Here is a 57,671-nt window from a genome sequence, read left to right as displayed (position 1 = left end):
GTCAAGACGGCCTACACGCTCGCCTGAGGAGATACCGTGATGAAAATTCTGGTCACCGTGAAGCGGGTGGTTGACTACAACGTCAAGATCCGCGTGAAGGCGGACGGTTCGGGCGTCGAGCTCGCAAACGTGAAGATGTCGATGAACCCGTTCGACGAGATCTCGGTGGAAGAGGCGCTGCGGCTGAAGGAAGCCGGCAAGGCCGATGAGGTCGTCGTCGTGTCGGTGGGTCCGGCCAAGGCCGAAGAGACGCTGCGCACGGCACTCGCCATGGGTGCCGACCGGGCGATCCTCGTCGAGACCGAAGACCAGGTTGAGCCGCTCGCCGTCGCCAAGATCGTCAAGGGTGTTGCAGACGCCGAACAGCCGGGGCTGATCATCGTCGGCAAGCAGGCAATCGACGATGACAGCAACCAGACCGGCCAGATGCTGTCGGCGCTCTTGGGCTGGGCCCAGGGCACCTTTGCCTCGAAGGTCGAGATCGGTGAGGGAAGCGCGACGGTGACGCGCGAAGTCGATGGCGGCCTGCAGACGATCGCCATCACGCTGCCGGCGGTCGTGACCACCGACCTGCGTTTGAACGAGCCGCGTTATGCCTCGCTGCCCAACATCATGAAGGCGAAGAAGAAACCGCTCGACAAGAAGAGCCCGGCCGACTTCGGCGTCGACACCGCAGCCCGCATCAAGGTGCTGAAGACCGAGGAGCCGTCGGGCCGCAAGGCCGGCATTAAGGTCAAGTCGGTCGCCGAACTGGTCGAAAAGCTCAAGACCGAAGCCGGCGTATTGTAAGCTCAGGAAAGGGAGATTTTATCATGGCTATTCTGCTTCTGGCTGATCACGACGGCAGCCACCTTTCCGACCAGACGGCAAAGGCACTGACGGCTGCCTCCAAGATCGCCAGTGGGACTGGAGCCGACGTTCACGTGCTGGTCGCCGGCGCCGGCGCCAAGGCAGCGGCCGAGCAGGCCGCCAAACTTGCCGGTGTTGCCAAGGTGCTCGTTGCCGACGACGCCTCGCTTGCCAACAACCTCGCCGAGCCGCTGGCAGCGCTCATCGTCTCGCTTGCCGGCAACTACGACACGATCGTCGCCGCGGCGACCTCGGTCGGCAAAAACGTCATGCCGCGCGTCGCAGCGCTGCTCGACGTCAGCCAGGTTTCGGAAATCATCGAAGTTGTCTCCGCCGATACTTATCGGCGCCCGATCTATGCCGGCAACGCCATCCAGACGGTGCAGACGACGGAAGCCAAGAAGGGGATCACCGTGCGCACCGCCTCCTTCGCCTCGGCCGCTGAAGGCGGTTCGGCTGCGATCGAAACGATCGCGGCTGCGGCCAACCCGGGCGTCTCCAGCTTCGTCGCCGATGCACTGTCGTCGTCCGATCGTCCGGAACTGACCTCGGCCAAGATCATCATCTCCGGCGGCCGGGCGCTCGGCTCGTCGGAAAAATTCAGGGAAGTGATCCTGCCGGTTGCCGACAAGCTCGGCGCTGCCGTCGGTGCAAGCCGTGCTGCGGTCGACGCCGGCTATGCGCCGAACGACTGGCAGGTCGGCCAGACCGGCAAGGTGGTGGCGCCCGATCTTTACATCGCCTGCGGCATCTCCGGGGCGATCCAGCACCTCGCCGGCATGAAGGATTCGAAGGTCATCGTCGCCATCAACAAGGACGAGGAGGCGCCGATCTTCCAGGTCGCCGACTACGGCCTCGTCGCCGATCTCTTCGATGCTCTGCCGGAGCTGCAGAAGGCGATTTGATCGGCAGCGGGCCGAGGTGTGGTTGAATGATGGCGATTGGCACCGCCGAATAGTTGTTGCGTCTTCAAGCGTCTTTAGACCGGGCGCGAATGGTTCCCACTCGTCGTGTCCGAAGTAGGGAGTGCTCCTGACCCTTAAAGACGCCTCGGTCCGCAATTGCGCCCGTGCAACATCTGACAGTGCGTTCAGCAGTAGCTCTGCTTCCTCCGCGTCTCCATTTTGTTGCCAAAAACCCAATCCGGAAAAGCAAGCAACGCTTTTATTGGGTAAGGATTACTGATCCGCTCGCGAGAGTGAGGCAGCAATGTATGATGTGCCGGCTGTTTGCGCCTATCGTGAGGCCGCGAGTAGGTTGCGGTAGCGGCTCAGGCTGTCGCTCAGATGCGTCGAAAGGGCTGTTTGCGCGGCCGTTTCATCGCCCTGGGTGATAGCAGACAGTATCATCGCATGATCTTTCTTGATCTTAGCGACGAAACTGGCGCGCGACGGGCCGGACTGCCTGAACTTCATCAGGAGTTCGGAGCTGATTTCCCCCATGAGCGCTTCCAATAGACGGGGGAAGTGCGGATTTCGAGTGGCCTTGGCGATGGCCATGTGAAAGGCAAAATCGGCTTCGGCTTCGGCTTCGATATCGTCGGTTTCAAGCCCATTCAAGATATCGTAGGCGCGCGCTATGTCGGCAAGCGCCTCGGGTGTGCGTCGCGCTGCGGCGAGGGCAACCGACTGCATTTCTACGCCGAAGCGCAGTTCGAGGATTTCAAGGGCCGACCGGATATCGTCAATGCGGCCCGCCTCGAAGTGAATAGGCCGACTGTCGCGCTCCGTCACGAAGACACCGGAGCCTTGGCGGGCGACCACACGGCCTGCACTTTTCAGGGAGGCGAGGGCTTCTCGCATGACAGTGCGAGAAACGCCGAACTCTTCGCAAAGCTCGGCACTGGACGGCATCCTTCCCCCCGGCGGATAGGTACCATTCTCAAGCCGGTCAGTCAGCTTTTCGACGACGAGCTGCGCGAGGTTGCCGCGCTGGGGAAAAATGGACATGGTAATCCTACGCCTCAGATATCTGATGCCATTTATCATATATGATCATAGATCGCCCTCGCCAATTCGTTTCAGATCTCATCGCTGCCCATCATGGCGTTGAGCACAGAAATTGGATGGGGCACTGTCTTCCTGTCGATCTCCTTCACCTGTGAGCGACAGGAATAGCCCGTCGCCATGACGACGCGCCGTTCCGTCATATGGTCGATGTGGCATTTCCAACTCATGGCATACAGTTTCTCTGAGATTGACCGGTTGCGGACCTCATGGCCGAAGGTTCCCGCCATCCCGCAACAGCCCGCATCGGCGATTTCGAGATCAACACCAGCCGCACTGAATACCTTGCGCCAATCAGCAAGGCTCGCGGTAGCATTCGTACGTTCTGTGCAATGAGGCAAGAGAATGTGGTGCTCCGGGACGCCGGGGCCGACAGCCTTGAAGGAAGCGAGGTGATCGCGAAGCCACTCCTGCGGCAGGAGAACTTGCGCCTTCGTTCTGGTTTCGGGCGAGGCGGCATATTCACTGCGAAAGGTAAGCGTCATTGATGGGTCGAGGCCGACAAGGGTAACCCCAAGCTGTGAGAGGTTGTCGAAATAGTTGGCAGTCCGCAATGCCCTGCTTCTAAAGGCTCGCAGATAGCCGTGGACATGCAACGCCTTGCCGTTGTGGTGAGGGGCGGCGAGATAGGGCGTCAGGCCGAGCTTTTTTGCGAGCTTCAGCGCTGCGACGACGACAGCCGGATCAAAATGGGCGGTGAAGGCGTCGGGCACGAATACGACGATCTTCGCGCGTGCGTCGACCGGTATTGCGGAAATACGTTTGACCGTCGCAATCGTGACCCCCATCGCCTGTGCTTGCCTTTCGAGCGAGAGAGACGGCATAGCTGGCAGGGCGGTCAGGCCGAGAGAGCGCGATAGGGTGCGGCCTGCCTGAGATCGGACAAAGGTGTTGTAGAGCGGCCGTGCCTTCGCCAACAGAGGCAGGAGGGTCTCGATTGTTGCTACAATCGGATCCTTGATCGGCCGTAGATATCGGGTGTGGTAGAGTTCGAGAAACTTCGAACGGAAAGCGGGAACGCTGACCTTGACTGGGCACTGACCGGCACAGGCCTTGCAGGCGAGGCAGGTGTCCATCGCAGCGCGCACCTCGTGGGAAAAATCATCGCGATTGGCGGGGTTGAGAGTGTTCCAGGCGCGAGTGGGCAGTGTAAGAAGGCTGCCGACCGAGGTCTGGCGCACGGCCTCTCTGCGCGGATCGACCTTATTTTCCGATAGCAGGCGCAACCATTCGCGTATCAATGATGCCCGGCCCTTGGGAGAATAACGGCGGTCACGCGTCGCCTTGTAGGACGGGCACATCGGACTTGCTTCGTCGAAATCGAAACACGCACCGTTGCCGTTACAATATGCGGCATTGTCAAAAGCGGCGCGGATATCGTCGCCAATCGACCGGTCGAACGCACCGCGCAGGGGAACGTCATCGATCTTCAGCAGCTTTGCGTCGCCAGGCGCCGCAATCTTTCCCGGGTTGAGGCGGTTCTCCGGATCGAAGGCCCCCTTGATTTCTTGCAAGGCCGGATACAGGGGGCCAAAATATTCCGGCACATATTCCGAACGCACGCCTTTGCCGTGCTCACCCCATAGCACCCCACCATATTTTTTGGTCAACGCAACGACCGCATCGCTGATCCTGCGGACCTTGTGCTGGTGATCAGCGCGGGTCAGATCGAGGGCAGGGCGGACATGCAACACCCCGGCGTCTACATGCCCGAACATGCCATAGGACAGGTCTTCGGCGTCTAGAAGCGAGCGGAACTCGCGAATATAGGCGGCAAGGTTTTCTGGCGGAACGGCCGTATCCTCGACAAAGGCGACGGGCCTTACTGACCCCTCGACATTGCCAAGCAGGCCGACAGCACGCTTTCGCATCAGCCAGATCGCTTCAACGTCGGACTTTTCCGTTGCTACGCTATAGCCCTTGTGACGCAAGGCGCCATTGTCGAGTGCCGTCTCGATGTCGGCTACCTTGTCTTTCAAATCGGACTCGTCGTTGCCGAGCACCTCAACGATATTTATACCGTTGGAGGAAGTAGTGGCATCATCCGGGAAGAAGCGTGCAATATCGCTCCAGACGATATCCCCCTTGGCCAGACCGAGCACCTTTTCGTCAACCGTCTCGACGGAGGCCACTCCAAGCCTGGTCAGCTCGCGGGCATCTTCAAGTGCACTGTTGAAGTTGTCGTATCGGATAGTGAAAAGTGCCGAGCGCGCAGGGACCGGGAGCAGGTTCAGTTCCGCTTCGGCGATTACCGCGAGCGTGCCCTCGGAACCGCAGAGAATGGAGTTAAGATCGAAGCGTCCATCGGGGCGTCTGACATGGGCGAGATCGTAGCCTGTCATGTAGCGGTTCAGCTGGGGGAAGACTCTGTCAATCTCCGCGTGTTGCTCGCGGGTGATGCGATCAACTGTACGGTAGATTTCGCCAAGGCGGTCGGTGCGTACGCAAACCTCGGAAAGACCAGAATTTTCAAGGGGTCGCGTCCACACGTCCGTGCCGTCGATCAGCACCACACGTAGCCCGAGAATATGGTTGCTCGTCTTTCCGTAAAGGCAGGATCCTTGGCCGCATGCATCAGTTGATATCATCCCGCCGATAGTTGCTCGATTGGAAGTTGATAGCTCGGGGGCGAAGAAAAGACCGTACCTTTCAAGCTCGCGATTGAGCTGATCCTTGACGACGCCAGCCTCTACAAGCGCTACGCGGCGGACGGGATCGATCTCGAGGATACGGTTCATGTGGCGAGAGCAGTCGACCGCGATACCCGAGGTCAACGACTGTCCGTTGGTGCCGGTGCCGCCCCCTCGTGGCGCAATCGTGATCTCCCGAAAACGTGGCTCGGACAGAATCTTCGTCAGCACGCAAAGGTCATTTGCACCCCTCGGAAAAACGACAGCCTGCGGTGTCAGCTGATAAATCGAGTTATCGGTGGCCGATACCACCCGCCCGCCGGCACTCGCATCAATGTCGCCTGCAAATCCAGCTTCAATCAAACTTTCAAAGAACGTCGAGCTGGGATTGTCGATGGGAAGGGGCGATCTGAGGCGAGGAATCATGGAGGAACACCCACAGTTAAAAGTTAGCATACAACTGTTATCATATATTATGCTGCGCCGCCAAGCGCTTCCGCCGTTGCGCTTTAAACACAGCGCCGATCTCGCCGTGACCCTCCACGTGGCCTTTCCTTGCATCGGCTTTGAGTGCAAGCTCGGTGCTCCCGCAGTGTAAAGCGTCTTGCTTAGGTGGCACTTATCATATAACTTATAGCATACAGATTTCGTCATAAACACGAGGGTGAACATGAACAACCAATCTGTTGTGATCGTGGGCGGGGCTTCAGGACTGGGCCTTACGACTGCGAAATTGATGATCGCGCATGGCGCATCCAAAATCGGCCTGATCGACCGCAATGAGGCTCAGCTTGCATCTTCGGCGGCTGAACTTAGGGGACTTGGTGCGGAGGTCGCGACGGCTGCGGCGGACATTTCCCGGGCGGAGACGGCCCACAATGGCTTCGAAGCGGTCGCCGGCAAGCTCGGCCGCATCCATGCGCTAGTCAACAGCGCGGCGATCTATCCGCGCAAACCCATTCTGGAAATCACGGACGAGGATTGGGACGTCGAAAACGCCGTCAACGTGAAGGGCACCTATCATATGATGGTCGCTGCCGTTCACCACATGCGCCAATTCGTAAATGCGCCGGAGGTGACGGGCCGCATCGTCAACGTCACGTCGGTCGATGCCTTCAAGGCACACCCCCAGAACGCCCACTACGCTGCCACCAAGGCTGCGGTGGTCAGCCTGACGAAGTCGTTCGCCCAGGAATGCGCCAAAGACCAAATCCTCGTAAACTCGGTGGCGCCGGCAGGCTTTGCCACTGATAGAGCCAAGGAACTCGGTTTCCTGCCGGAGCTTGCCAAGGCCAGCGCACTCGGGCGTGCGGCGGAACCTGCGGAGATGGCGGAGTGGATCGTCATGATGGCCTCGAGCCGCAACACCTATGCCACAGGCGAAAACGTTGTGGTCAGTGGAGGCTACATCTATGTCTGACGCCTACCGCGTTGCCGTCGTGACCGGTGCCACCAGTGGCATCGGCAAGGCCATCGTGCCTACGTTGCGAGCCCGGGGGCTTACGGTCTACGCCGTTGGCCGAAACGAGGGGCAGCTTGCCGCGCTGTCTGCGGCGAATGGCGCTATCCCAGTGCAAGCGGATGTGCGCGACACAGCGCGTATCGCCGAAGCGCTTGCCGGCGTCGAGGTGGACATTCTCGTCAACAATGCCGGCATCCTGTCGACCCGCGCCTCGTTCCAGGACATCGAGCCGGCCGAGATCGATGCGATGATCGATATCAACCTCAAGGCGCCTCTTCATCTGACACGCGCCTTTCTCCCTGGCATGGTTGCGCGAAAGCGGGGTCACCTCATCTACATAGGCTCGAGCGGGGGCCAGGCACCGTACCCCAACATGGGCGCCTATGGTGCTTCCAAGGCTGGCCTCAGTCTCTTCTGCGATAATCTGCGCTGCGATCTGCTGGGCACCTCCGTCAGGGTCAGCGAAATCGTCCCAGGCCGAGTACAAACAGATCTCTACCGGTCCTCCATTCCCGGCAATCAGGCAAACGCGGTGCTCTACGACGGCTACCGACCAATCCAGCCCGAACACATCGCACGCATTGTCGACGACGTGATTTCGCTTCCCGTCTATGTCGACGTCGCGCGTGTTGAAGTCTTTCCGACGGACCAGGCAACGGGCGGCGGAACGATGGTGAAGTTTGAATCGGGAAAGGAAGCGTAGTTGTCATCCGACAGGCCAAAGAAGAATATTAAGGACGCACCGGATCTCGTCCAATACTATCGGCCGGTTGCGATCCGATCGGTCGTGGCCGCCCAAGCCATGATACCCCGCCTGCGCAATCAAACGGCCCTGGAGCTCTCGCCAACCGCAGTCGCGGCTCTTCGTCTCGGCTTCCGTTCGGTCTCTGAAGATTAAGGCGCTCGTTGGCGGCTAGGCCGTGTCTGAGGATCGTACCGTTGCTGCGACGGGAGGATATCCGTCAGCCAAGGTGCTCGGAATGTACGGTATTCCGCATAGTGACGGCAGTCTGAGATGGATCGGCTGTTTTGGGCTCCGAGCCGGCTCTGGCCGATTGAATGTTGCGGATCGGCTCGACGCTAGTTCATTGGTTCCGCAATGGAGGCTTACCTTGCTCGAACGAGAAAGGCTTCATGATCGACCTCAAGGCGCGCAATTTGTTCAGAACTAAGGCTGAAACAATGAGTTCTACAACCACGCAATTGAACAACTGGGCACCTGTCTCATCGCTGCGTTCTAGGGGACTTCCATGCCGATAGGTTTCTGCGTCAAGCGTTGCATAATGTATCGATTGGTACGCGCTGAAAACGCAAGTTGAGCAGGAGCTGGAACGCCTGCCGTTCCAGCTCCGCACGAGGGTTACTCAGCGAAATGAGTCAGCCAGTGGCGCGGCTTGTTGTCCGCCAGCTGAGCGACCCGGTCGATCTCATTGCTCATCACCCAGGCCATTGGCTGCTGGTGCAACGGCAACATGATCATTTCGTCCTTGACCATCTGGAGTGCCTTGGTCTGCAACTCGAGCCGCTTCGTTCGATCCATTTCGGTCGATGCCTGGATGATCAGCCTATCAATCTCTGGATAGCTCCAGCCACCCCAGTTGAAGACGCCCGCCTTGTCGCTCCTCGTCTCGATCATCTGGAGCAGGATCGAGTAGCTGTCGAGCATCGGCTCGTTCGCCCAGCCGATGAGATAGACATCAGACAGACCCCCCGTGCGCTTGGGCGCCTGTGCAGCCGTCGGGCCTATGTCGAGCTGCGGCTTGAAACCGGCGCGGCTCAGCATGTTGACGATACTCTGGCAAAGCTCCTCCTCGTTGACATACGCCTCGTTAGTGCAGACGAGCGTGAAGGGGAGATCGCTGGCTCCGGCTTCGGCGAGGAGCTTTTTCGACAATTCGGGATCGAACGGCACCACCATGTCCAGTGCTTCGACATACCCGGGAATCTCAGGCGCAATGATCGTCCCCGCGATCCTCGACTTGCCGCGCATGACCCGCTTCTGGATGAGGTCCTTGTCCAGCGCATGGGCGACAGCCTGGCGGACACGCAGGTCGTTGAACTTGTTGTCGTCGCCGTTGGCCAGATTCGGCTTGCGGTTGAAACCGACCATGATGGTGCGCAGGTCGGTGCGCTCCATGACCTTCAGGTCCGGCTGCGCGATAAGGCGCGGAATATCCTGTGCAGGCGCATTCTCGGTGAAGTTGATCTCGCCCGACAACAGCGCGGCTACTCGCGTCGCGGCCGAGATGATCGGTGTGAACTCGATGCGATCGATATTGGACTGCGACGTATCCCACCACTCGGCGTTCTTGACGAGAACTGTCTTGCTGTCGGGCGCGCGGCTCTCGAGCTCGAACGGACCCGTGCCGTTGGTGTGGTAGGTGGCGTAGCCTTCGATCCTTTTGCCGACATCCGTCGGCTTCAGCGAGTTGTTGTCGGTGAGCCAGGTAGCGTCGAAAATGTGGATATTCGTCAGGTCGTTCAGCAGCAGCGGATAGGGTCCGACCAATTCGATATCGACAGTGTGGTCGTCGACCTTCTTCGCCGACTTATAGGCCGGAAGGTTGCCGCGGAGCGGGGACACCGGATCGCTGACCCGAGTGAGAGAGGCGATCACGTCGTCCGCGGTGAAGTCGGCGCCATCATGGAACTTCACGCCCTCGCGCAGATGGAACCGCCAGACCGTATCCGATACGGTCTCCCAGGATATCGCCAGCGCCGGCTCGATCTTCAGTTCGGCGTCAAAGCGGACAAGCCCCTCATAGACGTGATTGAGAAAAGACAGCGTGTAGCTGTCGCCATAAGAATAGGGGTCGAGCGAATAGATGTCGCGCGAGGCGCCCCATTTGAGCGTTTCCGCGTGACCAGCCGCGGAAAGCGCGGCCGACATGACGGCCGCGAGGGTCAATTTCTTGAGCATTCTGCAGTTCTCCCTGGTTGAGGTCAGCTATCCCCTTGACGGGAATCTTCTTCGTTAAAGGCACGGACGGCTCGCAGGCGATACGTCGGATCGCCTGGTCAGCCAGTGGCGCGGCTTGTTGTCGGCGCGGACACGACCTGCTCAATCTTGACGGTCATCGCTTGACCTGAGCGCCGCCGTTTCGATCGCCGAAGATGTCACGCTGATCGGTTAAGCGGAGCGTGTTGGCGTGTGCGCCCGTCGCAACAAGCCCAGCGGAGACGCTGTCGCGACGGTCTTCCAAGGACCTTGCATCAACACTGCTCCTCCCTAGCTCGTGCCTGCTAATCGGGACCATCGCACACAGATGGTATTTGTCAACTTAATTGTCGACAATCAGTAGTACTATTTATAGCATATTTGTTGACAATCTGAGCGGCTAGGCTGGCGGATTTTTTCAAGGGCAATCTCGCGTCATCACGGATAGCATCGGTCTGGCAATGGGGATCGTCGATACGGCCTATGCCGCGATGGAAACGGTGAGGCAATCCTTCGTCGAAATCCGGAACCTCGCCATAACCGCGAGCGAAATTGCCCCAGCCAGCTCTGCGGGACGTCATCAAGCCGACCTTCAGTCTCGATCCGGAATACGCCCAAGTCGGACGTGTACACGTGCGGATACTCCAGAATCAGACAAGGGCTTGCCCATTCGATGGAAATGGATGGGTTAATGGATGCCGGCGCTTGACCTCGCTAAATTGCGGATCACACCTGAAGTCCTGTCGTTGATCGCAGAGATCGACGAGTTCAAAGGCGCATGGCGAGCACTGGGTCGTATCGCCCCCGATAGACTTTCAAGCTTGCGGCGGGTCGCAACGATTGAAAGCATCGGATCGTCAATCCGTATCGAAGGCGCAAAGTTGAGCGACCGCGAAGTCGAGAGATTGCTCTCGGACCTGCGCATCGGCTCATTCACCGGCCGCGACGAACAGGAAGTCGCAGGCTATGCCGAAGTGATGGAAACCATCTTCTCCGCCTCCGACGAAATCCCGCTCAATGAACTCGCACCGCGGCTCTGGACTCGAACCACCCGCAGTGGCTCTCCGACGGAAGCCGGAGAGCGGCTGATCCGTTCGCTCGCTCCTCGGATCGAAGTAGTCGCGGATGATCCGGGTGAAAGTCTGCCCTCCCAGCCCTCGCTGCCGGATTGCGAGGGCGCACGGACGCTTCATGTTCTGGTACTTCTTGAGGCGGTGGTCGATGCGGTCCTCGGCTATGTTTTCAGGGCGGAGGTGTCCACCAGCATACTTGCCGTCGATCTCGACTTCGTCCTCGAGCACCATCTTCTCCCTGCGCTAGGCGATGGCCTCGCGCAGCTTCAGTCGATCGGAGGAAGTTCAAATGGTTAATTGTCGAAAACCGACAAACAGACAGGGCGTTGTAAGAACGAGGCATATCTCTGCTTTTGGCCCATTCGGACCTTGCACGCCAGGATGCTAAGGTCCGAATGGGTAGAGCGGAATCTCGAGACTGGAACGCACAATGCCCGCAATGATCTCAATCGAGCCGTTCATCGTGTCTGGCATTGCCGACGCGTTGAGTGAATGACTACTTTCCACCACCGCAGACTGGGATGCGAACGTTGACTATCCTATAATTGCACCGATGCTGTTATATGCACCGGAAACATCCCATGCAACGGAAGCTTGCGGCGATTCTGGCCGCTGACCTCGTTGGTTACAGTCACCTCATGGAGATCGATGAGGCGGACACCTTGGCGCGGCTGGGAAGCACCCGCGAGAACATCATCGCCCCGAAGATTGCCGCCCACAACGGGCGGGTGGTCAAGCTCATGGGCGATGGCGCGCTGATCGAGTTTCCCAGTGTGGTTGACGCTGTCAGATGCGCCGTCGAAATCCAGCAAGCGATGGCCGAGTGCAACGAGGAGCTACCCGCTGACAAACAGCTCGAGTTTCGCATCGGCGTCAATCTTGGCGACGTCATCGTCGAAGGACAGGATATCTATGGCGACGGCGTGAATGTCGCGGCAAGACTCGAGGGATTGGCCGATCCGGGAGGCGTCCTGATTTCAGGAACGGCGTACGATCAAGTCGAGAGAAAGCTGGACTACGGGTTCGATTTCGTGGGTGAGCAGCAGGTCAAGAACATCGACAAGCCCGTTCGCCTCTATCGAATTCGCCTTGGCGATCATCCCCGAACCACGGCCGCCTGGACACGGCGCAAGCCTTATCGTTCATGGTTCTGGCTCTCGACCGCCGCAGCAGTTCTGATGCTCGCAGTCGGAAGCGTGGTTTTCTGGAGCACCTCCCGCGCACCGCCTGTTGAGTTGGCCTCAAGGGCACGGATGGAGTTCTCTTTGCCCGACAGGCCGTCCATTGCGGTCCTACCATTCACCAACCTGTCCGGGGAAGCGGGGCAGCAGCATTTTACCGACGGCATGACGGACAGCTTGATCACCGATCTGTCAAAGAGTGCCGATCTGTTCGTCGTCGCCCGGAACTCGACGTTCGCATATCAAGGCAAGACAGTGGCGGTCAGCCAGGTCGCCGAAGAGCTGGGTGTGCGATACGTTCTGGAGGGTAGCGTTCAACGTGCGGGAGACCGGCTCCGCGTCAATGCCCAGCTGGTTGACGCGTTCACGGGAGGCCATGTGTGGGCCGACCGCTTTGACGGCAATGTTGCCGATGTTTTCGGCGTTCAGGATGCATTCGTCACCAAGATTGTCGAGGCGCTGAAAGTCAGTCTGACCGGAAATGAGAGGATGGAGATCGCCCGCGGCAGGACGGACAGCCTGCGGGCGAAAGAGGCATTCGACGAGGGATGGGGTCTCTATCTTCGTTTCAATGCCAAAGACAATGCAGCGGCCGTCGCGCCGCTAAAGAGAGCAATTCAACTCGATCCAGAGTATGGACGCGCCTACGCCGCGCTCGCTCTGGTCTATTTCCGGGTCGAAGACTATGCCTGGCACGAGGAGGTACTCTTCAGAGACGATGAATATGGGTGGAACCAGCAATTTGGCGCACCTCCGTTTGTAGCCGCGTATCACGGTCAGGCGCACCTGGACAGAGCCATGAGATACCCTACGGCTCTCGGATATACGGCCAAAGCGCTGGCCCATCTGCGTTTCGGTCGGGCAGAAGATGCACGCCGCGAAGCCAGCCGGGCGACTGAACTCGATCCTAACGATCCTGAAGCGCAAATCGTCATGGCTTGGGCACTGACGACTTCAGGCAAGCCGAGCGAAGCCATGTCTTTCGTCGAGAAAGCGCTTCGCCTTAACCCGAACTTCCCAAGCCACTATGTCCTTGCCCACGCGGTTGCGCTGTTTGCAGCAAACGATCTGGAGCATGCGGCGGAGGTCTTCGACCAGGGAGCCAAGAAGAACCCGAACGCAACGGCACTCATGCCGCCGTTCGCATCCGTACTTGGTGGACTCGGTCGCCGGGACGAGGCAAGGAGCAAGCTGCTGATTTGGCGGCCGGGAAGAGATCAGGCCGCTCTCGAAGACCTGGCGCGCGACTATAAATTCCCCATTCGATGGGCACCTGAATACAAAGCGGTGCGGGAACGCTTGCTCGACGGTGTCCGTCTTGCCGCCCTGCCGTTGGACGTGACCGTTTCGAGCCTCACAGCTGAACTGAAGCGGGGCGATCCAGCTAGCAGGCAGATTGCCGCAAAGCGCTTGGGTTGGTTTGGACCGTCGGCAGCGGAATCCGTGCCAGCCCTGGTTATGCTGCTCGGAGACGGCGTTGTCCGCGAGGAGGCCGTGCAATCCTTGAGGAAGATCGGGCCTGAGGCCAAGGCTGCGATTCCCGCTTTAGTGGCAATAGAGAACGAGAGTTTCGTCGGCAACTACGCCAAGGATGCGTTGAAGGAAATAAGGGGCTACTGATGGCCCTCTGCCTCGCAGGGTTCACCGTAAGCTGCTCGCTTTACGCTCGAAATACCGCCTTGGGCCAACAGAGAACGTGCCCCGTCGTCGTGCTGCAATGGCACGGATATCAATGGCGATTGCCAGAGCATTCCGGGCAAGTCCGTCAAGAAAGGTCGCCATGGCTTTTCAATCGTGCTTCGTCCCGGCGACCACCGTCTAGTCACGACGGAGCATATTTTCCTGATCCCCTATGGCGCGGTAACCCGCTCCGTCCAGGAACATCTATTTGGAGCAGGCCGCGATCCCTCGTGGCATAGTTTTTGTCGGGCGAGCGCAGCGATTGAGTGACGAACCTAAGTTGGCATCGTTACAAATGACGCTTGAAAAACTCAAGAACAGCAGCGCGCATCGCCTCCGTCTCACGATGGCCGACGCCGTCTTCCTCGAGAAGCTTCAGCATCTCCTCGGCATCTTTGGTCGCATAAGCCTTCGACGTCTCCATGAAGGCACGCAGAACAGCCGATGGTGGTGTCAACGGATCATCGAAACCGACGCAAATCAGCTGCGGGCGAGGGGCAACCATTCCTGCTATCATCCCAGTCGACGTCAGGGATAGAAGGCCCGGCATCGTGAGATACTGACCGTGCAAATCGTGAGCACCAAGTTCGATCAATGTCGCGAAATCGGCATAGCAGCACAGATGTGCGATCGCCGCGATCCGCTCGTCGAGCGCCGGCAGGAAATAGGAAAGCGTAGCGCCCATCGAAATCCCGGTCATGCCCACCCGATTGGGGTCCACGTCATCACGAGATGAAAGCCAGGTAAGCGCCGCCCTCTGTTCGCCGAGCATCTGGCCGAACAGCGTCCGGCCGTACCAGAGTGCGGCCTTCGTCGCGGCGCTCTCCGTCACGATTGCGCGTTCGCCGAAGGTCGGCATGTCGATGCAAAGGGTCACGAAGCCATGCTCGGCGAGCAACGGCCCGGGCGGGCTGAGCAGCGCCGGCCGGCCGTCAATGAGCTCGCCGGCGCCGATGTCGTAGCGACCGCCATGCGCATGGGCGTAGAGGATTGCCGGCCACGGTTCGTCGCTGCCAGGGGGCCGCGTCAGAAAGCCTCGGATTTCCGACTGGTCGTGGCGACTGCGAAAGCGCAGCCTTTCGACGACATAGGAGCCGCAGTCTTCCGTCTCGTGCGCTTCGAGGCAGAGCTCCGTATCGACGAACCCGAGAAGTGTGCGCAGTCGCTCGGTGGAGATGGACATCGACCACGCCTAGCGTACGAGCCAGCCGCCGTCGACCGGCACTACGGTGCCGGTGACATAGCCGGAAGCCGGTGCTGTGAAGAAGAGCACGGCGGTCGCGAGATCATCCGGGGTGCCCCAGCGTCCCATCGGAATGCGCGCAGAGATCTGGGCGTTGCGCTCGGGATTGTTGCGCAGTGCCTCGGTGTTGTCGGTCGCCATGTACCCGGGGGCGATCGCATTGACGGTAATTCCGTGCGGCGCCAATTCATTGGCCATCGCCTTGGTGAGGCCGGCAATGCCGTGCTTCGAAGCGGCATAGGCCGGCACGCGGATGCCGCCCTGGAAGGTCAGCATGGACGCGACATTGACGATCCGCCCTGCTCGTCCGGTTGAGACCATGTGCCTTGCTGCCGCCTGCGACAGCAGGAAGGCCGCCTTCAGGTTCACGTCGAGCACGCTGTCCCAGTCCTCCTCGGAATAGTCGAGCAGGTCGGCGCGGCGGATGATGCCGGCATTGTTGACGAGGATATCGACGCCGCCGAATGCCGCGGCGGCCTCCGCGACAGTGGCCCTTGCATCGAAGGGCTTGGAGAGGTCGATGGTCAATTCATGGAAGCGCACGCCCGTTTCCCTGACCAGCGCAGCCGTCTCCGGCATCGGCGAAGAACCGAGCGCCACGATATCAGCACCGGCCCGCGCCAGCGCCAGAGCCATGCCCTGGCCGAGGCCGGTCCGGGCGCCGGTCACGAGTGCGGTCTTGTCGGTGAGGTCAAACAGCGCGTTCAAGGCGAAGCCCCCGGTCGTTGAAAAGATGGATGGGGGCGGCGGCGAGCGACAGCCTGATGTCGGCACCCGGCGCGAGGTCATGCTGGCCAGGGGCGACGACCAGTACCTTCTGGCCGGCGACATCAGCATGCAGCACGGTTTCGGAACCGAGTGCCTCGACGAGCCGGATCTTCGCCGGAATGCTGTTTTCGCCGGCGTCGAGCGTAATGTGCTGCGGCCGGACGCCGAGGGTGATCGGCGATCCGGCCGCAACTGCACCGCCCGCCATCGGAACCTCCAGTCGGTGACCGCCCTTAAGCGTTGCGACAGCCCTGTCCGAGCCAGAGGCTTCGAGCGTGCCTTCGAGGAAGTTCATATGCGGAGAGCCGATGAAGCCGGCGACGAAGCGGTTGGCGGGTCGATTGTAGAGTTCGAGCGGCGTGCCGATCTGTTCGATGCGGCCGGCGCGCAGGACCACGATGCGGTCGGCAAGCGTCATCGCCTCGACTTGATCGTGCGTCACATAGATCATCGTCGCCGAAAGGCGCGCGTGAAGGGCTGCGAGCTCGGCGCGGGTGGAGCCGCGCAGTTCTGCATCGAGGTTCGACAGCGGCTCGTCGAGCAGGAAGGCAACCGGGCGACGGACGATCGCGCGACCGATCGCGACGCGCTGGCGCTGCCCGCCGGAGAGCTGCCCGGGGCGGCGCTCCAGATAGGGCTCGATTTCGAGCATGCGGGCGGCTTCCCCAATGCGCTCGGCGATCTCCACCTTCGGCATCCGGGTGTTTTCGAGGCCGAAGGCGAGGTTCTGGCGCACGCTCATGTGGGGATAGAGCGCGTAGGACTGGAAGACCATGGCAAGGCCGCGATCGGCGGCCGGCACGTCGTTGACCACTTTGCCGTCGATGGCGAGTTCTCCGCCGGTCGGCTTTTCCAGCCCGGCGATCATGCGCAGCAGCGTGGACTTGCCGCAGCCGGACGGTCCGACAAAGACGACGAATTCGCCGTCCTTGATTTCCAGATTGATGTCATGAAGCACGTCGACGGCGCCGAACGACTTGGTCACATTGGTAAGCTTGATGTGGCCCATGAGTGCCCCCTTATTTCAGTCCGGTTCCGGCAATGCCGGTGGTGATGAAGCGTTGCAGGAAGATGAAGACCAAGACGACCGGGATCATCGTCACCACGGTCATGGCGAGAATGAAATGCCACTGCACGTTCAGCTCGCCGGAATAGATGCTGAGACCGACCTGCAGCGTGTAGAGCTCCTTGCGCGACAGCACGATCAGCGGCCAGAGGAAGTCGTTCCAGCGCCAGACGACGGAGAAGATCGCAAGCACAGCGAGCGCCGGTGCTGTCAGCGGCAGGATGATGCGCCAGTAGATCTGCCACTCCGACGCCTTGTCCATGCGTGCCGCGTCGATCAGTTCGTCGGGGATGGTCAGCATGTACTGGCGCAGGATGAAGACACCGGTCGGCGTTGCCACCGTCGGCAGGATCACGCCCCAGAGATTGTTGAAGAGGCCGAGTGCCGAGACGATCGAATAGAGCGGCACCATGATCACCGACAGCGGCACCATCAGGGTCGCAAGGATCAGCAACATTGCGAAGGTGCGGCCGCGGAACTCGTATTTGCTGAGCGCGAAGGCGGCCATCGAATTGACGATCAGGGTAATCAGCGTCGCCGTCACCGTCACGAAAACCGAGTTCCAGAGATAACGGACGAAGTCGAAGTGGGTGAAGGGCTCGGTGTAGTTGGTCGTGGCGAAGGACATGGTGCGCACCGGCGTGCGCTCAGCGATGTTGACCTTGACGATATCGGTTGGTTTCTCCGGCGCAACCATTTGGGCAACGATGCCGATGCGGCGGACCTCGGCGAGCACGGCCTTGCTGCCGTCCGGCCGCGTCACTTCGTAGAGGTCGAGCGGCTTGTCGTAACCCTCGACGGTCGCCTTCTGGGTCACATAGGGCATGATCGTCGGCGGGAACTCGGCAAGCGCTGCCGGCGACTTGAAAGAGGAGCCGACGAGCCAGACGGCCGGGCCGAACATGATGAAGAGGCCGCCGACCAGCCAGAGCCAGGTGACGATGTCGGTCCAGTGCCAGCCGTTGCGGCCGCGGCGTCGAAAGATGAATTCGGCTAGACGGCTCATTTGCGGGCTCCCTTGTTCTCGCCTTTGCGGCCAAGGCCAAGCTGGACCAAAGTGAGGATCACCAGCACCACGCCCATCAGGATCGAGGCTGCCGCGGCAAGGCCGGGATTGCGCAATTGCGTCGCGAAGCCGGTCTCGTAGATATATTGGGTGAGATAGAGCGTGCTGGTGCCCGGGCCGCCGCCGGTGAGCACGTAGACCTCGTCGAAGATCTGCACGGCGCGGATCAGCACGAGCACGACGACGACGAGCAGATTGGGCATCAGGAGCGGCAGGGTGATGCGCCAGAAGGCGCGCGCTGGGCGGGTGCCGTCCATCTCGGCTGCTTCATAGAGATCCTTCGGGATCGCCTGCAGGCCGGCAAGCAGGATCAGCGTGTAGAAGCCCATATGGGCCCAGATCGAAACGCCGACGGTTGCGGCAAAGGACCAGTTGCGGTCGTTGAGCCAGGTATGCGGCTCGAGGCCGAGGCTGTAGAGGCCGAAATTCAGCAGGCCCTGGCGCTGCAGGATCCACTTCCAGATCAGGCCGACGACGACGGGAGACAGCAGCACCGGAAAAAAGAAGACCGCCCGCCAGAAACTGCGCGCCATCAGGTCGCGATTGAGGATCAGCGCGGTCACCAGCGAAAACAGGATCATCAAGCTGACCTGCAACAGGACGAACCAGGCGGTATTGCCGACGGCGGTCCAGAAGGTGTCTTCAGTGCAGCTATTCGGGTCGGCATAGTTCACGCAATCGAAGAGGCGTGCATATTGTTCGGTGCCGACGAAGGTCCGATCCGGGAGGAACAGCGCGGTGCCGCCGGTCATGGAATAGGCGAAGTTGATGAAGAACGGCAGTAGCACGAAGATGCCGAAGATCAGCATGTTCGGCAGCAGGAAGAAGGTCGCCATTCCACCGATGCCAAGCCGCCGCTGCACCCAGCGCAACGGCGCATCGACGGCCCCCATCACGAGGCGTACGGGCACCATGGCCGCTTCCCCGAGGCCGGAGCCGCTTCGTCTTGGAACATTTGCCTTCATGACTTGGCTCCTCACCCCAACGGTCGTGCGCTGCCTGATTGCAAGATACGCAAAGATCGCTGCCGGATTCTAACGTCCTGCCCGTCGAGGACGGGCAATCGCAATTTGCCGCGCGAAACCATCGGTAAGTCGTGGCTTTCGCATATCGCGACGTCCGGGACACGGAACACCGGCCCGACGGCATGAGATGTCATGCCGTCGGGCGCCGATGACCTCGATCAGTTCCCGGAGTCCTTTACCTTGGTGGCGATGTCGGAGTCGATGCGCGTGAACGCTTCGTCGATCGTCATCTCGCCGGCAGCCGCCTGGCTGACGCGGGTGACGAGCGCGCCGTAGAAGGTATCGGACCAGTGCCAGCCGGGCAGCTTGCGCGCGAGGTCGGAGAGCGACTTGCTCGCCTCGACGAAAGCGTTGAGCGCGGTCTTGGCCTGAGCGTCGTCGGTCTTGAAGTCGAGCCCCTTGGCGAGCACGCCCTTATGCGCCGGCAGGAACAGGGTGCGCTCGGAGAACTCCTTCACGATGGCCTCGCTTGCGAGATAATCCATCACCTTGGCGACTTCCTTCGGGTTCTTGGTGTATTTGACCGCAACCAGACCCGCGCCGCCGGTCATGCCGGTGCAGTTCGTCGGGCCGCAGGGGCTGCCGGTCGCCACCCAGTCGAAGTTGGTGCCGATCTTCGTCGAGAAGTTCGGAACCTGCCAGGAACCGGAATAGTAGTAGACCAGCTGGCCGTTGATGAAGTCGTCGGCGGCTGCACGATAGGTCGAGCCGGCGGCGGAAACCCAGACGTCCTTGCTCATCGTGCCGTCGGCAACCCAGCCGACGAAGGACGTCAGGAAGTTCTTCGAGCCGTCGTCGAGTGGTGCCGGCTTGCCGTCGGCGCCGATGTAGTTGCCGCCGTAGGCGAGGTTCGGACCGCTGAGGCGATGGCCGGAGCGGTCGAGCGCCATCGGGAAGGGCACCTGCTGGCTCTCGGCCACCTGCTTGGCTGCCTTCGCCCAATCGTCCCAGGTCGCATCCTTTCCGGGGATCGCAACGCCCGCCTGGTCGAACAGCGTCTTGTTGGCAAAGCCGCCGGCAATCGTGATCTGCGTCATGAAGCCGGAGATCTGGTTCGAGCCATCAGGGCGCATCCAGTCGGCCTGTTCGCCGAAATTCTCGTCCCAATAGGCGGCGTCAGCCACCAGCGGCCGGAGGTCGAGCCAGTGCTGGCTCTGGGCCTTCAGGTTGGTGACGCGGGCAATATCCGGGCCGTTGCCGGCTTCGAGCTGCACCGGTAGCTGCTCTCTGACGACGCTGTAGGAGACGTTGTCGAGGATCACGTTGATCCCGGGGTTCTCGTTCATGAAGCGATCGAGCAGGTCCTTCAGCACCTCGCCTTCGACGCCATCGGAATACCACATGATGCGCACGTCTCCGGCGACTGCCGCCGTCGACGACATGAGCCCGATGGCGAGCGCCGCGAGCATCGTTCTGGTCTTGGTCATTGTCTTCCTCCTCTTAACCGTTGACGAGCTTCCTCCCGCTCGTTTGGGCTGGCGCCGGCTTCTCCCGGCCGGCGCAACTCTTCGTCCCGCTAGCCTGCGGCGAGCATGGTGACCTCGCCCGCCACCGTGAAATCCTTGGCGGCGATGGTGCGCCCTTCGGCTTCCGTCGTGCCGTCGTCGCGGAAGACGACCCGGCCATACTCGGGATCGTCGACGACGAAGGCGCCATCGGCGCTCTCCTCGACCGCAAGCGAAGCAAAGCTTGTTTCCACCCCGGCGAGGTCGGTGGCCTCGCAGACCCGGACGATCCAGCGCGTCTTGTGGCCCGTCTGGCGCAGCTCTGCATTGGCCGACGGGCCATCGGCGACCGGAGTCAGGTCGCTTCCGCCGATCAGGATCACGGCGCCACGACCGCTGCGCGCCAGCGCACGCTTGCCCTTGACCACGCTCTCGTCAAACTCGGCGACCGGGAACCACGCATGGGTGAAATCCGGTTGCTCGCTGACGGTCGCAAAGTCGAGTACGGCCAGCCCCCTGTACTGGTGGGCACGAGGGAGGGTGCCGCAACCACCCCAAAAGGAGGGCCGGCCGTACCCGAACTGAATGGTCTCGCCCGGATGGTTGATCCAGATCGCCGCTTCGGGGCGCTGGCCAAGGCGCAAGTGCAGCACCGTTTCCTGATAGCCCCATTCGTTCCAGCGATAGTGCGCTGCCGAGCCAATAGCGAAGTGGCGGCCCTTATAATGGTAGAGCGCCGCGAAACGGTTTTCGCCCTGGGCGAAGCGCCATTCCTGGTGATTGGCCTCGTCCTGGTGGCAGGCGACAGTGGCGAGCGCTTCCGGGACGACAAGGCCGTGGTCGCGAAGGCAGACGGCGAGCTGCGGCAGCGCATGCACGCGGCGACCGTACCAGCCCTTGCTCCAGAGCAGGCGCGCGACGCCCGAAAGTTCGAGCGAGCGGCCGGCGCAGAGCGTGTGCTCATAGGAGCGGCCCTGAGCCGCCGTGACCATGCCCTGGTGGGCCGAGCGCGCGATGACCTCGCAGAGCCTGATGATGCCCTTCCTGGCGCGTTCGGCGATATCGGCGTCGGGCGAGAGTGCCGCCAGCGCCGTCAGACCCTTGAGGTCGATCGGGAAGTAGGGGGCGGAGTTGAACTCTGCCATTTCCCAGGCCTCGAAGTGATCGAGCCAGGCGCGAACGCGGGCGGCACCGACGGCGCTTTGTTCGCTGCCCTTGCGGCCCGAGCGACGGAAGGTCGCCTCGGGGAAGAGGTGGCCGGCGAGATAGGCCGAGGTGTGGAACAGAAGCGCGTGGTTTTCGGAAAAATACCACTGCACGTCGTTGCCGGGCTCGTCCATCCAGTAGCGGAAATTCAGGATCGCTTGGTCGATGCGGCCCCGCGTCTTCTGACCGATATCCTGGCCCCATGCGGTGCGCGACCAGATCAGCGGCACGAGTGAGAAGTCGGCGCAGTCGTGGCAGTCCTCGATCGAGGGCAGGATCTCCTCGATCATCGCATCCGTGTCGGCGCCGCTGCGTCCGCTGGCAAGCCTTGCGAAGGCACGAACCGTGTCGCGTTCGGAAAATCCTGAGATCTCGTCGAGGGTTTCGGTGATGCGGTCGGCAAGCGTTCCCGGTGGTCTGCCCTGGCGGCCGGCATGGCAGATTTCCACACCGAGCGAGCGCGACGCGACGAAGCCGCCGGCATTGAGCGTGATACGGAAGTGGCGGAAGTCGGCCGGTGTCTCTTCCGACGGGCCGATCACCAGCCTGTTGTCGCCGGCCTTCAGCACGAAGTCGTGGTCGAAGCGCTCCGTCGACATGAAGTCGCCTTCGACCGCGACATTGACCTTCACGTCGAGCGGCAGGGCTGCGGCGAAGTTGAGCGTGATGTCGCCTTCGAAATAGGCGGTGCTGTCGAAATGCATGCCGTCGAGTGCGGTCTCGATATCGGCGGCGGCTGCACTCGGGCAGGGGACGGGCAGCGCCACGTGCGCCGTCGGACCGGAGAGATAGTCAAGCTGGAAGAAATAACGCGCGTCGCGTTCGGCGAGATCGTCGAAGAAGATCGTGATGTCGTTGAGACCGGCGTTGAGCGGCAGCTCGAATTCGGCCTTGGCCTCGAGGTTGCGGCTATAGGGCGCCATCCAGCCGATTTCGGTGCCGTTCAGAACGACCACCGCGCCGCCGCAGGTGCCAAGGCGGATTTTTGCCGGTCCTGCCGCGTCGGCTTCGATCGAAGTGCGGGCCCAGGTCGCAAGCCGCGTCGGCCGGAACCAGAAACCGGAGAGATCAAGCCGCGGCGAGCCGAAGGGCAGCCACCAGCGGCTGGCCTCGAACGCCCCGCGCACCTCGGGTCGCTTGCCACGATACTGCTCGGCGAAGATCGTGCGGCAAGGGTACTCGTGCGGGATGAAATTCTTGTGCTTGGTCAGGAAGAAGAAGGGGTCCATTTCGCCCTTCATCGGCTGGTCCGGCACATCGAAGCGTTCCTCGGTGATACCGCCGAGCTGCCAGTAGCCAATGGCCTGCCCCGGAACGAGGCTCTTCTTCAGATGGAATGTCGTATCGCTCATTTCAGCTCGGCCAAGGCTACGGGGTTTACGTCGTTATATTCCTGGTTTTCGCCGGTCATGCCCCAGACGAAGGCATAGGGACCGGTGCCGGCGCCCATGTGGATCGACCAGGCCGGAGAAAGCACCGCGTCGCCGTCGGCGACGATCAAGTGCCGGGTCTCGTCCGGCTCTCCCATCACGTGGACGATGCGGTCCTCCGGTGCCATGTCGAAGTAGCAATAGGCCTCCATCCGCCGCTCGTGCACATGAGGCGGCATGGTGTTCCAGGCGCTGCCTTCGGCAAGGTCGGTAATGCCCATCAGGAGCAGGCACGAGGGCATGACTTCCGGATGGATGTACATGACGAGACGGCGCTTGTTCGAGCGCTTGACGTCGCCGAGTTCGAGCGCCTTTGCCTCTGATTTCTTGACCAGCCGGTGTGGCAGATCAACGCCTGCGGGCACCGAATTCATGTAGTAGCGCGCCGGACGATCAGCGGACTCGCTTGCAACGACGATCTCCTTCGCGCCACGCCCGACATAGAGCACGTCGCGGTTCTCGAGCACGAAGCTCTTTCCGTCGACGGTGACCGTCCCGGTGCCGCCGAGATTGGCAATGCCCATCTCGCGAGCCGAAAGCAGATAGGGCGTGCCGATATCGTCGCCGGAGCCGAAGGCTACGCTCTTGCTCTTGGGCATGGCGCCACCAAGGATAAGGCGGTCGACATGGGTGTAGGTGAAGTTCACCGCATCCGCTGCAAAGAGATCGCTGATCAGGAACTCGCGGCGAAGCCGCGCCGTGTCGTAGGTCTTGATGTCTTCGGGATTGGCCCCGTAGAGAACCTTCATCGTCATGCTGCCTGTCCTTCCGCGCCGACATGCTGCAGGGCTTCGGAAAGGCACAGGATTGCCAGTGCCTGGCCATAGCCGGTCGGCTGAATTGGGATGTCCTTGTAGAATTGCAGATCGTGGCCCATGCGGGTGCCGTAGGAAACGTTGAGCACGGTGCCGCTTTCATCGATGTTGTGCATCACCGCTTCCAGCGCGCGCAGACCGGCGCTTCGCCAGGCCGGGGTGCCGTAGCCCAGGCGGTAGCCCTTCAGCAGCCCATAGCCGATGCCGGCCGTCGCGGAGATCTCTTCGTAGGAACTCGCGTCGTCGAGCAGCGTGCGCCAGGCACCGGACGCTGTCTGCAGCGGCAGCAGCGCCTCGACTTGGGTCACGAGCACGCCGCGCAGGTATTCCTTGACCGGTGGGGCGATCTCCGCGAGGTCGAAGAAATCGAGCATGCCGGCGGTGATCCAGGCATTGCCACGCGCCCAGCGGGCGCGGGCAAAATTGTGCCGGCCGTCGAAGGTCCAGCCGTGGAACCAGAGGCCCGACTGCGTGTCGGCGAGGTAGCGGGCATGCACCAGAAACTGCCGCGATGCCTCGTCGACGAGTTCGCGCCGGCCGCTTGCCTGGCCGTAGGAGGCGAGGAAGAGGGCGACCATATAGAGCGTGTCGTCCCAGAGCTCGTTGTCGTTGACCTTGTCGGAGACGTGGTGCTCGAAACCGCCTTCCGGGGTGCGACCCATCTCGCTCATCACCCGGTTTGCCCAGTCGTCGAGCAGCGGCTTCCAGCGGGGGGTCCTGGATTTGGCCCAGAGCACCGAGAGACCGAGCATCGGCGCGGTCGTGTTGACGTTGAGTTCCGGAAGCCCGGCGGCAAGGCGTCCTTCGTACCAGCCTTCAATAAGCTGGCGGATGTCGTCGCGGCCGGTGAACTGCCAGAGCTTGATCAGGCCATAAAGGCCGACGCCCTGCGGCCATTCCCAGCTGTCGAAGCTGATGTAGTCGCCCGCGGTCCCGTCGAGGTTCGGCTCGTCGAACCGACCGTCATGCTTGAGACCGGTCATGCCGCCGACAAGACGATCGAGACCAATGCGAATGTCGTGGGCATTCAGGCCCATGGCGCTCCTCCGTTTTCTGCCGCTCTTCCCTCGGCTTTCTTGAGGGAGATAAGGGCATGACGTTTTTTCTTGCGCAACATGAAAATTTTTCCCATTCTTGTGGCAAGGGAGGATCGCATGATCGCAAAACCGCTGCCCGGCAAACGCGGCAAGAAGAGCAAGCGCGTTCGGCTGGAGGACATTGCCGAAGCCTGCGGTGTTTCCTTGAGCACCGCCTCCCGCGCCCTTGCGGGTGAAAAGGGCGTGCGTGCGGAAATCCGTCAGCGGGTGCTGGAGGCGGCGAAGAACGCCAACTATGTCGTGCCGACCGCAGTCGCCGGACAGAAAGTCATCGTCGCGGCGTCAAGCGCTGCCATGATCGACTATGTGCGCAATCAATTCACGCATTACGTGTTGGAGGGCCTAAAGGAGAGGGCGCAGGCGCTCGACCTCGAAATCGTCACGCGGCCGATTGCGAACCAAAGCGAAGAGTTGGCGGTTCTCGCCGAGGCGCAGGCGGACGAACAGGTTGCTGGCTTGCTGTTTCTCACCATCGATGACGAGGGCATGCTCGCTGCAACCCGCGGCTTCGACAAGCCGGTGGTGCTGCTCAACAGCGACGACCCCTATATGCGGCTATCGAGTGTCACGCCCTGCAACCGCTCGAGCGCGCGGTTGGCGACGGACCACCTGATCGAGCTCGGCCACGAGCGCATTTTGTTTTTGATGCGGCCGGGGCGCCGCACGATCGAGCGACGCTATGAAGGCTGGCGCGATGGGCTCCTGGCGAAAGGTTTGCCTGTTACCGACGACATGCTCGTCACCGTCGAGGATTGGCTGCCGGAACTGGCAGCGCAGGCGGTCATGCAACGGATCGCCGAGCGGGGACTGGATTTCACCGCGGTGCTTGCCGCCGGCGACAGCCTCGCCGTGGGCGCCATGCTTGGCATCCAGCAGAAGGGCTTTTCGGTTCCAGGCGACGTCTCGGTCATGGGCATGGACGACCTGCCGCAGGCGGCGTTCCTCAATCCACCGCTGACGACGATGCACATACCGATGCGCGAAATCGGCTCGGTCGCGCTCGGCCTTCTAAGGGATAACCTCTCAGGCGTTCCAATGCCTTCACGGCGCATAGAATTGGCATGCCATCTGGTTGAGCGCTCGTCAACGGGACCAGCCCGCGACAGCGAGACGCCTTAAGTCGGCGCTAGCCTCAACGGCGACCACTGACGACAGTTCGCCCAAACCGACGTGCAGAACGCGGTATCTTCTGGCCGTGGGCGCCATACATTTTCTGGTCGCTTTGAATCGTCCCAGATATCTGGACCGCCGGAAGTGAACCGCTGCAGGTTTCTGGATGGGGGCTAGAGTTTTCTGGCTTGTTCCAGGGAGGCACGGTGATGGAATTGCGCCCTGTCCAATGGATGAGGAGGACGCTGGCGGACCCTCTTGGAAACTGCTCGCGCAAATTCTCATGCAATTGCTTGAGAACATTCACCATCAGATCAGCGGTTATCGCCTCGGCGGTTTCGACAAAGGTGACTGTCCTGTGTCCTAGGACTGAGGACGCTAAGCACAATCTTCTGTTCTTTGTCAAAGCCAGAGACACTGGCCGAGAGACTTTGAGTGGTGAAAAGCAGCAGTTGTCACCGAATTGGCTGATTTCTAACCGAGATCGCAGGTTCTAATCCGCTCAAGGCGAGGGATTGTGAGCCGGTTCTTTCAGGTTGCTAGAACCTGTGGAGCACCCAACCCCGCTCCGGTGGCTCGCACGGAACGCCCGGGATGAGCCGTGCTCACAGCGAACGGATCAGGCGGAAGATCTCGCTCGGAACATCGGTCGTGATCTGGCGCACTTTCGCCCCCACGAGCGTACGCAGGATGGGGTCATTGATGTCCCGGCCGGGATTGACCGTCCAGGCGTCCGTCTCAATGCCGAGGTCGAGCAGGCGCGCAACGAGGGGAAAGCCCTGGTTTTCCGCGGCAACAATGGCATCGAACCGGAGGTAGGCAAGACTCATGCCGGTGCTGCGCCGCTCGATGTGGCGCAGCAACCGCTCTGGATCGCGCAGGTCTCGCTGGCGGGAAACCGCCAGCATTGGATCGTAGCCGAGCCGGGCTCCGGGAATGGCCGCGGCGAGACGGCGTGCATCATCCAAATGATGCGAACCGACGACGATGGCGTCCGCTAGCCCGGCGACGGCCGCTGCGGCATCGGTGACCGCCGAATCCGGAAGCGTGTGTCCTTCGAGCAGCTTGAGATCGAGCTGAAGGTTGGCCAATGGCGCTCTCGGTAGCCTTGGAAGCGGGGCCACGAGTTCGGCGAGCGACAGGACCGGCGCATCGGGATCGGGGGCGCCTGCTGCGTCCCGGTGAAAAAGCCCCACCATCGCTGCGATCGGCATGCGCGGAACGCGGCCGCGGCCGGTCGTCGATGGACCGAGCGTCGCATCGTGGAGAACGGCGAAGCGGCCATCGGCGGTGCCGAGTATGTCGACCTCGAGGCTCGCGCCGAGCTGCCAGCCGAGGGCGAGGTTCGACCGCTTGAAGGGCGCCTCGGCGAGGTGCGTGCGTAATTTGTGCCACTTGAGGCGGACAGGGCCATATGGACCCTCGACGGCCACCGGCGCGTTCGACGTCTGGTTGCTTGTCTCAAACGCTGCCACCGGCGCGCCCTTCTCCTCCCCCCACCGAGAAATGGGGCGGCTGTCGCTCGATCGTGTCACGCCGGTGCACGAACATGCGCGCCCGCAATGAGCTTCTGTCGCGCCGTCTCGAACACAAGCGAGTTCTCGGGCAGGAAACCGATCTTTACCTGCTCGCCAGTCGAGTACCCGGCGGACGAACCCTGTTCAAGCACGCGCACGGCGCCCATGCCGGTTTCGACGACATAGAGGATTTCGCGGCCCATCGGCTCGATCTGCGCGATACGGCCGGCGAAGCCGGTATCACCGATTCTGAGGTGCTCCGGCCTCAGCCCGACTGTCAGCGCCCCGGACGCGCCCTCGACCAGAAATCTGGCGCCATCCACGGTGACCGTGCCGGCCTCGGCTTCGCCGGCAATGAGGTTGATGGGCGGCGAGCCGATGAAGCCGGCAACGAACAGGCTCGATGGCCTGAGATAGAGGTCGTCCGGCGTCCCTACCTGCTCGATCCGGCCGGCGCGCATGCAGATGATACGATCGGCCATTGTCGTCGCCTCGATCTGATCATGCGTGACGAGGACGGTCGTCACGCCGAGTTGCGCGTGCAGCGACTTGATCTCGGTCCGCATCGAAAGGCGAAGCGAAGCGTCTAGATTGGAGAGCGGCTCGTCGAGGAGCAGCAACTGCGGCTCCTTCACGAGGGCGCGTGCAAGGGCGACGCGCTGCTGCTGGCCACCGGAAAGCTCACTGGGACGACGGTCCAGCAGTTCCGCAACACGGACAAGGTCCGCGGCGGCCTTCACCTTCGCGAGAGCTTCGTCGCGTGGCGTTTTCTTGAAGCGCAATGGAAACAGGATGTTGTCGCGCACGCTCATGTGCGGGTAGAGCGCGTAGGATTGAAAGACGATGCCGACATTCCGGTCGCGTGCCTCTACTTCGTTGACGATATGGCCGTCAAAGAGGAGCTCGCCGCCGCTCGGAAGATAGATACCGGCGAGCATGAACAGGCTCGTAGACTTGCCGCAGCCGGAAGGGCCGAGCAGTGCGACGAACTCGCCGTCCTCAATGACGAGGTTCATATCGGGGATCACCTCGACGGCACCGAAGCGCTTCACCACGTTACGGAACTCGATCTTCGCCATTTTCGTCAGCCCTTCACGCCGCCGATCGACATCTGCATGAGATAACGCTGCGCGGCCATGTAGAGGATGAGACTCGGGACAAGGTAGAAGACGCCGACCGCAGAGACGACGCCGTAGTCGACGCCCATGACATCGTCGCGCACCCAGTACATGTAGAGGCTCATTGTCCAGTTGCTGTTCCTGATCAGGAACGTGAACACGAAGATGTACTCTTCCCAGCCGCGGATGAAGGTGAAGACCGCGATGGCGAGGATGCCGTTCCTCACCTGCGGCAGCACCACGCTCACGAATGCCTGCCGCCGTGACGCGCCGTCGGTCAGCGCGCTCATCTCGATGTCCCACGGCACTGCGTCGAAGAAGCCCTTCATGATGAAAATCGCGAACGGCAGCTCGAAGGCGACAAGTACGAGGATGACGCCGTAAAGCGTGTCGAGGAGTCCTATCCAGTAGAGCATCAGAAACATCGGCACGATCAGCGTCAGCACCGGGAAAGCATGGAGCACCAGAAGCGAGCGCAGCATCGAGGAGCGGCCGGGGAACTGGAAGCGCGACAGGTAGTAGGCTGCCAATGAGGCGACGGTAACGACGATGGCGGTCTGTGCGCCGGCGATCAGGATCGAGTTACCGAAGGCATGCCAGACGTTGGGAAACTGCACCGCGCCTTTGATTTCCCCGACCCGCGACCGCACCACCGAGGCGAAGTCCGGCTCCCACAGAAAGATGAAATTGCCGAGGTGCAGGTCGGGGCCGACCGACAGGACGAAGGCGAAGACAGCAATCGCGGCAACCGCCGCAATGCCGATCCATAACTGACGCCGGCTTTGCGCGAGCGCGGCAGTCAGCCAGAAGGCGACGACGGCCGGCACAAACACCGCCATCGAGCGCCACAGAACCGCGGTCTCGGCGACGCCCGTTTTTGCCGAGAAGGCGATCGTGACGAGCCAGAAATAGGGCAGGATGATCGGCACCGACACGGCGATGAGGAAGGCGTAGAGGACGACAGCCTTGGTACGCCGGACGGCACGCGCCCGTGCTGCCAATGCATCCCAATCGACCGTCGGCTCCGATGCCGCAGTGGACGCCATGGGGATATGTTGCGTGACCATCTCAATGCACCTCGATTCGCGGGCGCTGCAGCAGGCGCTCCATATCGAAAAAGCGCCAGCCGATGAGCGCGACGACTACGCCGATGACGATGAGAAAAAGCGCCAGCGCGGCCCCGTAGCCGTATTGGCCGCTCTCGAAGGCGCGACGGTACACGTAAAGTGCATAGACCGTCGTGTCGTAGAACGGACCGCCCTTGGTGAGCAGCAGGATGTATTCGAAGCTCACCAGCAGCGAGAGCGTCTGGTATATCGTTACAAAGCTGATCGGCCAACGCAGCGCGGGCAGGGTGATGAAGCGAATCTTTGCGAACGTCCCGGCGCCGTCCACTGCGGCGGCGTGGAACAGGTGCTCCGGGATCCCGCGGATTGCGGAGGTGAAAATGATCATTCCCATCGAAGCGCCGATGAAACCGTTAGAGATGATGATGAGAGCGATCGGCGCCGATGTAAGCAGGTCGAGCGGCGCATCGAGACCGAACGCCTGCATCAGGACCTGGTTTACGAGGCCGGCTTCAGTGGGGCTCACCGCCCACAGCCAGAGCAGGATGTAAAGGACGGACGGGCTCATCCGCGGCAGCAGCCACACACCCCGGAAGAAGCTGCCGGATACATTCCTGATCGCCGTGGTGGTGACGGCGAGGATTAGGCCAAAGGTGACGTTGAAGATCGCCAGCGTGCCGAAGACGTAGATGAAAGTCAGTCCTATGACCTGCGACAACCGGCGATCAGTTCGAAATACCTTCTCGTACTGCTCGGTGGTGAACTCGCTGATGCGCAGCGACCGGCTGAGGTCGGTGAACGACACTGCGATATCGATGACCACGGGGACGACGAAGAAGAGGACCGTCAGGACGACCGCCGGGCCGAGAAAGATCACAAAGTTGGTGCGCCTGCGCGCCGCCGAGCCTGAATGGCCGCGCCGCTCTATCGTGAGTTCATCTGCTATCGACGTCATCGTTTGGCTCGCACGCCGGACCTCGCAGCCGTCGACCTGGGCGCGCCGGATCGACGATCGCGAGACCGATCAGACCTATTTGACGGTCACGTCCTCGAGGGTGGACGACGCCTCCTCGATGACGAAATCGGCTGCCTTCTCCGCTGTCAACCGCCCCGACTCTATGCCTTGAATTGCGGCATAGATGATGCCGTTGAGGTCGCCGAACTGCGAGTTGTTCGGCAGGAACTTGGTGATCTTGAGCAGTTCGGTTGCCTTGGCGAGCGGCCAGGCCTTGGCATAACGCGGGTCTTCGAGTTGCTCGGGTTTGATGCCGAGATGCGTCGTTGTGACCGCGTGGTCGGTGTTGAGGTCGGCCGCCGAAGCGTGGCCAAGCAGACGCACGGCGAGTTCCGGCTCCTTCGTGTCGGCGGCGATGGCATAGACGATCGGATGGGTCAGAGTGACCGGCGAGCCGCCCTTCTGGGGTGCCGGCCCGGCAATCCAGCCCCAATCCGCGAAGAAGGCCTTTTCGTCCTGCGGCAGACCGTAGGTCGGGAATGCGACGCTACCGAGATCCCAGATGCCGTACATCCAGAACGCGGCATTGCCGGTGTAGAATTCCTTGCGCAGCGCATCGAATTCCATCGCCGTATTGTTGGCCGGGATGACCCGTTCCTTCACTCCGCGCTCGAACCAGCCGAAGGCGGCAGTGAGCTTGTCTCGCTCGAGGAGCAGTTTGCCGGTTGCCGGATCGACGAAGTCGCTGCCGTAGGCCTGGAAGACCATGATGTAGTCCGGCCCCTTGTTCGGCCGGTGAAGCACACCGTATTGCGCTTTTGTCTTGTCGACGACCTGCTTGGCGATCTCCAGCACCTCGTCCATCGTCAGGTCGCCCGACAACGCCCGCTCAGGCATGGCGTCGACGAAGGCAGCGTCGTAGCCGGCCTCGCGCAGGAGCTTCTTGTTGTAGAAGAACATCCTTGCCTCGGCGTCCTGAGGAATTGCATAGGTGCCGTCCGGACACTTCGCCGATGGCCAGAGCGTCGGAAAGATCGTGCCGAAGTGTTGAGGGTATTTGGTGATATAGTCGTCGAGCTTCAGAACGAAGCCATCCTCCTGGAAGGCGCAGATCCATTCGTGCGCGGCGATGAAAATATCGGGGCCTTCACCGATGCCGAATACCTTGAGAAGTTGCAGCGCGTCGTCGTCGAAGCCCTTGGCAGGGCTCTCGCGCACGGCAACCTCGACGCGCTTGGGAGAGCCCTCGGCCTCGAGTTCCTTGTTCAGCCGCTCGGCAGCCTTGATCACATTGCCCGGACGCAGCGGCCCCGACGGATCCTGACGCGACCAGAGCTCGAGCTTCACGGTTTCTTGCGCGAAGAGTGGCGTCGCCGCAAGGAACGCCGCACTGCCGCCCGCTAATGCCGCGCAGAGAAGCGCAGCAGTTCCGATTTTCCAGTGAATCATCCTGATTTCCTCCCGTGCCGCGGCGCGCTTTTCATCGTGCCGTCATTGTTGTTGCAATGCTGTGCAACACGATTATGAATGCGCTTCGGAGAATGTCCAGCGGGGTCAAAGCAAGTGTCGGATACCAGAGACAGCAACCAGGGCCGCTTCGTGAGCGCCCAGGCCGTCGCCGAGCTTGCGGGTGTGTCCCGGTCGGCGGTCTCGCGGGCATTCACCCCTGGCGCAAGCATCGCACCTGCAACGCGGGCGCGGGTGCGCGAGGCAGCTGCGGCGCTCGGATACCAGGTCAACGATCTCGCCCGCGGGCTTCTCGCCAATCGGAGCCGGCTGGTGGGACTCGTGACCTCCGACGCCGATACTCCGTTCCGGGCCCAGATGATTTCGGCCCTCTCGTACGCCTTGATCGAGCGCTCCAACGTGCCGGCGATCATCAACATCGGGCCAACAGCGGAGGACGTTGCGAATGCCAGCCGGCAGTTGCTGCGCTATCGGGCGGAGGCGACCATCTTCCTCTCGGGCTCGCCGCCGGCAAGCCTTGTCGAGCTCACGCGACGAAACGGACAACCGCTGATATTGGTGGATCGAGCCGAGACTGGCCTCGACAGCGTCCATTGCGATGACAGGGACGGCGCGCAGCAGGCCTTTGAGGCACTGCGCATGGCTGGAGCCTCCCGTTTCGCCGTGATCAACAGGGCGAATCCGAGCCCGAGCTTCTCCGCCCGCGAGCACGCCTTTGTTGAATTTGCCGCCGCTTCCAGATTCGAGACGAAGATCGTTCGGGTCGGCCGCGCCGACTATGATGGCGGAAAAGAGGCGGCGCAACAGCTGCTGGCGAGCGGCCAGGCGCCCGACGCGGTTTTCTGCGTGAATGATCTCATGGCGTTCGGAACACTCGATCACATTCGCGGCGCGGGCCTGCGTGTACCCGACGACGTTTCCGTTATCGGCTTCGACGATGTGCCGGTCGCCGCGTGGTCCTCCTACCGTCTGACCACCCTGCGGCAAGATCCCCGGCGGATTGCCCGGGAGGTCGTATCAATTCTCGACCGGCGCCTCGCCGATCCCGATTTGCCGCCGATTTCCGTCTACTTCCCGGTTGAGCTCGTCGTTCGCGAAACAGTCAGAGCGCGCTCGTAGAGAAGTCGCGCTCTTGCGATGGAGGAGCATATCGAATGGCCTTCAGCTTCCTTGCCCGCGACGCGGGACGTATTCATGTCTGTGGCCACCGCGGCTACAGCCTTCATTATCCGGAGAACACACTGCCAGCATTCGAAGCAGCAAAGGCTGCAGGGGCGACCACGGTCGAGATTGACGTCGTGCTGACCGCAGAAGGTGAGCCGATCATTCTGCACGACCTGACCGTCGACAGGACGACAGATGGACACGGCTTTGCGGCAGACCTCAGCCTCGAGCAGATCCGCAAATTGGATGCGGGGGTTCGGTTTCATCCCGCTTTCGCCGGAACGAAGATACCGACCTTGGCGGAGGCGCTCGATTGGGCGAAGGCGGACGACATGGGGCTTGTGCTCGAGATCAAGGAGGCAGAGCGGCCGGACATCGCCGTTGATTGCGTGGAAGCCTTGCTGAGATCGACGGGAACGACCGGGTCATTGTCATCAGCTTCGACCATGTGGTGCTGAAGCGCGCGGTCGAGCGCCATCCGGGCCTGCGGACCGAAGCCATTACCCATGCTCGCCACGCCGACCTAGTCGGGGTGTTGAAGGCGTGCAGCGCGAGTTCGGTCTCGATCGAGCTCGACATGTTCCGCCCCGACGATGCAAGTGCGCTGCATGCAGCAGGCTTCAGCAACCGCGTACATCTGCCTCGCCCAGATGTTCTCGCCGAGTATTGGCGCGGCGGACGCGATCCCTTGCCGGACCTCGTGCAATGGATCGCCGACGGGCTCATCGACACGATCTCGGGTGATGACGTGCCCTTCATCGCCATGTTCGTCAGCCGCGCCGGTCGGGCCGGCTGGGCCTCCCCGCGGTGATACGACACCAGCTCTTGTCGGAGGCGAAGGTCTCATCGGGGCAGGCTGGTGCTCGGGACCGGATACAATCCAGTTGCGGCCGCGTTCTTTTCGGCGAAAATAGGTGCCGGCGCTTTTTTTGAACGGCCGGCCGAGCAGCCGGGCGGCGAGATGGAAGCGACACGCCCGCGTCTCGCGTCGGTCTCAGCTATCGGCGGACCGTCGCCGCGCAGATGCGCGCATGGAAACGCTGCCGCCTTCGGCAGCTCTGGACGAGGGACCGCCGAGACTCGATGAAGGCCGTCTTTGTACTCTTTGATTCGCTCAACCGACACGTGCTCGCCCCGTACGGGGGAAAGCGGGTGCCGACGCCCAATTTTGCCCGCTTGGCCGAGCGTCCCGCAATATTCGACCGCCACTATGTCGGCAGCTTGCCCTGCATGCCGGCGCGCCGCGACCTGCAGACCGGAAGGCTCGGCTTTCTCCACAGGAGCTGGGGGCCGCTCGAGCCGTTTGACAATTCCTTTCCCGAGCTTTTGCGCCGGGCCGGCTCGTACAGTCACCTCGTCACCGATCACTTCCACTATTTCGAAGACGGCGGCGCCACTTATCACACTCGGTATGACAGCTACGATTTCATCCGCGGGCAGGAGGGCGATCCGTGGAAAGCCATGGTGCAGCCACCATGGGAGCGCCTGCGCCAGATGTATCATGAGCGGCAATTCAGCCAGTCGGCACGCGACAAGTTTCGGCGCAACATCGTGAACCGAGAGTTCATCAAGAACGAGAACGAGTTCCCATCGGTGCGCTGCTTCTCCGCCGGACTGGAGTTCCTCGAGCGGAACCGGACCGCGGACAACTGGCTTCTGCAGATCGAGACGTTCGACCCGCATGAACCTTTCACCGCGCCCGAGCGGTTTCGCGAGGCATTCAGGACGGGCTGGAACGGTCCGGTTCGCGACTGGCCGCGCTACGGCCGGGTCGACGAACTGCCGGAGGAATGCGAGGAACTGCGCGCCAACTACTACGCCGTCATCGCGCTTTGCGATTCCCTCATCGGACAGCTTCTCGACTATTTCGATGCGCACGACCTTTGGCGCGAAGCCGCGCTCGTTGTCACCACCGATCATGGCTTTCTTCTCGGCGAGCACGATTTCTGGGCGAAGAACCGGATGAATATGTATGAAGAGATCGTACACATCCCGCTCTTCCTGCACGATCCGCGCCGCTCGGGAAGCGCCGGTGTCCGCCGGTCCGCCCTGACCCAGACCATCGATCTCGCGCCGACATTCCTCGATCTGTTTAACATGCGGGCCGCAACCGAGATGCAGGGGCATTCGCTCCTGCCGCTGCTCGACGCCGATCGTTCGCTGCGGCGCGGCACACTGTTCGGCTATTTCGGCGTTGCGATCAACGTGACGGACGGACGCTATACCTATCATCGCTTCCCGCCCGATCCCCGCTCTCAGGAGCTTTATCAATACACGCTGATGCCGGCTCACATCTGGGAGCCGTTCACGCCGGAGGAACTCGCCGGAGCCTCGCTGGCACAGCCCATGCCCTTCACGAAGGGCGCGCCGGTCCTCAAGATCCCGGTGATCGAGCGGTCGCCCATGTTCGACAACTACGGTCCCGGCGCGCTCCTTGAGAGTGAAACCCGACTCTACGACCTCGCTGATGATCCAGGGCAGGATACGCCCGTTTTTTCGCCGGAGATCGAAGACGCAATGACGCGTCTCATGCGGGATCTCATGCGCGCCAATGACGCTCCGCCCGAAGCTTACGCACGTGTTGGGATCGAAGCTCAGTAACGTAAGACGCTCCATCGACTTGGTCGTCCGCTTCAACATTGAACGCGATTCGCTACTCATGGTTATGGCCTGCTCGGCCAACTGCCCGCATCAGGGCCAGCACCTTGCCCACAAAGGCAAGGTTAAGCGCGGAGGTCGCCAAAGCATAACCTCTGGCCTATCTCGGCGATCATATCGAATACGAGGTGGAAACCGATGTCGGCACGCTCTTCATCATCGCGACGCCGGCAGATCAATGGAAGATAGACCGGACTGTTGTTGGGCTTTGCGCCGGCGGCGCCTGGACCATGAGGAATGCGTGAGGCACGGGGAGGGTGCTAGATGGCACCTGCTGATATTGATGCATCGGTACATCGCCAGCTTGGCGAGCTGGTTGCGGGCATGCGTGGCCTGCAGGATTCGATTAAGCGATTGGAGGAGGGGGCGATAAGATCGGAAGACAAGGCGGCTGCAAGCCGGCAAGGGGTCCACAATCGCATGGATCAACTGGTCGACCGCGTTGGCGATGTCGAGGACGGGGATGCCTGATCGTACTGGTCACCAGCGAGCATTAACTGAGGCTGGTCATGCTTCGAGGAAGGCACGGGCAAATCCCGGCTCGGTCATCTCGATCGAACGCTCGGGAAGCTTCAGGAACCGCTCGATCGCGATGCCGTACGTCCTCATCCAGCCGTCGAGCATCGCCGCCGCACCGTCGATGTCGCCGGCGTCGTAGCGTTGCAGCGCCTTGTGCATGACCTTGGCAACGCTCAACCGCAGCTCCAGGAGCATCATCGCCGCGGCTTCCGGATCAGGCGCATCAAGTGAGCCTTCTTGATGGCCGCGCCGCAACATCTGCGCCACCAAGGGCAGGCTGACCGCCAATAGAGCCTCGTCGATGCGGTGATAGAGCGCGACGTTTTCCGGTTTGAAAAGGGCGTTGAAGGTGTTTTTCAGCTGCGGCGCCATATCGAGCTTCAGCCGCCGCGAGCCGGCGAAAAGCGCGTTCAACTGCCCGACCGCATCAAGCGACGGATCTTCGGCGAGCGGCTGCAATTCCTTCAGGTTCCGCTGCGCCAACCGGGTGGCGACCGCCTCCAGCAATGCCTCCTTCGAAACGAAGTAGTGGTAGAAGGCGCCCTTGGAGAGATTGGCCTCGCGGATGACGTCGTTGACCGTCGTGTTCTCGTAGCCGTGCTGGAAGAACAGCCGTTCGGCGCAATCGATCAGCTCGTTCGATCGGACTTCCGGCGATTTCTTCGTTCTGACCATAAGCGCTCCCAGAACAGCGGCTTAGCACGGGCTTACATCGCGGTCCACGACGCCTCCCATGGCAAGGGTGACATGTAGGCTTGAAACAAACCGACCGTCGGTCTATTTCTACAGAATGGACTCGAAGGTTTCAAGGAGCGTCTCGTGCGGCCAGGTCGTTATGCAATCGGAGCGGCGATCGTCGCCGCCGTCGGCGCGACCGTCCCCTGGTACTTGTTCCGCCCGGTTCCCGTGTCCGTCTTCGCTCCGAAGCGCGGCGATGCGGCGGAAATCATCTATGCGGATGGCGTCGTGGAGCCGCGCACCTGGGCGAAGGTCACCCCGACGATCGCCGAGCGGATCGTCGAACAGTGCAATTGCGAAGGCGAACGCGTCGCGAAGGGCGACGTGCTCGCCCGCCTCGACGACACCGAGGCGCGGGCAGCGCTCGGCGAACTCCAGGCCCGGTTGACGCTAGCGCAGGAGGAGTATCGGCGCAAGCTGGCGCTGGCCGAGCGGAGCACCATCAGCGAGCAGGAGGTCGACCGGGCGCGTAGCGAACTCGGCCAGCTCGAAGCCCTTGTGGCTGGCCGTCAGGCGCGGCTTGCGACCTATGTGCTCAGAGCGCCGAGCGCCGGGCAGGTGCTCCGACAGGACGGCGAGATCGGCGAGGTCGCGGACCTCGGCACGGTGCTTTTCTGGGTCGGGGAACCGAAGCCGCTGATCGTCACGGCCGACGTCAACGAAGAGGACATTCCACGCGTCGAAGTCGGTCAGAGGGCGCTGTTGAGATCGGATGCCTTCCGCAATCAGAAGCTGGAGGCGACAGTCGACAGCATCACACCCAAGGGTGACCCGGTGACGAAGACCTATCGCGTCCGCTTTCGCCTTCCCGACGACACGCCGCTCCGGATCGGCATGTCGACGGACGTCAACATCATCGTGCGGGTGTCGCATGATGCTTTGATCATACCGACCGTAGCGCTGGAAGGAGCGAAGGTCGCCGTGATCGCCGGCAATCATGCGAAGATAAGGGAGGTCAGGACGGGTATACGCGGCGCGGAAGGTGTCGAGGTCCTATCAGGGCTGGAGGACAGTGACCGCCTTGTCACTCCCTTCCCGGCCGGCCTTGCCGACGGCGCGCGTGTCAGAGCCTCCGCCGCCCCGGAGAGATGAGTTTGCCATGCGCCTCATCATCGACATCGCACTGACCCACATCTTCGGTCGAGGCCGACAGACGATCGTTGCGATGCTCGGGGTCGCGGTCGGCGTCGGGTTTTCCATTGCCATGGCCGCCCTGATGCAGGGCGGTCAGGACGATTTCGTCCGCCAGCTCGTCGACACGATGCCGCATGTGCAGGTGACTGACGAGCAGCGCACGGCGCGGCGGCAACCGGCGGAGGACCTGTTCGATGCGACCGCCATTTCCGGTCTCAGACCGCGCGACGACCGCCGCGGCATCATCAACCCCACAGCCGCGCTCTCCTGGCTCGACGGCTGGATCCCTGGCCGCTTTGCGGCAACGCTCAAGGCGCAGGGCGTCATCCGCTATTCCGGCCAGGAGGTCGGGGCGGCAGTTATCGGCATCGACCCGCAGGCAGAGCCTCGTGTCTCGCCGATCATCGAGGATTTCAAGGCGGGAAGCTTCGCGGCGCTTGCGGCGGGCGGCAACAATGCGGTGATCGGCGATACCATGGCCGCCCGGCTCGGCGCCAAGCTTGGTGATACGATCACCGCCGTCTCTTCGGAGGGGCTTAGCCGCCGCTTCAAGATCGTCGGCCTCTTCCACACCGGGACGACGGCGCGCGACGAAGGCGAAGCCTATGTACTGCAGAAGAACGCGCAGATCCTCTCTGCCCGGCCGAACGCGATCAACGAGATCAACATCAAGCTCAACGATCCGAACGCTGCGGTCACCGTGGCGCGCCGCATCGAGACGGAACTCGGCTACAAGGCGGTCGCCTGGCAGGAGGCGAACGAGTCGATCCTGGAGGCGCTCGTCGTGCGCAATGTCATCATGTACACCGTCGTCGCGGCGATCATGCTGGTCGCGGGCTTCGGCATCTTCAATATCATCTCGACGATCACGCACGAGAAGGCGCGCGACATCGCCATCATGAAGTCGCTCGGCTTCACCGAGGCCGATATGCGCATCCTGTTCGTGCTCGAAGGTGTGGCGATCGCCACGGCCGGCACGCTGCTCGGCTGGGCATTCGGCTTTGCGATGGTCTATACGCTCTCGCTCGTCCGCTTCGAGATATCCGCGACCGGCCAGGAAATGACCCGGCTGCCGATCGCCTGGAGCATGCTTCACTATTCGATCGCCGCCGCCTTCGCGCTCGGGTCGGCGGCCGTCGCCGGCTATTTGCCGGCAAGGCGGGCGGCCCGCGCCAATCCCGTCGACATCATCAGGGGCGCGACATGAACACGCTGATCGAAGCAACGGAATTGACGCGCATCCTCAAGGAGACGGTGCCGGTCACCCTGGTGAAGGACATATCGCTGACGATTGGCGAGCAGCAATTCGTTGCGGTCACCGGTCCCTCAGGTTCGGGCAAGTCATCGCTTCTCTATCTACTCGGATTGCTCGACCGGCCGACCGGCGGCACGCTCAGTATCCGCGGCCGGGACACGGCCCGGATGGACGAGGACGAACGAGCCGCCACGCGCCTTGCCAATATCGGCTTCGTCTTCCAGTTCCACTTCCTGCTGCCGGAGTTCACCGCCCGCGAGAATGTCGAGATCCCCATGCGCAAGCTCGGTCGTCTTAGCCGGGACGAGATGTGCCGGCGGGCGGGCGACCTGCTCGCCGCGCTCGGTCTTGCCGATCATCTCGACAAGCGGCCCGACCAGCTCTCCGGCGGCCAGCGCCAGCGCGTGGCGGTGGCCCGCGCGCTGGCCAACGATCCGCCGCTGATCCTCGCGGACGAGCCGACCGGCAGCCTGGACAGCAAGAACTCCGAACAGGTCTTCAAAATCCTGGAAACGCTGGTGCGCGAACAGGGAAAGACGGTGGTCGCGGTCACCCACGACCTCGACATGGCCTCGCGCATGGACCGACGTCTTCATCTCATCGATGGAAGCCTGATCACGGAGGCGGACAAGTCTATGATCTCAAGCGAAGGCGAGACCCCGGAAAGCTGATGCCCGACGGGACATCAGCCCAGGCCGAAGACGACATCGCTTTCGGTGAGGGCCGAGAGCAAAACATCCTCGATCAGGAGGCCTTCGGCACCGGAGCCGTTAAAGGCAATGAATACACCAGCGTCCGTCACGCGCGCGGCGGCAAGAAAATCGGCATAACTGTGAATGCCCGTGCGGTCCTGGGCCTCCTCGGAAAAGGCGATCCGATCGCCCTGCCGGCCATCGAAATCGAGAATGCGATCGAGACCCGCCTGAGCGGAGCTTTCCGATGACCAAAGAAACGTGTCGGCACCGCTGCCACCCTTCAACAGGTCGGTGCCATTGCCGCCGCTCAACAGGTCATTCTGCGAGCCGCCGTCGAGAAAATCCGCGCCATCTCCGCCGAAGAGCTGGTCGTTTTCCGAGTCGCCCCTGAGCGTGTCGTTGCCGCCGCGCCCGTCGAGGATGTCGTTGCCGCTCAGCGAATAGAAGGTGTCGTCGTCGTCGTCAGCACCTCGCAGCACGTCGTCGTAGCGCCCGGTCGAGACGCTGAAATATTCGACATTGGCGAAGGCCAATCCGGTGTGCGTTGCGCCGCGTGTCGCATCGAAATCGGTCGCCTGCGGCAAGCCGCCGTAGTTGAGGCTCAGCAAATCCCGGCCCTCACCGCCGTCGACCTCGCCGAGGTAACGCGCGTTGATCGTGTCGTTGCCCGTGCCGCCGCGCAGGATCGACGCAACGCCCAGGCTGCCGCTGCCGGGAATGGTGTCCTGCAGCCAGTCGTCGCCGGCGCCACCGTCGAGCAAATCGCTGCCGCCGTCATTAGCAAGCGAATCCCTGCCGTCGCCACCAAAGGCCACATCGTCGCCAAGGCCCGTCGATATCGTATCTTCTCCGCCGCCGCCGTCGATGTAGTCGTTGCCCTCTTCGCCATCGAACCGGTCACGCCCGGCACCGCCTTCGAGATGGTCGTTTCCGGCGCCGGCATCGACAACGAGAAAGGTGAGATCACCCCCAATGACCCGATCGTTGCCGGTGCCGAGCGCGAGGCTCGCCTCCTCTATGCCGCGAAAAACCGTACCGGTTGAGGCCTCTCCGGCAGCGAAATCGACGGTGAGGTCGCTCGTGCGCTGCGTTTCCTTGATATACAACCAGTCCTGGCCCGCGCCGCCGTCGATCTCGGCGGAGAAGAGCGTCGAGATGATCTGATCGCGGCCGTCGCCGCCAAAAAGGCGGTTGGCGCCGAGCCCATCGGTGATCATGTCGTCGCCCGCTCCGGCGTCGACGAAATCGTTGCCGCCGGCCGTCTCGATAACGTCGCGAAACGCGCTGCCCGTAATATGGTCGCTTCCGCGTCCCGTCGTCAGCACAATCCGCTCGACATCATGGTACTGGACGAAGAGGTGCCGTTCCTCCGATGTCTGGTACCCAATGATGCCGTGGCCGTTCTCCAGGTTGAACACCACCGGAGCCGCTGTCGCCGAGAGATCGCTGACCAGCGTATCGTCTCCGGCACCGCCGAAAACAGTGCTGCCCGTCCCGACGAGCACGAACCGGTCGTTTCCCTCGCCGCCGTCAAGACGGTCGTGGCCACCCGTATTGGTGATGATATCCTGTCCCGCGCCCGCATGGACGACGTCGTCGCCGGCGCCGGTCGAGATCCGGTCGCCCCCTGCAGTCCCGATGATCCGATCGTCACCGCTGCCGGCGAGCAGCCGCAGCCACTCGATATGGTGGAAGAAGATGTGCCGGTCACCGGCGCTCGGATCGCCAACATAGCCATGGCCGTTGGCACCGTTGAAGACCATTCGGTCGGCGTTTTGCGAGAAGTCGACGACAAGTCCGTCATAGCCCCGACCTCCCGTAACGGCGCCGCCGGTACCGGTGAGAATGATCTGGTCATCATCGGCACCGCCGTCGAGGCGATCGTAGCCGCTCGAGCTCGTCAGGGTATCTCGACCGTCGTCGCCGCTGACGAAATCGTCGCCGGCGCCGCCATCGATCGTGTCATAGCCGACAAGACCCCAGATGCGGTCGCTTTCTCCGGTGCCTTTCAAAACGTCGTCCGCGTACGAGCCTACGATCTTCGCCATATCGTCATCCTCTTTGATCGACTTATGTTAATACTTGCGCTAGTTCGAATAAAATCACTCGACATCAAATGTATTTAAATAGAACTGCAAAGCAATATTGAATAAATCAACCAAATAGAGGCAATTTAATTCGAAATATATATTAGATCTCGCGAGAGAATAGCCACCATTCACGCTGATGGCCGCCGCGGCGAAATGCTCTGAAGTAAAGCCACGATCTGCGGAAGGACGGAGCTACGTGTCAGGACGTGCAGAGACATGCTCCGGGAGTCGTCGCCCGAGAAGAGATCCGTCCAGCAGCATCTAAGGAAAGCATCCCACTCCTAGAGCGCGCTCTTTTGATTGGCTTTGGCTGTGGATTTCCGCGGCCATTTCCGTTTGTGGGTTTTAGCGCAGAGATCGCCAACACTGCCCTTGAACGGTATTGGTTCAAAACGAACATCCGATATTCGGTAAATCTATTCGTCGCGAATCGAACCGCAGATCACCGGCAGCAGTACGTGATCGTCGGGTCAGTTCACTCTTCTTTCGGATTAGCGATCCTGAGTGTGCTCAGGGGCACCTGAGCTCGAGCGCGGTCTACGAGTCGGGTGAGATTTCGCCTCCGGCGCGCGGATGGCATGCCGTTCCCTGCCTGATCCGTCAGTGGGCTGCAGCATCTTGCGAAATTCATCCCGTTTCTCGTGAATGGATGCAATCACCAGGCCCATCGGGATGCCGATGCCAACGAGCACTGCTTGTGATAGCTGGAGGCTGGCTTCGATGGTCTCCGGCACTGCATCAGTGACTTTCAGCTCGTACAATTCCGTTGCATGCACTGCGTCGCGCGCGCGGGCGACAATGGTAAGATCCGACCGTTCCGATCGCGCCGCGCGGACGATAGATTCTACCGCGTCGGGTTTGTCCAAGGTCACGACAAGCGCGCGGGCGCTGTGGATTCCACAACGTCGAAGCAACTCGATCCGGGTGGCATCGCCATAGTAGATGGTAGGACCGCGGGCGCGCTCATTGGCGACTAGCACGGGATCGGCATCGATTGCCAGGAACCTCAGCTCGTGCCGTGAAAGCATCTCGGCGACCAATTGTCCGACACGCCCGTATCCGACGACGATCACGCGCTCCAGACCGTCGTCATGCTGGGGTGTCAATCCTGCGAATGCAGCTTCATCGATATCGGCATTTCCCCTGGCACCGCCCAGTAGCCGGATCAGCAAGGGGATGGCAACCATCGTCAACGTAGCCGCGACCGTGGCAGTGGCGCTGGCTTCGTCAGGGACGACGTTGCCGGCCACAGCTGCACCGATAAGGATCAATGCGAACTCGCCGCCGGGGCCTAGTACAACCGCCAGCTCGCCGGCCGCCCGGTTCGGCAAGCCCATTAGGCGCGCGATGGGGAACAGGATAACTGCCTTTATGGCGAACAAGCCGATCGCGACACCCACCGTAAGGAATGGGTTGGCAATGATCTCCGACAGGTCCAGACGGGCCCCAACCGAGACGAAGAAGAGGCCGAGTAGAAGACCCTGGAAGGGCTGGATCGTGACCTCGATCTGCCGGCGATACTCTGTTTCAGCCAGCAGGAGGCCGGCGATGAAGGCGCCCAGAGCCATGGACTGACCACTGAGTTCTGTGACAAGGCCGGAGCCGATCACGACCAAGAGGCATGCAGCGACGAACAACTCACTGCTCTTTGTTGTCGCGACCAACTTAAACAGGGGCCTAAGAATTAGGCGGCCCAGCCCGGCCATTGCGAATAACGCAACTGCGGCAGGCGCTAGCGCATACAACAAGCCGGCGCCGAGTCCCGTTCCTTCACGCGCACCCAACATCGTCACCATGAACAGCAGAAGCGCCACCGCAAGGTCCTGGAAGAGCAACACGGCGAAACTTGCCCGTCCAACCGTGGTGTTGAGCAGTTTGCGCTCGACAAGCGACGGCAGAATGATAGCCGTCGATGACATCGCGAGCGCGCTTCCAAGCACCACCGCTGAAGCTGGAGTTTGACCTAACACGCCGGCGACGGCCGCTAGGACGGCTGTCGAGGCGAGAACCTGCAAGCCGCCTAGCCCGAAGACGAGTTTGCGCATCAGCAGAAGGCGATTCCACGACAGCTCGAGCGCAATCATGAAGAGAAGGAATGCTACGCCGAATTCAGCCAGATACGCGATCTGTCCCACATCTGTTATGGAGATTGCGGAGAGCCACGGTAAATCTCTGGCGAGAGCTCCGAGACCGAAGGGCCCAAGCATCATGCCGGCGGCGAGAAATCCAAAGACCGGGCTCAATTTCAACCGTCCAAACAGAGGCACAATTATGCCTGCCGTCGCCAGAAACAGCAGAAGCTCCTTGTAATTTTCTGGTCCTGGCGTCATCGATAGCTCACAAGTTTGACCAGTGCGCAACGCGCGCGCCCGCTTACTACTCCGACCCGATGCGCATCACCGCTCGTAGGATCACACTTCGTCTCCTCTGACGGATTCTACTCTCATTTCCGGTGGTAGTGTCTCCGCTGCGATGACAGGTACCGCACCAGCAGTTCGAATTGCATCAAGGCGACGGATGCACAGTTCGACTCCCAAGGTCGGTGTCACGTTGGCCCAGAGCTCAGCTCAGAACTGGTATCGTCCAGGAAGCGGAGCGGATGCTATCCACGAGAGTGCAGGTCTCCCTCGAACTGCTCCGCTCTACGGCATTGTTGTGGGGCGCGCCTGAGGTGACAATAAAAAAATGCTCTCGATGCGGCCGCGAGACGGACATCGCTGGTTGGGAAGCTTGTAAGGAAGCTGTAGGCGCGCGGAGGCGCTACGCCTCGCTGGCTATCTTCGATATCGCTTCGAATGTGTCGCGAGAAAGACTCACCCACTCTGTCGATGGCGGCTGTTTGCTGGTTCCAGGAACATAGACGCCCAATCCTTGAAGACGTCCGATTTGTGCGCTGGCACGAGCGACACGTTGATCGGCGGGTCGACCAGGCAACATCGCGATCAATGTCAGCCCAACCGCCGGCGAACGCGTCCCCGACATGAAATCGGCCGCATCCAGCGACCACGATCCACCAGAAAGGCCGGCGGCCAACATCTCCACCATCAAGGCGATGTTCGCGCCCTTGCGACCACCGAACGGGAGGAGCGCCCCTGTCAACGCTTCGTCTGCGTCAAGCGTTGCCCTGCCTTCGCGGTCGACCGCCCATCCCTCCGGTATCGGACGTTGCTGCGCTGCGGCCGCGACGATGTTTACATAGGCGGTGGCGCTCGAGGACTGATCGATGACGACTGGCGGCATCGAGTCTCCCAGCGGACATCCGAATGCCAGAGGATTGGTGCTGTAGACCGGCGATCCCCCGGGGATTGGCGCCATCATCGCATTGGCATTGGTGGCGGCGATGGAAATCAATCCGTGTTCAGCGAGCCTGCGGACGTAGTAGCCGAGTTCTCCGGTGGTATAGCTGTTCTTCTGAGTGAAAACGCCAACACCGAAGTTGTTCACGGTGGCAACGAAGTCTTCCAGTGCAAGATCGAAACCCAGCTGTGCAATCCCTCGATCGGCATCGGAGGCGAAGAAGGCAGGAAAGGGTCGCTCGAAGACGGGCTGTGGATCGCCATTGACGCGCCCCTCCTTTAAGCTGTGCAGGTAGTCTATGAGGTGCGGAAATCCCACACTTGGGGAGCCATAGAGTGCAGCCGACAGCGTGGCATTGACGAGCGAGCGAGCGGTCAGTTCGCTCGCTCCAGCCGCAAGACACGCGCGGATCGCTAGCGCTTCAGCATCTTTTCGATCAAGCAGGATCTCGTCTGGCATTTCAGATCTCCAAGCCGGTTTTCCGCCCTTCATAGAAGGCGTAGGGCGCCTGGCGCGGAGCTGCACAGTCGCCGATCTGGCGTACGGACACTGGAAGTGCTTTCAGGTCCTGCATCAGCCAATCTGCAGCATGATTGGTCGTCGCCATGACCAGCGCGTCGGCTTCCACCAAGCGCCGTTCATGAGTCGTATGGTCGACAAGCGTCGCGCCGTTCCCGTGCCATTCGGCTATGCTCGTTTCGACAATCCATTGAACTCCAAGCTTTCTCAACGCCTGTCGCATCGGCAGATCCGCGGCGGTTCGTTGCAGTTCCTTGCCGACGAAGGGATCAGGCGTGACGATGGTCACCTCATGGCCGTCCTCCGCCATCTTCCACGTTGTTCCGCAGCCTCTCCAGCCTCCACCTTCATCGAGCAGCAGGATACGATTGCCTGGTCTCACTTGGCGGGCCATGACGGCTTCGACGGTAAAGACGTTGCCCTTTTCCATGCCCGGCAATACCTCAATCGTGGGCAAAGCCTTCTGAAAGCCCGTTTCGGGCGAGATCGAGCCGGTGGCAACGACGACGACATCAGTCTCGGAGCTGGCGATGTCGGCGACTTCAAAATAGGTGTTGAGACGGACTTCAACACCCAGCTTCTCAAGCTGGCGCTCGTACCACTGAAGGAGTTCCGTGATCTGGCCTCTCCGAGGCTGGAGGCCTGCCAGCAGAAAGTTGCCGCCCAAGCGGTTTGAAGCCTCCGCCAGCACCACCTGATGGCCGCGTTCCGCGGCCACTCGTGCCGTTTCAAGGCCTGCCGGACCGCCGCCGACAACAAGCACTCGCTTGGGGTCCGCGGCTCGCTCAAACTGATCGCCGTTCCAGTCGAGTTCCCGCCCGACTGACGGGTTGATCAGACAGCTGATCCAATAGTCGCGGGAGCGGCGTCCCCAGCACATCTGATTGCACGAGATGCAGCCGCGGACGTCTTCGGGACGGTCGTCTGCCGCCTTGTTCGCAAGGTGTGGATCGGCGATCTGACCGCGCACGATGGACACGAGGTCCGCGGCGCCTTCGCCAAGCACTGTTTCGGCGTTCTCGGGCGTGCGGATGTGGCTTTCCGCGATCACAACGGCCGTCTTGACGACCTTCTTTAGCGTTGAGGCGAGATCCGCACCGAGTTTTTCCGGATAGAGAAACGTGGGCATCAATTTATGGAAATCGAGGTAGCCGCCTGAGCCGCAGGTCACATAGTCTATGAGGCCAGCTTCGTCATGAAGCTTTACGATCTCAGCAAGCTCGTCTCGTTGAAGCGCCACTTTGACGTCCGGTTCATCGCTCACCGCCAATCCGATGATGAAGTCCGGACCGCATAAGTTCCGGATCCGGGTCAGTATTTCCCGCGACATCCGGGTGCGGTTTTCGATCGACCCGCCCCATCGGTCGTCGCGGCGGTTTGTCCACGGGGTCCAGAACTGGTCGATCATGCCGAGATAGGCGGCCCAGACCTCCACTCCGTCGAACCCCGCATCCTTACATCGGCGAGCAGCCTGAACGAACCCATCGATCGTTTCGCAGATTTCGTCTTCGTTCATCGCATGCGAGCCATCGCTGTCGTGGTAGCTCGGCAGGCCTGACGGCGACCAATGCGGATGATAGGAGTTGTCGGAATCTCCATGCGCGCCGATATGGTAGAGTTGCTGGATCGCAACCGCTCCATGGTCCTTTATCGCTCGGACGACCTTCTTGAAATGCGGAATGACCGAGTCATCCGAATGGCGAAAATTGCCACGGGTTAGTACCGCCGCTGCATGCACCGGCATTGGTTCCACGACGATCATCGCGGCTCCGCCGATCGCCCTTTCGGCGTAGTAGGCGGCGTGCCGCTCCGTTGGCAGTCCCTCGACGGCCATATTGGACGTATGAGCGCCAAAGACGATCCGGTTTCTAAGTACGTGCGAGCGCAGTTTGAGCGGAGAGAACAGGTGGGGAAACTTCTTGGACATTTTTCTCCTCCTTAAAGGCGCTCGACGAAACCATCCGCACGAAGCGGCTCCCACCGCGGGAGACGCTTACGCCCGGCTTTTGAGTTTTCGTTCGCCGAGCTCCGGATCCCCCGCCGCTTAATGCGGTGTTACGACCGCCGCGGCCAGCCGCTTCAGATCCACGACGCCGACGGGCATTCCGACAGCATCGACCACCACCAGATCCTTGGCATCCTTGTGTGCAAGGATCTTGAGGGCGGCCTCGATCGTGCTTCCCGCGATCAGCGTCGCGCCATTGACCGCATGGTCCGCGGCGACCGGCGTCATGACGGCCTCGACATGGACGACCCGGCCACGGTTCACCTCCTTGACGAAGTTGGCGATGTAGTCATCAGCGGGCCTGAGGACGATATCTTGGCTCGTGCCCTGCTGGATGACCTCGCCGTCGCGTAGGACGGCGATCTGATCGCCCAGTCGCAGCGCTTCATCGAGATCATGGGTGATGAAGACGATGGTCTTCTTGATCTCCTTCTGCAGGTCGAGAAGAACGGTCTGCATGTCCATGCGGATCAGCGGGTCGAGGGCGGAGTAGGCCTCGTCCATCAGGAGAACCGGAGCATCGTTCGCAAGCGCTCGAGCGAGGCCGACGCGCTGCTGCATGCCGCCGGAAAGCTGGTTCGGGTACTTGCTTTCAAAGCCCTTCAGACCAACGCGCTCGATCCATCGCATGGCGATGTCGACGCCCTTCGCGCGCTCCAGACCCTGAACCTCAAGACCATAAAGCGTGTTGTCGAGAACGTTGCGATGCGGGAGCAGCGCGAACTTCTGAAACACCATTGCCGTCTGGTGCCGTCGGAACTCGCGCAGCTCCGACTGGCTCATCTTTACGACGTCGACACCATCGACCAGGACTTCGCCGGCAGTGGGATCGATCAGTCGGTTGATGTGCCGGATGAGGGTCGATTTGCCCGACCCCGACAGGCCCATGATCACCTGGATGCGGCCGGAGGGGATCTCGATGTTGATATCCCGCAAGCCTAAAACATGCCCGTGACGTTCGTTGAGGTCGGCCTTCGTCAGGCCCTTTTTTACGGCATCGACATACGCTTGGGCGTTCGGCCCGAAGATCTTGTAGAGGTGGCGGATCTTGATGCCGCCGAATTTGGTGTCAGCCATGGACGATCTCCCGGTGCTTCTGGAGTCTCTCGCCGTATGCCTGGCTGACCCGGTCGAAGATGATGGCGATGCCGACGATGGCAAGGCCGTTGAAAATGCCCAGCGTGAAATATTGGTTGGCAATCGCCTTCAGCACCGGCTGGCCGAGGCCCTGAACACCAATCATCGAGGCGATGACGACCATTGCAAGCGCCATCATGATGGTCTGGTTGATGCCGGCCATGATCGTCGGCAGCGCCAACGGCAACTGCACGTTCTTGAGCTTCTGCCAACTCGACGAACCAAAGGCGTCAGCCGCTTCGAGAACATCCTTGTCGACAAGGCGAATGCCGAGATTGGTAAGCCGGATCATCGGCGGGATGGCGTAGATGACGACTGCGATGAGGCCCGGCACCTTTCCGATCCCGAGCAGCATGACGACGGGGATCAGATAGACGAAGCTCGGCATCGTCTGCATGACATCGAGCACCGGGTTAACGACCCGCTGAAGGCGATCGGAACGGGACATCAGAATGCCGATCGGAATGCCGATGGCAATCGACAGGAGCGTGCAGACGAAGATCATTGAGACTGTCCGCATGGTGTCGTCCCACATGTCGAAATAGCCGATCGCCAGCAGAGTCACCGAACAGCCCAGCACGACTTTCAAACTTCTGCTCGCGCCCCAGGCGATCGCGAGGATGATGATCATGATGATCGGCCAAGGCGTCTGCGTCATGAAGCGTTCTGAGGCGATCAGAAAGTGCTGCAAAGGAGAGAAGAAGCCCTCGATGGCGTCGCCATAGGCGCGCGTGAACGAGCGGAAGCCTTCGTCGATCGCCTTCTTCAGCGTGCGAAGGGAGTCGTCGTTCATGTGTGGGAATTCAAAAAGCCATTCCATTCGGTTCCCCTTTTTGAAGAAGCCGGCGCAAGTTTTTCGATTCTGGAAAAGGGTGCGGTGAGCTTAGGCGCACCGCACCCAGAAGTGGCTTAGAGGGCCGACTTGATCTTCTCGGCCGCTTCCGGCGAGACCCACTTCGACCAAACGTCTGCGTTCTCTTCGAGGAAGTGCTTGGCGCCTTCTTCGCCGCTTGCCTGATTGTCCGTCATCCAGGCCATCAGCTTGCTGACCGTGTCGTTGCTCCAGGCGCGCTTGTTAAGATAGTCCATGACGTCAGGACCGACCTTCTCGGAGAAGGGCTTGGCGACCAGAGTCACGATCGTATCGACCGGCCATGCACTCGGCTTGGGATCGGCGCAGTCAGCCACGGTAATGCAGCGCTTCCATTCGGCGGCATCGAGGGGTACGCCTGCCTCAAGCTTGACCATCTCATATTTGCCAAGCAGCGCAGTCGGTGCCCAGTAGTAGCCGACCCATCCTTCCTTGCGTTCGTAGGCCTTGGCAATCGAACCGTCGAGGCCAGCCGCCGAACCGGTGTCGACCAGCGTGAACTTTGCCTTTTCAGCGTCGAACGCCTTGTAGAGTTGGGAAGTTACGACCGTGCCGCCCCAGCCCTGCGGGCCATTGTAAATGGCTCCTTTGCTTGGGTCCTCCGGATCGGGAAAGAGCTCCGGGTGCTTCAGCGCGTCGCCAATCGTCTTGATGTCCGGATGGGCGTCAGCGAGATATTTGGGGATCCACCAGCCCTGCACGCCACCATCGGGAAGAGGAGAGCCGACCTTTATGATCCGGCCTTCTTCCGTTCCCTTCTTGACGACATCGGGCAGCAGGTCGATCCATGCTTCCGGAGCGATGTCAGGCTGGCCTTTCTCCGCCATGGAGGTGATCGTCGGCACGGTGTCGCCGATGGTGATCTCGGCACTGCAACCGTAGCCTTCGTTGAGAATGAACTTGTCGAGATTCGACAGCACCTCGGCGCTTTGCCAGTTCATGCTGGCAATCGTGACGGTTCCGCATTCGGCGGCACTCGTAACGGACGCTCCGCCAAGTAGGCCGAACATCAAGCAGGTAGATGCAAGCAGCTTCTTCATAAACGTTCCCTCTTTTGGCGGCATTTTTGTATCAGGAGCCGGCTGCCGCTTCGCCCGCTCCGGACGGCTGTCAGGAACCTCGTCCCATACTCACCGATTTCTTGAGCGCGGCTGCCAGGCCCTCGGCGATGGCGGCGTCGAAGCCGGCCGCGCGCATGGCTTCGATCGCTGCAGCGGTCGTGCCGCGATAATCGAGAAACGTCTCGACTGTGTCGGTCGGACAGTGGTCTCGCTGTTCGAGCATCCGACCCGTTCCGATCAAGACGGAGTTGACCGCGCGCCGCGCGACCAGCGGATCGAGACCTTGCCGGACGGCGTCGTCCATCATCGCGGCGGCCAGAAGAGCCGGAAAAGCCGGCCCCGACCCAGAAAGGCCCGTGAGATAGTCGAGCTCGGTCTCGCTTGTGACCTCATCCTGCATCCCGCAAGCGTCGAAGATGGCGCGCACGATTTCTCGATCGGCCTGGCTGACATCGCCCGTGGCGATCCATGGCGTATAGGATCTGCGGACTTCCGCTGCGGCATTGGGAAGCGAACGCGCGACGCGACACGTTTCGTGACGTTGGCAAAGCGCGCTTAGGGGCACGCCCGCCATGACGGATATCAGGAGCTTACCTCGAGCATCGACCTTCAGATCCTGCCAGTCGACGGGACGGAGGGAGAGAACGATGACGTCCGACCGGTCGGCAAGCGCCTGGTTGTCTACTGTCCAGAACGAGGAGGGGAAACGCTCCGGCTGATTGCTGCGGTAGGAGAGGGACAGCCCGTCAGACGTTACAACGCCGGCATCGAGAAGAGCTTCGGCGATGGCTCCGCCGAGCCACCCCGCCCCACCGACAATGCCAACCCTCAAACGGCCGTTCATCTCCAGTCCTTCTCTCACTCGGGTTTGTAGCCGTGCCGGGCGAAGAAGCGGTCAAGCTCCCTCTGCTGCGGCACTTGGCCGGTGTAAATTGCGATGTATTCGGGGATCCGCTTCATACGCAGCGCAATGTCCTCTTTGGACTGCATGGAGATGTAGCCGATCTGCACGAAATAGGTCGTTCGGGCGCGAACATCGGCAGGCCCTTCGCCATAGCCGAAACGCATGAACATCCGGGCGAGCGCTTCCAGACGGACCTGATCGGCTCGTTGAACCTCGTCGACAATCTCTGGCGACTGAAGGGCCCAACTGCGGACCGCAAACTCGAACTGCGAGTCGAACAAGTCCTTGTTCACCCAGCAGTCGAACACGTTCAGCATCGCCTCGGCCAAAGTCTCGGCATAAGCTTCCGACTGCTTCACGAGGTTGCCGGTGTTCTTTTCTCTCCACCGCGCGATCAGGGCACTCAACAATTCCTCCCTGTCCTTGAAGAACCAGTAGAAGCTGGTTCGGGACAGGTTGAGCCTCTTGGCGAGCGGCAGGATCTTTACCGAATCCACGCCGGATTCGAGCAGAGAGTCATAGGCCGCTTCGAGCCACCCCTCATGAGAACCACGCCAGCCGCTGTCACTCATCGCCTGTTCCATAATGAACTCCTAACAAATCTACTGGGCTTCTTCAAGCAAAATGTACATGTGTGTCGATAATCCAAACGCATGTGTTTTCATTGTTGACACATATGTACATTTTCGCTTAGCGTTGCGATCAGAGTCCTTAAACCGGAGCCCGTCGCATGTCGAACGATCCCCTCCTGCAACCCTACAAACTCAAGCACTTGACGCTGCGAAATCGCATCATCGTCACGTCACACGAACCAGCCTATCCGGAAGACGGGATGCCGAAGGAGCGTTACCGTGCCTATACAGTCGAGCGGGCGAAGGGTGGTGTGGCGCTGACGATGACCGCGGGCTCTGCTGCGGTTTCGAAGGACAGTCCGCCAGTCTTCAACAATCTGCTGGCTTACAAGGATGAGATCGTCCCCTGGATCCGGCAGATGACCGATGCCGTCCACGAGGAGGGTGCGGCGATCATGATCCAGCTTACCCACCTCGGTCGACGGACCCGTTGGGACAAGGGTGACTGGCTTCCGGTTGTGGCACCGTCACATCACCGCGAAGCGTCACATCGCGCCTTCCCGAAGAAGCTCGAAGACTGGGACATTGAGCGCATCATCAAAGACTTCGCCGACGCCGCGGAGCGCATGAAGGCGGGCGGTATGGACGGTGTCGAACTCGAGGCCTATGGCCATCTGATCGATCAGTTTACCTCGCCGCTGACCAACGAGCTCGAAGGACCCTATGGCGGCTCGCTCGAAAACCGCATGCGGTTCTGTCTTGATGTCTTCAAGGCCATGCGCGAGAGGGTCGGCAACGATTTCATCCTTGGTATCAGATACACCGCCGACGAGTGTCTTCCCGGTGGGACGGGTCGAGCCGAGGGGATGGAGATATCCAAGCGGCTGCGCGACAGCGGTCTCATCGACTATCTGAACGTCATTCGCGGCCACATCGATACGGACGCCGGTCTGACCGATGTTATCCCGATCCAAGGGATGGCCAATGCTCCGCACCTCGATTTCGCAGGCGAGATCCGTGCCGCAACCAATTTCCCGACCTTCCACGCGGCGAAGATCCCGGATGTCGCAACGGCGCGCTACGCGATCGCATCCGGCAAGGTCGACATGATCGGCATGACACGTGCCCACATGACCGACCCGCATATTGTGCGAAAGATCATGGAGAAACGTGAGGACGATATCCGTCCGTGCGTCGGCGCGAACTACTGTCTCGACCGCATCTATCAGGGCGGAGCTGCCTATTGCATCCACAATGCCGCGACGGGTCGCGAGCAGACCATGCCGCACATCGTCAAAAAGGCGGAGGTTTGCAAGAAGGTGGTGATCATCGGGGCTGGGCCGGCAGGCCTTGAAGCCGCCCGCGTCTCGGCCGAGCGCGGTCACGAGGTCGTGGTCCTTGAGGCGGCGAACAATCCTGGAGGGCAGATCCGGCTGACGGCGCAAAGCGAGCGCCGGCGGGAAATGATGAGCATCATCGATTGGCGCATGGGTCAATGCGAGAAGCTCGGCGTCACCTTCCGCTTCAACACCTGGGCTGAGGCCGACACCGTTACGGCAGAAAACCCCGATGTAGTGATCGTCGCGACCGGTGGCATGCCCCATACGGAGGTCCTGTCAAAGGGCAATGAGTTGGTGGTTTCCTCCTGGGATATCATCTCGGGCGACGTGAAGCCCGGGACCAATGTGCTGATTTTCGACGATGCCGGCGACCACGCCGGCTTGCAGGCCGCAGAGTTCCTCGCCAAGGCCGGAGCGAAGGTCGAGATCATGACACCCGACCGGTCATTCGCTCCGGAAGTGATGGCGATGAATCTCGTGCCCTACATGCGCTCGCTGCAGAAGCTCGATGTAACCTTCACCGTCACTTACAGGTTGGAGGCCGCCGAAAAGAGCGGCAATCAGATCATCGCGCACGTCGGCAGTGACTATGGGGGCGTCGCCAAGCAGCAGATGTTCGACCAGATCGTCGTCAATCACGGTACGATCCCGCTGGATGACCTGTATTTCGAACTGAAGCCCGGCTCGAGGAACCTCGGCGAGCTCTCTTACGACGAATTGCTTTCCGGCAGCCCACAGACGGTCGAGCGCAATCCGGCTGGCACCTATCAGCTTTTCCGCATCGGAGATGCGGTGTCTGCCCGCAACACGCACGCCGCCATCTACGACGCCTTGAGGCTGGCCAAGGATCTCTAACCGCGGAGCTCATTGGCTCGCCCTTCGATCAGCATCGAGGTCTCGCATGACGCGAAATGACATATTGCAGAGGGTTGTCGACGCGGCGTTCGTGGCATTCGACCAGTACGCCCATGACCTGCGCGCCCGGCGCTCCGTCATGCAGATCTTAGCGAATCTCGAGACCCCGGGCACGGAGCGCCAAGGTGAAGGCAAACGTCTTCCCGTTTGCAAACAATACCTCGAAGGCGTCTTGCATGTGGACGTGCGGCTAACCTCGCTGCGTTCACTCGCAGCGAGCTTCAAGGCACTCGAGCCGATGCTCGAGTGGAAATGGCGTTCGACCTATGACAACACGGCCAGCGAGAACTTCCTCCTGAGCCACGCCAATACGATGATCGTCGGCCCGGGTGGGTTGGAAGACCGCAGGGACGTTTGGCTCGGCGCCACGTTGATGGCCCCGAAGGTTCGCTACCCGGACCATGAGCATGCTCCGGAGGAGACTTACCTGGTTCTGTCCGAGGGGGAGTTTCAGCAAGGCGATTCCGGTTGGTTCTCGCCGGGGATCGGAGGCTCTTTCTACAATCCCCCGGGCATCAAGCACGCCATGCGCTCGGGGGAGAGACCACTATTCGCTCTTTGGGCACTGCTGCCGGACCAGCCAAGGCACTGACCTACCCCGAGCAACTTTCCATTTACGTTGAGAGGAGAGATCCATGCAGATCCTGGTTACGGTCAAACGGGTGGTTGACTACAACGTCAAGATCCGCGTGAAGGCGGACGGTTCGGGCGTCGAGCTGGCCAATGCGAAGATGTCGATGAACCCGTTCGACGAGATCTCGGTGGAAGAGGCGCTGCGGCTGAAGGAGGCGGGCAAGGCCGACGAGGTCGTCGTTGTCTCCGTTGGTCCGGCCAAGGCCGAAGAGACGCTCAGGACCGCGCTCGCCATGGGGGCCGACCGGGCGATCCTGGTCGAGACCGAGGACCAGGTTGAGCCGCTCGCCGTCGCCAAGATCGTCAGGCAAGTGGCCGAGGCCGAACAGCCGGGACTGATCATCGTCGGCAAGCAGGCGATTGACGACGACAGCAACCAGACCGGCCAGATGCTGTCGGCGCTGCTCGGCTGGGCCCAGGGCACCTTTGCCTCGAAGGTCGAGATCGGTGAGGGAAGCGCGACGGTGACGCGCGAAGTCGATGGCGGCCTGCAGACGATCGCCATCACGCTGCCGGCGGTCGTGACCACCGACCTGCGTTTGAACGAGCCGCGTTATGCCTCGCTGCCCAACATCATGAAGGCGAAGAAGAAACCGCTCGACAAGAAGTCGCCGGCCGACTTCGGCGTCGACACGGCAGCCCGCATCAAGGTGCTGAAGACCGAGGAGCCGTCGGGCCGCAAGGCTGGCATCAAGGTCAAGTCGGTGGCCGAGCTCGTCGAGAAGCTTAAAGTCGAAGCCGGCGTCCTCTAAGGTTCAGCAAAAGGGAGATATCATCATGGCCATTCTGCTTCTGGCTGACCACGACAGCAACCACCTTTCCGACCAGACCGCCAAGGCTCTGACGGCTGCCTCCAAGATCGCCAGTGGGACTGGAGCCGACGTGCACGTGCTGGTCGCCGGTGCCGGCGCCAAGGCAGCGGCAGAGCAGGCCGCCAAGCTTGCCGATGTTGCCAAGGTGCTCGTTGCCGACGACGCCTCGCTCGCCAACAACCTCGCCGAGCCGCTGGCGGCGCTCATCGTCTCGCTTGCCGGAAACTACGACACGATCGTCGCCGCGGCGACCTCGGTCGGCAAAAACGTCATGCCGCGCGTTGCAGCGCTGCTCGACGTCAGCCAGGTTTCGGAAATCATCGAAGTTGTCTCCTCCGACACCTTCAAACGCCCGATCTATGCCGGCAACGCCATCCAGACGGTGCAGACGACGGAAGCCAAGCGCGTCATCACCGTGCGCACCGCTTCCTTCGCCTCCGCCGCTGAAGGCGGTTCGGCTGCGATCGAAAGCGTCTCGGCTGCCGCCAATCCCGGCCTGTCGAGCTTCGTCGCCGATGCGCTGTCGTCGTCGGATCGTCCGGAACTGACCTCGGCCAAGATCATCATCTCCGGTGGCCGCGCGCTCGGCTCTTCGGAAAAATTCAGGGAAGTGATCCTGCCGGTTGCCGACAAGCTCGGCGCTGCCGTCGGTGCAAGCCGTGCTGCGGTCGACGCCGGCTACGCGCCGAACGACTGGCAGGTCGGCCAGACCGGCAAGGTGGTCGCGCCCGATCTCTACATCGCCTGCGGCATCTCCGGGGCGATCCAGCATCTCGCCGGCATGAAGGATAGCAAGGTCATCGTCGCCATCAACAAGGACGAGGAGGCACCGATCTTCCAGGTCGCCGACTACGGCCTCGTCGCTGATCTCTTCGATGCTCTGCCGGAGCTTGAAAAGGCGCTCTAAGGCGTCTTGAACCGAACGATATCAATCTGGAGGCCGGCAGCTGCGCGGCCTGGCCTGCAATCAAATCACCAGCAAGAGGTATCCAACGATGGATGTACGCGCCGCCGTCGCCGTTCAGGCCGGCAAGCCGCTGGAAGTGATGACCGTTCAGCTCGAAGGCCCGCGGGCCGGCGAGGTGCTGATCGAGGTCAAGGCCACCGGCATCTGCCACACCGACGATTTCACGCTGTC

At 61.3% G+C, this 57,671-nt stretch carries 47 protein-coding genes and 1 pseudogene (1 of these 48 running past the window's edge); 20 read left to right on the top strand and 28 right to left on the bottom strand.

What is annotated here, in order from left to right:
* The 3 genes in view from AC244_RS25325 to AC244_RS25315 are tightly spaced (at most 23 nt apart) and all read left to right on the top strand, a layout consistent with a single transcriptional unit that may run on beyond the window.
* Positions 1–27: the end of an aldehyde dehydrogenase family protein gene (locus tag AC244_RS25325; RefSeq protein WP_414735951.1), read on the top strand. It extends 1,404 nt beyond the left edge of the window; only the last 27 of its 1,431 coding nucleotides appear in the window; its start codon lies off the left edge, out of view; it ends in the stop codon at positions 25–27.
* 12 nt (positions 28–39) lie between these two features.
* On the top strand, positions 40–789 hold the full coding sequence (locus AC244_RS25320) for an electron transfer flavoprotein subunit beta/FixA family protein (RefSeq protein ID WP_053251598.1): 750 nt from the start codon (positions 40–42) through the stop codon (positions 787–789).
* A 23-nt stretch (positions 790–812) separates the two neighbouring features.
* Positions 813–1,754, top strand: coding sequence for an electron transfer flavoprotein subunit alpha/FixB family protein (locus tag AC244_RS25315; protein ID WP_053251597.1), 942 nt, complete (start codon positions 813–815; stop codon positions 1,752–1,754).
* 330 nt (positions 1,755–2,084) lie between these two features.
* Here the strand turns inward: AC244_RS25315 and AC244_RS25310 are convergent, their stop codons facing one another.
* Positions 2,085–2,798 carry a FadR/GntR family transcriptional regulator gene (locus tag AC244_RS25310; RefSeq protein WP_053251596.1) on the bottom strand — a complete coding sequence of 238 codons (714 nt, stop codon included), beginning with the start codon at positions 2,796–2,798 and terminating at the stop codon, positions 2,085–2,087.
* Between the two features lie 71 nt (positions 2,799–2,869).
* Positions 2,870–5,911 carry an FAD-binding and (Fe-S)-binding domain-containing protein gene (locus tag AC244_RS25305; RefSeq protein WP_053251595.1) on the bottom strand — a complete coding sequence of 1,014 codons (3,042 nt, stop codon included), beginning with the start codon at positions 5,909–5,911 and terminating at the stop codon, positions 2,870–2,872.
* 244 nt (positions 5,912–6,155) lie between these two features.
* Between AC244_RS25305 and AC244_RS25300 the strand changes: the two genes are divergently transcribed.
* Together AC244_RS25300 and AC244_RS25295 are read left to right on the top strand one after the other, a co-directional pair.
* Positions 6,156–6,905, top strand: coding sequence for an SDR family NAD(P)-dependent oxidoreductase (locus tag AC244_RS25300; RefSeq protein ID WP_053251594.1), 750 nt, complete (start codon positions 6,156–6,158; stop codon positions 6,903–6,905).
* On the top strand, positions 6,898–7,650 hold the full coding sequence (locus AC244_RS25295; protein ID WP_053251593.1) for an SDR family oxidoreductase: 753 nt from the start codon (positions 6,898–6,900) through the stop codon (positions 7,648–7,650). The genes AC244_RS25300 and AC244_RS25295 overlap by 8 nt, the downstream gene beginning before the upstream one ends.
* A 657-nt stretch (positions 7,651–8,307) precedes the next feature.
* Here the strand turns inward: AC244_RS25295 and AC244_RS25285 are convergent.
* Positions 8,308–9,867: an ABC transporter substrate-binding protein gene (locus AC244_RS25285; RefSeq protein ID WP_053251591.1), complete on the bottom strand. Its 1,560-nt coding sequence runs from the start codon at positions 9,865–9,867 to the stop codon at positions 8,308–8,310.
* A gap of 947 nt (positions 9,868–10,814) precedes the next feature.
* Positions 10,815–11,189, bottom strand: a complete 375-nt coding sequence (locus tag AC244_RS38920; RefSeq protein WP_082367123.1) for a transposase — start codon at positions 11,187–11,189, stop codon at positions 10,815–10,817.
* A 350-nt stretch (positions 11,190–11,539) separates the two neighbouring features.
* Here AC244_RS38920 and AC244_RS25275 point away from each other — a divergent pair, with 350 nt between their 5' ends.
* Positions 11,540–13,759 carry an adenylate/guanylate cyclase domain-containing protein gene (locus AC244_RS25275; RefSeq protein ID WP_053251590.1) on the top strand — a complete coding sequence of 740 codons (2,220 nt, stop codon included), beginning with the start codon at positions 11,540–11,542 and terminating at the stop codon, positions 13,757–13,759.
* Between the two features lie 349 nt (positions 13,760–14,108).
* Here AC244_RS25275 and AC244_RS25270 read toward each other — a convergent pair whose 3' ends face one another.
* The 9 genes from AC244_RS25270 to AC244_RS25230 all read right to left on the bottom strand — a co-directional run bounded on the left by AC244_RS25270 (position 14,109) and on the right by AC244_RS25230 (position 24,920).
* On the bottom strand, positions 14,109–15,002 hold the full coding sequence (locus tag AC244_RS25270; RefSeq protein ID WP_053251589.1) for an alpha/beta hydrolase family protein: 894 nt from the start codon (positions 15,000–15,002) through the stop codon (positions 14,109–14,111).
* Positions 15,003–15,011: 9 nt separating this feature from the next.
* A complete protein-coding gene (gene kduD / locus AC244_RS25265; RefSeq protein WP_053251588.1) occupies positions 15,012–15,770 on the bottom strand; it encodes a 2-dehydro-3-deoxy-D-gluconate 5-dehydrogenase KduD in 759 nt (252 codons plus the stop codon).
* Positions 15,754–16,839, bottom strand: coding sequence for an ABC transporter ATP-binding protein (locus tag AC244_RS25260; protein ID WP_053251587.1), 1,086 nt, complete (start codon positions 16,837–16,839; stop codon positions 15,754–15,756). The genes kduD and AC244_RS25260 overlap by 17 nt, the downstream gene beginning before the upstream one ends.
* A 10-nt stretch (positions 16,840–16,849) precedes the next feature.
* Positions 16,850–17,902: a carbohydrate ABC transporter permease gene (locus tag AC244_RS25255; RefSeq protein WP_053251586.1), complete on the bottom strand. Its 1,053-nt coding sequence runs from the start codon at positions 17,900–17,902 to the stop codon at positions 16,850–16,852.
* Positions 17,899–18,927, bottom strand: coding sequence for a carbohydrate ABC transporter permease (locus AC244_RS25250; protein ID WP_053251585.1), 1,029 nt, complete (start codon positions 18,925–18,927; stop codon positions 17,899–17,901). Before AC244_RS25250 ends, AC244_RS25255 begins: the two co-directional genes overlap by 4 nt.
* A gap of 218 nt (positions 18,928–19,145) precedes the next feature.
* Positions 19,146–20,414, bottom strand: a complete 1,269-nt coding sequence (locus AC244_RS25245; protein WP_053251584.1) for an ABC transporter substrate-binding protein — start codon at positions 20,412–20,414, stop codon at positions 19,146–19,148.
* 89 nt (positions 20,415–20,503) lie between these two features.
* Positions 20,504–22,990: a hypothetical protein gene (locus AC244_RS25240; RefSeq protein ID WP_053251583.1), complete on the bottom strand. Its 2,487-nt coding sequence runs from the start codon at positions 22,988–22,990 to the stop codon at positions 20,504–20,506.
* On the bottom strand, positions 22,987–23,823 hold the full coding sequence (gene kduI / locus AC244_RS25235; RefSeq protein WP_053251582.1) for a 5-dehydro-4-deoxy-D-glucuronate isomerase: 837 nt from the start codon (positions 23,821–23,823) through the stop codon (positions 22,987–22,989). Before kduI ends, AC244_RS25240 begins: the two co-directional genes overlap by 4 nt.
* Positions 23,820–24,920, bottom strand: coding sequence for a glycoside hydrolase family 105 protein (locus AC244_RS25230; protein ID WP_053251581.1), 1,101 nt, complete (start codon positions 24,918–24,920; stop codon positions 23,820–23,822). The genes kduI and AC244_RS25230 overlap by 4 nt, the downstream gene beginning before the upstream one ends.
* Positions 24,921–25,037: 117 nt before the next feature.
* On the opposite strand from AC244_RS25230, the gene AC244_RS25225 reads away from it, so the two are divergent.
* The gene (locus AC244_RS25225) at positions 25,038–26,099 is read left to right on the top strand and encodes a LacI family DNA-binding transcriptional regulator (RefSeq protein ID WP_053251580.1); all 1,062 of its coding nucleotides are present in this window, start codon (positions 25,038–25,040) and stop codon (positions 26,097–26,099) included.
* Between the two features lie 596 nt (positions 26,100–26,695).
* On the opposite strand, the gene AC244_RS25220 is transcribed toward AC244_RS25225, so the two are convergent.
* From AC244_RS25220 to AC244_RS25200, 5 genes are all read right to left on the bottom strand, one after another.
* Complete coding sequence (locus AC244_RS25220) at positions 26,696–27,565, bottom strand: glycerophosphodiester phosphodiesterase (RefSeq protein ID WP_053251579.1); 870 nt, start codon at positions 27,563–27,565, stop codon at positions 26,696–26,698.
* Positions 27,566–27,621: 56 nt separating this feature from the next.
* Positions 27,622–28,686, bottom strand: a complete 1,065-nt coding sequence (locus AC244_RS25215; protein ID WP_053251578.1) for an ABC transporter ATP-binding protein — start codon at positions 28,684–28,686, stop codon at positions 27,622–27,624.
* A gap of 5 nt (positions 28,687–28,691) precedes the next feature.
* Positions 28,692–29,792, bottom strand: a complete 1,101-nt coding sequence (locus AC244_RS25210; protein ID WP_053251577.1) for a carbohydrate ABC transporter permease — start codon at positions 29,790–29,792, stop codon at positions 28,692–28,694.
* A gap of 1 nt (position 29,793) precedes the next feature.
* Entirely contained in the window at positions 29,794–30,747 is a 954-nt protein-coding gene (locus tag AC244_RS25205; protein ID WP_053251576.1) for a carbohydrate ABC transporter permease, read from the bottom strand.
* 75 nt (positions 30,748–30,822) lie between these two features.
* Positions 30,823–32,196 carry an ABC transporter substrate-binding protein gene (locus AC244_RS25200; protein WP_053251575.1) on the bottom strand — a complete coding sequence of 458 codons (1,374 nt, stop codon included), beginning with the start codon at positions 32,194–32,196 and terminating at the stop codon, positions 30,823–30,825.
* A gap of 78 nt (positions 32,197–32,274) precedes the next feature.
* Between AC244_RS25200 and AC244_RS25195 the strand changes: the two genes are divergently transcribed.
* The 5 genes from AC244_RS25195 (at position 32,275) to AC244_RS25180 (ending at position 36,507) form a co-directional block, all read left to right on the top strand.
* Positions 32,275–33,333 carry a LacI family DNA-binding transcriptional regulator gene (locus AC244_RS25195; RefSeq protein WP_063934147.1) on the top strand — a complete coding sequence of 353 codons (1,059 nt, stop codon included), beginning with the start codon at positions 32,275–32,277 and terminating at the stop codon, positions 33,331–33,333.
* A 35-nt stretch (positions 33,334–33,368) separates the two neighbouring features.
* Positions 33,369–33,836 (top strand): glycerophosphodiester phosphodiesterase, encoded by a 468-nt coding sequence (locus tag AC244_RS38310; RefSeq protein ID WP_234717030.1) that lies wholly within the window; start codon positions 33,369–33,371, stop codon positions 33,834–33,836.
* Positions 33,830–34,189: a hypothetical protein gene (locus AC244_RS38305; RefSeq protein ID WP_234717029.1), complete on the top strand. Its 360-nt coding sequence runs from the start codon at positions 33,830–33,832 to the stop codon at positions 34,187–34,189. The genes AC244_RS38310 and AC244_RS38305 overlap by 7 nt, the downstream gene beginning before the upstream one ends.
* 272 nt (positions 34,190–34,461) lie before the next feature.
* Positions 34,462–35,979 carry a sulfatase gene (locus AC244_RS25185; protein WP_053251573.1) on the top strand — a complete coding sequence of 506 codons (1,518 nt, stop codon included), beginning with the start codon at positions 34,462–34,464 and terminating at the stop codon, positions 35,977–35,979.
* A gap of 321 nt (positions 35,980–36,300) precedes the next feature.
* A complete protein-coding gene (locus tag AC244_RS25180; RefSeq protein ID WP_053251572.1) occupies positions 36,301–36,507 on the top strand; it encodes a DUF1515 family protein in 207 nt (68 codons plus the stop codon).
* A gap of 36 nt (positions 36,508–36,543) precedes the next feature.
* Here the strand turns inward: AC244_RS25180 and AC244_RS25175 are convergent, their stop codons facing one another.
* Positions 36,544–37,230, bottom strand: a complete 687-nt coding sequence (locus AC244_RS25175; RefSeq protein ID WP_053251571.1) for a TetR/AcrR family transcriptional regulator — start codon at positions 37,228–37,230, stop codon at positions 36,544–36,546.
* 144 nt (positions 37,231–37,374) lie between these two features.
* On the opposite strand from AC244_RS25175, the gene AC244_RS25170 reads away from it, so the two are divergent.
* The 3 genes from AC244_RS25170 to AC244_RS25160 are packed head-to-tail and all read left to right on the top strand — an operon-like array spanning position 37,375 to position 40,353.
* Positions 37,375–38,385, top strand: coding sequence for an efflux RND transporter periplasmic adaptor subunit (locus AC244_RS25170; RefSeq protein ID WP_053251570.1), 1,011 nt, complete (start codon positions 37,375–37,377; stop codon positions 38,383–38,385).
* 7 nt (positions 38,386–38,392) lie between these two features.
* Positions 38,393–39,634 carry an ABC transporter permease gene (locus tag AC244_RS25165; RefSeq protein WP_053251569.1) on the top strand — a complete coding sequence of 414 codons (1,242 nt, stop codon included), beginning with the start codon at positions 38,393–38,395 and terminating at the stop codon, positions 39,632–39,634.
* Positions 39,631–40,353: an ABC transporter ATP-binding protein gene (locus tag AC244_RS25160; RefSeq protein WP_053251568.1), complete on the top strand. Its 723-nt coding sequence runs from the start codon at positions 39,631–39,633 to the stop codon at positions 40,351–40,353. The genes AC244_RS25165 and AC244_RS25160 overlap by 4 nt, the downstream gene beginning before the upstream one ends.
* Positions 40,354–40,367: 14 nt before the next feature.
* On the opposite strand, the gene AC244_RS25155 is transcribed toward AC244_RS25160, so the two are convergent.
* From AC244_RS25155 to AC244_RS25115, 9 genes are all read right to left on the bottom strand, one after another.
* Positions 40,368–42,425 carry a calcium-binding protein gene (locus AC244_RS25155; protein ID WP_053251567.1) on the bottom strand — a complete coding sequence of 686 codons (2,058 nt, stop codon included), beginning with the start codon at positions 42,423–42,425 and terminating at the stop codon, positions 40,368–40,370.
* Positions 42,426–42,958: 533 nt separating this feature from the next.
* The gene (locus tag AC244_RS25150; RefSeq protein WP_053251566.1) at positions 42,959–44,797 is read right to left on the bottom strand and encodes a cation:proton antiporter; all 1,839 of its coding nucleotides are present in this window, start codon (positions 44,795–44,797) and stop codon (positions 42,959–42,961) included.
* A 430-nt stretch (positions 44,798–45,227) separates the two neighbouring features.
* A complete protein-coding gene (locus AC244_RS25145) occupies positions 45,228–46,223 on the bottom strand; it encodes an Ldh family oxidoreductase (RefSeq protein WP_053251565.1) in 996 nt (331 codons plus the stop codon).
* Between the two features lies 1 nt (position 46,224).
* Positions 46,225–48,210, bottom strand: coding sequence for an FAD-dependent oxidoreductase (locus AC244_RS25140; RefSeq protein ID WP_053251564.1), 1,986 nt, complete (start codon positions 48,208–48,210; stop codon positions 46,225–46,227).
* Between the two features lie 117 nt (positions 48,211–48,327).
* Positions 48,328–49,365: a quaternary amine ABC transporter ATP-binding protein gene (locus AC244_RS25135; protein WP_053251563.1), complete on the bottom strand. Its 1,038-nt coding sequence runs from the start codon at positions 49,363–49,365 to the stop codon at positions 48,328–48,330.
* A complete protein-coding gene (locus tag AC244_RS25130; RefSeq protein ID WP_053251562.1) occupies positions 49,358–50,245 on the bottom strand; it encodes an ABC transporter permease in 888 nt (295 codons plus the stop codon). The genes AC244_RS25135 and AC244_RS25130 overlap by 8 nt, the downstream gene beginning before the upstream one ends.
* 89 nt (positions 50,246–50,334) lie before the next feature.
* Entirely contained in the window at positions 50,335–51,336 is a 1,002-nt protein-coding gene (locus tag AC244_RS25125; protein ID WP_053251561.1) for an ABC transporter substrate-binding protein, read from the bottom strand.
* A gap of 70 nt (positions 51,337–51,406) precedes the next feature.
* Positions 51,407–52,201 (bottom strand): pyrroline-5-carboxylate reductase family protein, encoded by a 795-nt coding sequence (locus AC244_RS25120; protein ID WP_053251560.1) that lies wholly within the window; start codon positions 52,199–52,201, stop codon positions 51,407–51,409.
* A gap of 14 nt (positions 52,202–52,215) precedes the next feature.
* On the bottom strand, positions 52,216–52,845 hold the full coding sequence (locus AC244_RS25115) for a TetR/AcrR family transcriptional regulator (RefSeq protein WP_053251559.1): 630 nt from the start codon (positions 52,843–52,845) through the stop codon (positions 52,216–52,218).
* Between the two features lie 146 nt (positions 52,846–52,991).
* Between AC244_RS25115 and AC244_RS25110 the strand changes: the two genes are divergently transcribed.
* From AC244_RS25110 to AC244_RS36715, 5 genes and pseudogenes are all read left to right on the top strand, one after another.
* Entirely contained in the window at positions 52,992–55,028 is a 2,037-nt protein-coding gene (locus AC244_RS25110) for an NADH:flavin oxidoreductase (protein WP_053251558.1), read from the top strand.
* A gap of 46 nt (positions 55,029–55,074) precedes the next feature.
* Positions 55,075–55,680, top strand: a complete 606-nt coding sequence (locus AC244_RS25105) for a dimethylsulfoniopropionate lyase (protein ID WP_053251557.1) — start codon at positions 55,075–55,077, stop codon at positions 55,678–55,680.
* A 43-nt stretch (positions 55,681–55,723) separates the two neighbouring features.
* On the top strand, positions 55,724–56,473 hold the full coding sequence (locus tag AC244_RS25100; RefSeq protein WP_053251556.1) for an electron transfer flavoprotein subunit beta/FixA family protein: 750 nt from the start codon (positions 55,724–55,726) through the stop codon (positions 56,471–56,473).
* A gap of 25 nt (positions 56,474–56,498) precedes the next feature.
* Positions 56,499–57,440: an electron transfer flavoprotein subunit alpha/FixB family protein gene (locus AC244_RS25095; RefSeq protein ID WP_053251555.1), complete on the top strand. Its 942-nt coding sequence runs from the start codon at positions 56,499–56,501 to the stop codon at positions 57,438–57,440.
* A gap of 88 nt (positions 57,441–57,528) precedes the next feature.
* Positions 57,529–57,671, top strand: a pseudogene (locus AC244_RS36715) (S-(hydroxymethyl)glutathione dehydrogenase); the annotation flags it as partial.

The sequence above is a fragment of the Ensifer adhaerens genome (assembly GCF_001270265.1).
GTDB classification, from domain to species: Bacteria; Pseudomonadota; Alphaproteobacteria; order Rhizobiales; family Rhizobiaceae; genus Ensifer; species Ensifer adhaerens_B.
The sequence above is the reverse complement of the archived record's forward strand: the minus strand, read 5'-3'. Positions and strand labels throughout refer to the sequence as shown.

Coding starts and splice junctions, on each gene's coding strand:
- AC244_RS25255 (WP_053251586.1), bottom strand. CDS start 17,902: ATGAGCCGTCTAGCCGAATTCATCTTTCGACGCCGCGGCCGCAACGGC.
- AC244_RS25100 (WP_053251556.1), top strand. CDS start 55,724: ATGCAGATCCTGGTTACGGTCAAACGGGTGGTTGACTACAACGTCAAG.
- AC244_RS25155 (WP_053251567.1), bottom strand. CDS start 42,425: ATGGCGAAGATCGTAGGCTCGTACGCGGACGACGTTTTGAAAGGCACC.
- AC244_RS25110 (WP_053251558.1), top strand. CDS start 52,992: ATGTCGAACGATCCCCTCCTGCAACCCTACAAACTCAAGCACTTGACG.
- AC244_RS25260 (WP_053251587.1), bottom strand. CDS start 16,839: ATGGGCCACATCAAGCTTACCAATGTGACCAAGTCGTTCGGCGCCGTC.
- AC244_RS25180 (WP_053251572.1), top strand. CDS start 36,301: ATGGCACCTGCTGATATTGATGCATCGGTACATCGCCAGCTTGGCGAG.
- AC244_RS38920 (WP_082367123.1), bottom strand. CDS start 11,189: ATGGTGCTCGAGGACGAAGTCGAGATCGACGGCAAGTATGCTGGTGGA.
- AC244_RS25275 (WP_053251590.1), top strand. CDS start 11,540: ATGCAACGGAAGCTTGCGGCGATTCTGGCCGCTGACCTCGTTGGTTAC.
- AC244_RS25300 (WP_053251594.1), top strand. CDS start 6,156: ATGAACAACCAATCTGTTGTGATCGTGGGCGGGGCTTCAGGACTGGGC.
- AC244_RS25305 (WP_053251595.1), bottom strand. CDS start 5,911: ATGATTCCTCGCCTCAGATCGCCCCTTCCCATCGACAATCCCAGCTCG.
- AC244_RS25310 (WP_053251596.1), bottom strand. CDS start 2,798: ATGTCCATTTTTCCCCAGCGCGGCAACCTCGCGCAGCTCGTCGTCGAA.
- AC244_RS25185 (WP_053251573.1), top strand. CDS start 34,462: ATGAAGGCCGTCTTTGTACTCTTTGATTCGCTCAACCGACACGTGCTC.
- AC244_RS25195 (WP_063934147.1), top strand. CDS start 32,275: ATGCGCTTCGGAGAATGTCCAGCGGGGTCAAAGCAAGTGTCGGATACC.
- AC244_RS25125 (WP_053251561.1), bottom strand. CDS start 51,336: ATGAAGAAGCTGCTTGCATCTACCTGCTTGATGTTCGGCCTACTTGGC.
- kduI (WP_053251582.1), bottom strand. CDS start 23,823: ATGACGATGAAGGTTCTCTACGGGGCCAATCCCGAAGACATCAAGACC.
- AC244_RS25165 (WP_053251569.1), top strand. CDS start 38,393: ATGCGCCTCATCATCGACATCGCACTGACCCACATCTTCGGTCGAGGC.
- AC244_RS25250 (WP_053251585.1), bottom strand. CDS start 18,927: ATGAAGGCAAATGTTCCAAGACGAAGCGGCTCCGGCCTCGGGGAAGCG.
- AC244_RS25160 (WP_053251568.1), top strand. CDS start 39,631: ATGAACACGCTGATCGAAGCAACGGAATTGACGCGCATCCTCAAGGAG.
- AC244_RS25225 (WP_053251580.1), top strand. CDS start 25,038: ATGATCGCAAAACCGCTGCCCGGCAAACGCGGCAAGAAGAGCAAGCGC.
- AC244_RS25270 (WP_053251589.1), bottom strand. CDS start 15,002: ATGTCCATCTCCACCGAGCGACTGCGCACACTTCTCGGGTTCGTCGAT.
- AC244_RS25150 (WP_053251566.1), bottom strand. CDS start 44,797: ATGACGCCAGGACCAGAAAATTACAAGGAGCTTCTGCTGTTTCTGGCG.
- AC244_RS25200 (WP_053251575.1), bottom strand. CDS start 32,196: ATGATTCACTGGAAAATCGGAACTGCTGCGCTTCTCTGCGCGGCATTA.
- AC244_RS25115 (WP_053251559.1), bottom strand. CDS start 52,845: ATGGAACAGGCGATGAGTGACAGCGGCTGGCGTGGTTCTCATGAGGGG.
- AC244_RS25140 (WP_053251564.1), bottom strand. CDS start 48,210: ATGTCCAAGAAGTTTCCCCACCTGTTCTCTCCGCTCAAACTGCGCTCG.
- AC244_RS25315 (WP_053251597.1), top strand. CDS start 813: ATGGCTATTCTGCTTCTGGCTGATCACGACGGCAGCCACCTTTCCGAC.
- AC244_RS25145 (WP_053251565.1), bottom strand. CDS start 46,223: ATGCCAGACGAGATCCTGCTTGATCGAAAAGATGCTGAAGCGCTAGCG.
- AC244_RS25135 (WP_053251563.1), bottom strand. CDS start 49,365: ATGGCTGACACCAAATTCGGCGGCATCAAGATCCGCCACCTCTACAAG.
- AC244_RS25130 (WP_053251562.1), bottom strand. CDS start 50,245: ATGGAATGGCTTTTTGAATTCCCACACATGAACGACGACTCCCTTCGC.
- AC244_RS25245 (WP_053251584.1), bottom strand. CDS start 20,414: ATGACCAAGACCAGAACGATGCTCGCGGCGCTCGCCATCGGGCTCATG.
- AC244_RS25205 (WP_053251576.1), bottom strand. CDS start 30,747: ATGACGTCGATAGCAGATGAACTCACGATAGAGCGGCGCGGCCATTCA.
- AC244_RS25295 (WP_053251593.1), top strand. CDS start 6,898: ATGTCTGACGCCTACCGCGTTGCCGTCGTGACCGGTGCCACCAGTGGC.
- AC244_RS25320 (WP_053251598.1), top strand. CDS start 40: ATGAAAATTCTGGTCACCGTGAAGCGGGTGGTTGACTACAACGTCAAG.
- AC244_RS25215 (WP_053251578.1), bottom strand. CDS start 28,686: ATGGCGAAGATCGAGTTCCGTAACGTGGTGAAGCGCTTCGGTGCCGTC.
- AC244_RS25230 (WP_053251581.1), bottom strand. CDS start 24,920: ATGGGCCTGAATGCCCACGACATTCGCATTGGTCTCGATCGTCTTGTC.
- AC244_RS25285 (WP_053251591.1), bottom strand. CDS start 9,867: ATGCTCAAGAAATTGACCCTCGCGGCCGTCATGTCGGCCGCGCTTTCC.
- AC244_RS25105 (WP_053251557.1), top strand. CDS start 55,075: ATGACGCGAAATGACATATTGCAGAGGGTTGTCGACGCGGCGTTCGTG.
- AC244_RS38310 (WP_234717030.1), top strand. CDS start 33,369: ATGGCCTTCAGCTTCCTTGCCCGCGACGCGGGACGTATTCATGTCTGT.
- AC244_RS25175 (WP_053251571.1), bottom strand. CDS start 37,230: ATGGTCAGAACGAAGAAATCGCCGGAAGTCCGATCGAACGAGCTGATC.
- AC244_RS25120 (WP_053251560.1), bottom strand. CDS start 52,201: ATGAACGGCCGTTTGAGGGTTGGCATTGTCGGTGGGGCGGGGTGGCTC.
- AC244_RS25210 (WP_053251577.1), bottom strand. CDS start 29,792: ATGGTCACGCAACATATCCCCATGGCGTCCACTGCGGCATCGGAGCCG.
- AC244_RS25095 (WP_053251555.1), top strand. CDS start 56,499: ATGGCCATTCTGCTTCTGGCTGACCACGACAGCAACCACCTTTCCGAC.
- AC244_RS25240 (WP_053251583.1), bottom strand. CDS start 22,990: ATGAGCGATACGACATTCCATCTGAAGAAGAGCCTCGTTCCGGGGCAG.